This is a genomic window from Pseudomonas sp. MWU347 (assembly GCF_017947305.1).
GTDB lineage: Bacteria > Pseudomonadota > Gammaproteobacteria > Pseudomonadales > Pseudomonadaceae > Aquipseudomonas > Aquipseudomonas putida_A.
The window spans coordinates 1-57,671 of sequence record NZ_JAFGZB010000016.1 but is presented as its reverse complement, the minus strand read 5'-3'; the positions used below and the strand labels follow the sequence as shown (position 1 = coordinate 57,671).

The 57,671-nt window shown below is 59.6% G+C and carries 52 protein-coding genes and 1 riboswitch (1 of these 53 running past the window's edge); of the genes, 21 read left to right on the top strand and 31 right to left on the bottom strand.

From position 1 onward, the window contains the following. Nucleotides 1–567 carry the 5' portion of a cob(I)yrinic acid a,c-diamide adenosyltransferase gene (cobO, locus tag KCG87_RS26055; RefSeq protein WP_027614057.1) on the bottom strand. It extends 45 nt beyond the left edge of the window, so 567 of the gene's 612 nt are visible here — the first part of the coding sequence; it begins with the start codon at nt 565–567; the stop codon falls past the left edge of the window. 80 nt (nt 568–647) lie between these two features. Continuing rightward, nucleotides 648–878: riboswitch (cobalamin riboswitch) on the bottom strand. Between the two features lie 163 nt (nt 879–1,041). On the opposite strand from cobO, the gene KCG87_RS26050 reads away from it, so the two are divergent. Further along, nucleotides 1,042–1,626, top strand: coding sequence for a hypothetical protein (locus KCG87_RS26050; RefSeq protein WP_027614056.1), 585 nt, complete (start codon nt 1,042–1,044; stop codon nt 1,624–1,626). Between the two features lie 66 nt (nt 1,627–1,692). Continuing rightward, nucleotides 1,693–3,006 (top strand): sorbosone dehydrogenase family protein, encoded by a 1,314-nt coding sequence (locus KCG87_RS26045; RefSeq protein WP_210559138.1) that lies wholly within the window; start codon nt 1,693–1,695, stop codon nt 3,004–3,006. A 129-nt stretch (nt 3,007–3,135) separates the two neighbouring features. On the opposite strand, the gene KCG87_RS26040 is transcribed toward KCG87_RS26045, so the two are convergent. From KCG87_RS26040 to KCG87_RS26020, 5 genes are all read right to left on the bottom strand, one after another. Further along, nucleotides 3,136–3,672: a C40 family peptidase gene (locus KCG87_RS26040; protein WP_027614054.1), complete on the bottom strand. Its 537-nt coding sequence runs from the start codon at nt 3,670–3,672 to the stop codon at nt 3,136–3,138. A gap of 220 nt (nt 3,673–3,892) precedes the next feature. Further along, on the bottom strand, nt 3,893–4,507 hold the full coding sequence (locus KCG87_RS26035; RefSeq protein WP_007962885.1) for an NlpC/P60 family protein: 615 nt from the start codon (nt 4,505–4,507) through the stop codon (nt 3,893–3,895). Between the two features lie 225 nt (nt 4,508–4,732). Then, nucleotides 4,733–5,437, bottom strand: a complete 705-nt coding sequence (gene hda / locus KCG87_RS26030; RefSeq protein ID WP_025111852.1) for a DnaA regulatory inactivator Hda — start codon at nt 5,435–5,437, stop codon at nt 4,733–4,735. 219 nt (nt 5,438–5,656) lie between these two features. Then, nucleotides 5,657–6,730: an AI-2E family transporter gene (locus KCG87_RS26025; RefSeq protein ID WP_134785784.1), complete on the bottom strand. Its 1,074-nt coding sequence runs from the start codon at nt 6,728–6,730 to the stop codon at nt 5,657–5,659. Nucleotides 6,731–6,764: 34 nt separating this feature from the next. Continuing rightward, nucleotides 6,765–7,823, bottom strand: coding sequence for a DUF2066 domain-containing protein (locus KCG87_RS26020; RefSeq protein ID WP_027614052.1), 1,059 nt, complete (start codon nt 7,821–7,823; stop codon nt 6,765–6,767). Between the two features lie 374 nt (nt 7,824–8,197). Between KCG87_RS26020 and purM the strand changes: the two genes are divergently transcribed. Genes purM through KCG87_RS26005 form a run of 3 tightly spaced genes read left to right on the top strand, consistent with a single transcriptional unit; the run spans nt 8,198 to nt 10,628 of the window. Next, nucleotides 8,198–9,256 (top strand): phosphoribosylformylglycinamidine cyclo-ligase, encoded by a 1,059-nt coding sequence (gene purM, locus KCG87_RS26015; protein ID WP_027614051.1) that lies wholly within the window; start codon nt 8,198–8,200, stop codon nt 9,254–9,256. Beyond that, on the top strand, nt 9,256–9,906 hold the full coding sequence (purN, locus tag KCG87_RS26010; RefSeq protein ID WP_027614050.1) for a phosphoribosylglycinamide formyltransferase: 651 nt from the start codon (nt 9,256–9,258) through the stop codon (nt 9,904–9,906). Before purM ends, purN begins: the two co-directional genes overlap by 1 nt. An 8-nt stretch (nt 9,907–9,914) precedes the next feature. Continuing rightward, on the top strand, nt 9,915–10,628 hold the full coding sequence (locus KCG87_RS26005) for a DUF3108 domain-containing protein (RefSeq protein WP_027614049.1): 714 nt from the start codon (nt 9,915–9,917) through the stop codon (nt 10,626–10,628). Nucleotides 10,629–10,820: 192 nt separating this feature from the next. Here KCG87_RS26005 and KCG87_RS26000 read toward each other — a convergent pair whose 3' ends face one another. Next, complete coding sequence (locus KCG87_RS26000; protein ID WP_115990388.1) at nt 10,821–12,446, bottom strand: methyl-accepting chemotaxis protein; 1,626 nt, start codon at nt 12,444–12,446, stop codon at nt 10,821–10,823. A 138-nt stretch (nt 12,447–12,584) separates the two neighbouring features. Next, entirely contained in the window at nt 12,585–13,607 is a 1,023-nt protein-coding gene (locus KCG87_RS25995; protein ID WP_183782001.1) for an amidohydrolase family protein, read from the bottom strand. Between the two features lie 154 nt (nt 13,608–13,761). On the opposite strand from KCG87_RS25995, the gene KCG87_RS25990 reads away from it, so the two are divergent. Both KCG87_RS25990 and KCG87_RS25985 read left to right on the top strand, forming a co-directional pair. Beyond that, the gene (locus tag KCG87_RS25990) at nt 13,762–14,178 is read left to right on the top strand and encodes an OsmC family protein (protein ID WP_134785779.1); all 417 of its coding nucleotides are present in this window, start codon (nt 13,762–13,764) and stop codon (nt 14,176–14,178) included. A gap of 61 nt (nt 14,179–14,239) precedes the next feature. Beyond that, nucleotides 14,240–15,106 (top strand): pirin family protein, encoded by an 867-nt coding sequence (locus tag KCG87_RS25985; RefSeq protein WP_210559139.1) that lies wholly within the window; start codon nt 14,240–14,242, stop codon nt 15,104–15,106. Between the two features lie 203 nt (nt 15,107–15,309). On the opposite strand, the gene KCG87_RS25980 is transcribed toward KCG87_RS25985, so the two are convergent. The 4 genes from KCG87_RS25980 to KCG87_RS25965 form a co-directional block, all read right to left on the bottom strand. Beyond that, nucleotides 15,310–16,038, bottom strand: a complete 729-nt coding sequence (locus KCG87_RS25980; protein ID WP_134785778.1) for a dienelactone hydrolase family protein — start codon at nt 16,036–16,038, stop codon at nt 15,310–15,312. A gap of 68 nt (nt 16,039–16,106) precedes the next feature. Beyond that, nucleotides 16,107–18,011 (bottom strand): molecular chaperone HtpG, encoded by a 1,905-nt coding sequence (gene htpG, locus KCG87_RS25975; RefSeq protein WP_167734103.1) that lies wholly within the window; start codon nt 18,009–18,011, stop codon nt 16,107–16,109. Nucleotides 18,012–18,092: 81 nt separating this feature from the next. Further along, entirely contained in the window at nt 18,093–18,545 is a 453-nt protein-coding gene (locus KCG87_RS25970; protein ID WP_064586638.1) for a PaaI family thioesterase, read from the bottom strand. Then, on the bottom strand, nt 18,542–19,018 hold the full coding sequence (locus KCG87_RS25965) for a PaaI family thioesterase (protein ID WP_098967875.1): 477 nt from the start codon (nt 19,016–19,018) through the stop codon (nt 18,542–18,544). The genes KCG87_RS25970 and KCG87_RS25965 overlap by 4 nt, the downstream gene beginning before the upstream one ends. Before the next feature lie 158 nt (nt 19,019–19,176). Between KCG87_RS25965 and KCG87_RS25960 the strand changes: the two genes are divergently transcribed. Continuing rightward, nucleotides 19,177–19,413: a hypothetical protein gene (locus KCG87_RS25960; RefSeq protein ID WP_007962865.1), complete on the top strand. Its 237-nt coding sequence runs from the start codon at nt 19,177–19,179 to the stop codon at nt 19,411–19,413. Between the two features lie 88 nt (nt 19,414–19,501). Here the strand turns inward: KCG87_RS25960 and KCG87_RS25955 are convergent, their stop codons facing one another. From KCG87_RS25955 to sdhC, 12 genes are all read right to left on the bottom strand, one after another. After that, the gene (locus tag KCG87_RS25955) at nt 19,502–19,903 is read right to left on the bottom strand and encodes an MAPEG family protein (protein ID WP_007962864.1); all 402 of its coding nucleotides are present in this window, start codon (nt 19,901–19,903) and stop codon (nt 19,502–19,504) included. After that, entirely contained in the window at nt 19,903–20,640 is a 738-nt protein-coding gene (locus KCG87_RS25950; RefSeq protein ID WP_210559140.1) for a DUF599 family protein, read from the bottom strand. The genes KCG87_RS25955 and KCG87_RS25950 overlap by 1 nt, the downstream gene beginning before the upstream one ends. A 256-nt stretch (nt 20,641–20,896) precedes the next feature. Then, nucleotides 20,897–22,210 (bottom strand): branched-chain amino acid transport system II carrier protein, encoded by a 1,314-nt coding sequence (gene brnQ / locus KCG87_RS25945; RefSeq protein ID WP_027614038.1) that lies wholly within the window; start codon nt 22,208–22,210, stop codon nt 20,897–20,899. Between the two features lie 482 nt (nt 22,211–22,692). Next, nucleotides 22,693–23,574 carry a succinate--CoA ligase subunit alpha gene (sucD, locus tag KCG87_RS25940; RefSeq protein ID WP_003223019.1) on the bottom strand — a complete coding sequence of 294 codons (882 nt, stop codon included), beginning with the start codon at nt 23,572–23,574 and terminating at the stop codon, nt 22,693–22,695. Further along, entirely contained in the window at nt 23,574–24,740 is a 1,167-nt protein-coding gene (gene sucC / locus KCG87_RS25935; RefSeq protein WP_003223015.1) for an ADP-forming succinate--CoA ligase subunit beta, read from the bottom strand. The genes sucD and sucC overlap by 1 nt, the downstream gene beginning before the upstream one ends. Before the next feature lie 200 nt (nt 24,741–24,940). Beyond that, entirely contained in the window at nt 24,941–26,377 is a 1,437-nt protein-coding gene (gene lpdA, locus KCG87_RS25930) for a dihydrolipoyl dehydrogenase (protein WP_007962860.1), read from the bottom strand. Between the two features lie 97 nt (nt 26,378–26,474). Next, nucleotides 26,475–27,698, bottom strand: coding sequence for a 2-oxoglutarate dehydrogenase complex dihydrolipoyllysine-residue succinyltransferase (odhB, locus tag KCG87_RS25925; RefSeq protein WP_003223011.1), 1,224 nt, complete (start codon nt 27,696–27,698; stop codon nt 26,475–26,477). A gap of 42 nt (nt 27,699–27,740) precedes the next feature. Next, entirely contained in the window at nt 27,741–30,572 is a 2,832-nt protein-coding gene (locus KCG87_RS25920) for a 2-oxoglutarate dehydrogenase E1 component (protein ID WP_027614036.1), read from the bottom strand. A gap of 259 nt (nt 30,573–30,831) precedes the next feature. Next, nucleotides 30,832–31,536 (bottom strand): succinate dehydrogenase iron-sulfur subunit, encoded by a 705-nt coding sequence (locus KCG87_RS25915; RefSeq protein WP_003223007.1) that lies wholly within the window; start codon nt 31,534–31,536, stop codon nt 30,832–30,834. Nucleotides 31,537–31,547: 11 nt separating this feature from the next. Further along, nucleotides 31,548–33,320 (bottom strand): succinate dehydrogenase flavoprotein subunit, encoded by a 1,773-nt coding sequence (sdhA, locus tag KCG87_RS25910; RefSeq protein WP_007962857.1) that lies wholly within the window; start codon nt 33,318–33,320, stop codon nt 31,548–31,550. Between the two features lie 3 nt (nt 33,321–33,323). Beyond that, nucleotides 33,324–33,692 carry a succinate dehydrogenase, hydrophobic membrane anchor protein gene (sdhD, locus tag KCG87_RS25905; RefSeq protein WP_003222999.1) on the bottom strand — a complete coding sequence of 123 codons (369 nt, stop codon included), beginning with the start codon at nt 33,690–33,692 and terminating at the stop codon, nt 33,324–33,326. Next, a complete protein-coding gene (gene sdhC, locus KCG87_RS25900) occupies nt 33,686–34,060 on the bottom strand; it encodes a succinate dehydrogenase, cytochrome b556 subunit (protein ID WP_016773673.1) in 375 nt (124 codons plus the stop codon). Before sdhC ends, sdhD begins: the two co-directional genes overlap by 7 nt. Nucleotides 34,061–34,423: 363 nt before the next feature. On the opposite strand from sdhC, the gene gltA reads away from it, so the two are divergent. Then, nucleotides 34,424–35,713, top strand: coding sequence for a citrate synthase (gltA, locus tag KCG87_RS25895; protein ID WP_003222994.1), 1,290 nt, complete (start codon nt 34,424–34,426; stop codon nt 35,711–35,713). A 1,022-nt stretch (nt 35,714–36,735) separates the two neighbouring features. Here gltA and KCG87_RS25890 read toward each other — a convergent pair. The 3 genes from KCG87_RS25890 to KCG87_RS25880 all read right to left on the bottom strand — a co-directional run bounded on the left by KCG87_RS25890 (nt 36,736) and on the right by KCG87_RS25880 (nt 39,865). Continuing rightward, nucleotides 36,736–38,394, bottom strand: a complete 1,659-nt coding sequence (locus tag KCG87_RS25890; RefSeq protein WP_027613951.1) for a cation acetate symporter — start codon at nt 38,392–38,394, stop codon at nt 36,736–36,738. After that, on the bottom strand, nt 38,391–38,702 hold the full coding sequence (locus KCG87_RS25885; protein WP_027613950.1) for a DUF485 domain-containing protein: 312 nt from the start codon (nt 38,700–38,702) through the stop codon (nt 38,391–38,393). Before KCG87_RS25885 ends, KCG87_RS25890 begins: the two co-directional genes overlap by 4 nt. 311 nt (nt 38,703–39,013) lie before the next feature. Continuing rightward, nucleotides 39,014–39,865 (bottom strand): glycine betaine ABC transporter substrate-binding protein, encoded by an 852-nt coding sequence (locus KCG87_RS25880; protein WP_098967873.1) that lies wholly within the window; start codon nt 39,863–39,865, stop codon nt 39,014–39,016. 288 nt (nt 39,866–40,153) lie between these two features. Here KCG87_RS25880 and KCG87_RS25875 point away from each other — a divergent pair, with 288 nt between their 5' ends. Next, entirely contained in the window at nt 40,154–41,749 is a 1,596-nt protein-coding gene (locus KCG87_RS25875) for a beta (1-6) glucans synthase (protein ID WP_210559141.1), read from the top strand. A gap of 115 nt (nt 41,750–41,864) precedes the next feature. On the opposite strand, the gene KCG87_RS25870 is transcribed toward KCG87_RS25875, so the two are convergent. Further along, the gene (locus KCG87_RS25870) at nt 41,865–42,233 is read right to left on the bottom strand and encodes a hypothetical protein (protein WP_027613947.1); all 369 of its coding nucleotides are present in this window, start codon (nt 42,231–42,233) and stop codon (nt 41,865–41,867) included. Between the two features lie 223 nt (nt 42,234–42,456). Here KCG87_RS25870 and KCG87_RS25865 point away from each other — a divergent pair, with 223 nt between their 5' ends. Next, a complete protein-coding gene (locus KCG87_RS25865; protein ID WP_027613946.1) occupies nt 42,457–43,755 on the top strand; it encodes a serine/threonine protein kinase in 1,299 nt (432 codons plus the stop codon). Continuing rightward, entirely contained in the window at nt 43,748–44,536 is a 789-nt protein-coding gene (locus KCG87_RS25860; RefSeq protein ID WP_007969640.1) for a VacJ family lipoprotein, read from the top strand. Before KCG87_RS25865 ends, KCG87_RS25860 begins: the two co-directional genes overlap by 8 nt. A gap of 176 nt (nt 44,537–44,712) precedes the next feature. On the opposite strand, the gene KCG87_RS25855 is transcribed toward KCG87_RS25860, so the two are convergent. Further along, entirely contained in the window at nt 44,713–45,627 is a 915-nt protein-coding gene (locus tag KCG87_RS25855) for a DUF808 domain-containing protein (protein ID WP_098967870.1), read from the bottom strand. Between the two features lie 134 nt (nt 45,628–45,761). On the opposite strand from KCG87_RS25855, the gene KCG87_RS25850 reads away from it, so the two are divergent. Beyond that, nucleotides 45,762–46,370, top strand: coding sequence for a TetR/AcrR family transcriptional regulator (locus KCG87_RS25850; protein ID WP_034151540.1), 609 nt, complete (start codon nt 45,762–45,764; stop codon nt 46,368–46,370). Between the two features lie 100 nt (nt 46,371–46,470). Here the strand turns inward: KCG87_RS25850 and KCG87_RS25845 are convergent, their stop codons facing one another. Next, a complete protein-coding gene (locus tag KCG87_RS25845) occupies nt 46,471–46,929 on the bottom strand; it encodes a transposase (protein WP_098968488.1) in 459 nt (152 codons plus the stop codon). 211 nt (nt 46,930–47,140) lie between these two features. Then, complete coding sequence (locus KCG87_RS25840) at nt 47,141–47,581, bottom strand: heme-binding protein (RefSeq protein WP_027613943.1); 441 nt, start codon at nt 47,579–47,581, stop codon at nt 47,141–47,143. Between the two features lie 269 nt (nt 47,582–47,850). On the opposite strand from KCG87_RS25840, the gene gcl reads away from it, so the two are divergent. The 8 genes from gcl to KCG87_RS25800 all read left to right on the top strand — a co-directional run bounded on the left by gcl (nt 47,851) and on the right by KCG87_RS25800 (nt 57,550). After that, entirely contained in the window at nt 47,851–49,626 is a 1,776-nt protein-coding gene (gcl, locus tag KCG87_RS25835) for a glyoxylate carboligase (protein WP_003222966.1), read from the top strand. Nucleotides 49,627–49,804: 178 nt separating this feature from the next. Next, entirely contained in the window at nt 49,805–50,587 is a 783-nt protein-coding gene (gene hyi / locus KCG87_RS25830) for a hydroxypyruvate isomerase (protein ID WP_210559142.1), read from the top strand. A gap of 160 nt (nt 50,588–50,747) precedes the next feature. After that, on the top strand, nt 50,748–51,641 hold the full coding sequence (locus KCG87_RS25825; protein ID WP_003222962.1) for a 2-hydroxy-3-oxopropionate reductase: 894 nt from the start codon (nt 50,748–50,750) through the stop codon (nt 51,639–51,641). A gap of 161 nt (nt 51,642–51,802) precedes the next feature. After that, nucleotides 51,803–53,077 carry a glycerate kinase gene (locus KCG87_RS25820; RefSeq protein WP_096796236.1) on the top strand — a complete coding sequence of 425 codons (1,275 nt, stop codon included), beginning with the start codon at nt 51,803–51,805 and terminating at the stop codon, nt 53,075–53,077. Continuing rightward, nucleotides 53,074–54,489, top strand: coding sequence for a pyruvate kinase (gene pyk, locus KCG87_RS25815; protein WP_135295238.1), 1,416 nt, complete (start codon nt 53,074–53,076; stop codon nt 54,487–54,489). The genes KCG87_RS25820 and pyk overlap by 4 nt, the downstream gene beginning before the upstream one ends. Before the next feature lie 199 nt (nt 54,490–54,688). Then, nucleotides 54,689–55,603, top strand: coding sequence for an urea transporter (locus tag KCG87_RS25810; protein ID WP_135295237.1), 915 nt, complete (start codon nt 54,689–54,691; stop codon nt 55,601–55,603). A 21-nt stretch (nt 55,604–55,624) separates the two neighbouring features. Further along, nucleotides 55,625–56,449, top strand: a complete 825-nt coding sequence (locus KCG87_RS25805; RefSeq protein ID WP_095667160.1) for an ion transporter — start codon at nt 55,625–55,627, stop codon at nt 56,447–56,449. A gap of 105 nt (nt 56,450–56,554) precedes the next feature. Further along, nucleotides 56,555–57,550 carry a sulfate ABC transporter substrate-binding protein gene (locus KCG87_RS25800; protein WP_096796240.1) on the top strand — a complete coding sequence of 332 codons (996 nt, stop codon included), beginning with the start codon at nt 56,555–56,557 and terminating at the stop codon, nt 57,548–57,550. Nucleotides 57,551–57,671 lie beyond the last annotated feature (121 nt).

Here is a 57,671-nt window from a genome sequence, read left to right as displayed (position 1 = left end):
GTGTTTGAGCATGCCCATTTCGGTGACGGTATCGCCCATCTCGATCATTTCCGGCTTGGCCGCGCGACCGGTGACGATTACGTGCTGCATCGGCGGACGCGCCTGCAAGTCGCTGAGCACTCGATCCAGATCGAGGTAGCCGTGCTTGAGGGCGATGTTCAGTTCGTCCAGCACCACCAGGCCGATCGACGGATCACGCAGCAGCTCGCGGGACACTTCCCACGCGGCTTCGGCGGCGGCGATGTCACGCTGGCGATCCTGGGTTTCCCAGGTGAAGCCCTCGCCCATCACGTGAAAGCGCACTTGCTCGGGGAAACGGCGGAAGAACAGTTCTTCGCCTGTGCTGTTGCGGCCCTTGATGAACTGCACCACGCCGCACTGCATGCCGTGGCCCATGGCGCGGGCGAGCATGCCGAACGCCGAGCTGCTTTTGCCTTTGCCATTGCCGGTGAGCACCAGCACCAGACCGCATTCGTCAGGCGAATTGGCGATGCGTTCGTCGATCACGGCTTTTTTGCGCTGCATACGCGCCAGATGGCGTTCGTCGCGCTCGGGGGAATCGGTCATGGGGGAGCTCTCCGTTGAGGCTGGATAACGGCGGGCAGGCACAAGAATAGACGGCAAAAAGCCTGGCATCGCCCACCGTGATGCCGCTGGATGGATCAGGCCGGTCTCCGGGCTCATGAGCGGCGAATCGCCTGACTGCGCGCCTTCCCGCGTCGTCGACACAGTGGCTCAATGCACAGTTTTCACTCATTTACCGTTGCGGGGGCAGCGCCGGGATCGTGATCGTGCTTCGCCTGAAGACAACCCTCACCGGCTTCCCTGTTTCACTCTGTCGACATGCGTCACAGAGCACCTGAAACAAGCCGCGAAGGTTAGAGGGTTGGGGGTGGAGCGTCAATTAAAGAGGGGGCCGTCGGGCGAATAACTGCCGTCGATCAATTATCTGACGCCAATCTTGTGCCACACTGAGACAAGTGATATCAAAGAGCCATGCTTTTGATTGAAAAGCACATCACAACAATAAGGATGATGACGATGCAAGGCATGATCATCAGCAACCCGCGCCTGGAATTCCTGCGCCCGATGCTTGAACGCTGGTTTGACTGTATCGACCGCTACAACGCCATTCGCGGCGACAACGACACCCCTTACTGGCATGACGAGAAAGCCAATCTCGGCTTGCTCTCCGCGGCAGCCTGGATGGCCGAGCTGGTGACCCTTTGTGATACCTCGACCCGAAAGCAGAACGAGGATGGCGAGCGCAATGCCCGCGCCGATCTGTTCATCGCCGGCGCCGAAGACCGCGCCTACCTTCAGGCCACCCAGCGCTGGCCACGGGTCAACAACCTCAATCTGACCCAGGCCCTGCTGGACATCACCAGCGACGCCAAACGCATCAGTTTTGCCAGCGACCTCAAGCTCGGTTGCCTGTTCGTCGCCCCGCAAAAAGCCCAACACAGCGCCAGCCCCGAAGAGTTGCAGGACATGGTCGACGACCTGCAAAAGGAACACTGCTGCGCAGTGGCCTGGTATTTCCCCTACGCCTACCGCAAGTTGCGCAGCGAAGCGGGCAACTATCACCCGGGCATCGCCGTGCTGTTCAAAGAGGCCCGCGGTTGAGCGGTTGAACCATCGGGTGCGCACACTCCTCTATGATTAGGCATGCATTCATAGGGAAGATCAGTAATGCGCAAAACCCAACTCGCTCTCGTCATCGCCCTCGCCGGAGGGCTCGCCGCCTGTGGTGAATCCTCCAGCCTGCAAGTTTCCGACGGCACCGGCCCGTCACCGAAACTGCCCGAACCGAACAAAACCCTGATCCCGACGGTGAACATCGCCCCGGCGATCGGCTGGCCCGCCGGCGGCAAACCGACCGCCGCAGCCGGCACGCAGGTCGCAGCATTCGCCGAAGGCCTCGATCATCCGCGCTGGCTCTACGTGCTGCCCAACGGTGACGTGCTGGTGGCGGAAACCAACGCTCCGCCCAAGCCTGACGACAGCAGCGGCATTCGTGGCTGGGTGATGAAGAAAGTCATGGGCAAGGCCGGCGCTGGTGTGCCGAGCCCGAACCGCATCACCCTGTTGCGCGACGCCGACCACGACGGCGTGGCCGAGACCCGCACGGTGTTTCTGCAAAACCTCAATTCGCCGTTTGGCATGACCCTGGTCGGTAACGATTTGTACGTCGCTGACACCGATCGCCTGCTGCGCTTCCACTACGAATCCGGCGCGACCGAGATCAAGACGCAGCCGATCAAAGTCACCGATCTGCCGGGCGGCACGCTGAACCATCACTGGACCAAAAACGTCATCGCCAGCAAGGACGGCAGCAAGCTGTACGTCACTGTCGGCTCGAACAGCAACGTCGGCGAGAATGGTCTGGATAAAGAAGAAGGTCGCGCCGCGATCTGGGAAGTCGATCGCGCCACCGGCAACCACCGGATCTTCGCCTCGGGCATCCGCAACCCCAACGGCCTGGCGTGGGAGCCGACCACGGGTGCGCTGTGGACAGCGGTCAACGAACGTGACGAAATCGGCAGCGACTTGGTGCCGGACTACATCACCTCGGTCAAGGACGGTGGCTTCTATGGCTGGCCCTTCAGCTATTACGGTCAGCACGTGGATGTGCGAGTTAAGCCGCAAAATCTGGATCTGGTGGCCAAAGCTATCGCCCCGGACTACGCCGTCGGCCCGCACACTGCCTCGCTGGGCCTGACCTTCGCCGAAGGCAACAGCCTGCCGGCGCAGTTCAAGGAAGGCGCGTTCATCGGTCAACACGGCTCGTGGAACCGCAAACCGCACAGTGGTTATAAAGTGATTTTCGTACCGTTCGCGGCCGGCAAGCCGAATGGAGCACCGGTGGATGTGCTGACCGGTTTCCTCGACAAGGACGAGAACGCTTTGGGTCGCCCGGTAGGCGTGGTGATCGACCAGCAAGGTGGTTTGCTGGTGGCGGATGATGTGGGGAACAAGGTTTGGCGGGTGTCGGCCGCTAAATAAATCAGGGCCCGACACATAACAAATGTGGGAGCGGGCTTGCTCGCGAAAGCGTCAGGTCATTCAACATCATGGGTGAATGACACACCGCATTCGCGAGCAAGCCCGCTCCCACATTTAGATTTTCAGCGTTTACGGGTTATGCGCCAGATGCTCCGGCTGCAACACCCGCTTGGCACTCAGGTACGCCTTCTGCCAGTACGCCTTCGACAGACTGTCCAGCTTCACCGTGCCGCCGGTGGCCGGCGCGTGCACGAAGCGCCCTTCCCCGACGTAGATCCCCGCATGACTGACCTGCGAGCCGCCATTGGTGGCGAAGAAGATCAGGTCGCCGGTCTGCAAACCCTCTTTGCCGACATTCGGCGCCTGCATCACGATCATCTCGCGCGTCGAACGCGGCAAAGAGATACCGGCAGCATCGCGGTAGACGAAACCGATCAGGCCACTGCAATCGAACCCGGAATCCGGTGTGTTGCCGCCCCAGCGATAAGGTGTGCCAACCAGGCCCAGCGCGCGAAACAGCACGTCTTCAGCAGCCGGCGAAAAAGCCTGGGAAGGCCCGAACACCACCGGGGCGCGTACCACGGGAGCAGGCGGCGGAGTGCGGCTGGCGCAGGCGCTGAGCAGCGCTGCGAAGAAAATCACTGTGAGGCGGGCCGACATCGTCATAAGCAGAACATCCTGATCTGGCTGCGGCTTTCTCTGCCGAATGGACAGAAACAAAACCGCCTGCGGAGCACGCAGGCGGTTTGCCATCAATATAGATACAGGATTCTAGCGGCTACGCGGCAAACTTCAAGTAAGACTTTAACTTCACCTTGTAAAGTCTAGGTCTACTCCCTTGCCGGGCACCGTTTTTGTCGCCACGGACGTGGCGACAACAGGGGAATTACTTGCGAGCGGTGACCACGGTCGGAGCCATCGCGAGGGCGCGCTTGGCTTCGATGAAGGTCTTGCTCCAGTAGCTGTCACCCAGGCTGTCGATGCGAACACCGCCGCTGCGACGACTGCTGGAGTGGATGAACTGATTGTCACCCAGGTAGATCCCGGCGTGGCTTACACGACCGCGACGACCATTGGTGGCGAAGAACAGCAGATCGCCCGGCTCAAGGTTGCCGCGCGAGACCAGAGGCGCATCGACGTTGATCATTTCACGGGTGGAGCGCGGCAGATTCATGCCGGCTTCTTCGCGGAACAGATAACCGATGAAACCGCTGCAGTCGAAGCCGGCTTCAGAGGTACCGCCGAAACGGTAACGGGTACCGATCAGGGACATGCCGCGTTCAAGGATACTGTCGGCCAGAACCGGGAGCTCGTACGGCTTCTTGTTGAAGTCCGAGAGTTCTTTTTCGGTGTCCAGCTCTTCCTGGTAAATAACGGAAGACTGGGCAGTGGCAGAATTTTTAACCTGCTGAGGCTGCTCTTGAACTGGAGAATGAGCAGCGCAACCGAACAACAGGGTGACGAGTGCGAGAGGCACGAGGGGTGCGAAGCGATTTAGCATGGGCACGACCGTGGCTGAAGTTGTAAAGAAGCCGAGACTATGCCCGCTATCGGCCTCATTTGCAAATTCAATCGATCTTTTTGTGACTTCCCGGTTTCTCGTTTACATCTAAGCGCTTAAGCCCATTTGACTCGATACGCGGTCTGCATACGTTGCGGAAACGCGAATTTTCTGGCGCCTGAAATATGTCGAAACGTGCTGAAAGCCTCGTATTTCAAGGGCTGGCTACCAACCGAGGGTCTCTTTCAGGAACGGAATCGTCAACTTGCGTTGCGCCTGCAACGAGGCCTGATCCAGCTGTTCGAGCAGGTCGAACAATGCACTCATGCTGCGGGTGCCGCGAGTCAGAATAAAGTGTCCGACTTCATCGGTCAGATGCAGACCGCGACGCGACGCGCGCAATTGCAGGGCACGCAATTTGTCTTCATCGGAGAGCGGACGCATCTGGAAGATCAGCGCCAGGGTCAGGCGCGATTTGAGGTCAGCCAGCTTCACCGGCAGCTCGCGCGGCGAGGTTGAAGCGGCAATCAGCAAACGTCGACCGCTGTCACGCAGGCGGTTGAACAGATGAAACATCGCCTCTTCCCAGTCCGGCTTGCCGGCAATCACCTGCAAGTCATCCAGGCAGACCAGTTCGTACTGCTCAAGGTTGTCGAGGATTTCGATACCACGATCCATCAGCTCGGCCAGCGGCAGATACACCGCCGGTTCACCCATCTGCTCGAAACGCAGACATGCCGCCTGCAAAAGATGCGTACGCCCTACCCCATGCTTGCCCCACAGGTAGATGAGGCTTTCGGTCCAGCCGGCGTCGGCTTCGCATAGGCGCTCGACATAGCCGAGTGCAGCGGCATTGGCGCCTGGGTAGTAGTTGATGAAGGTGGCGTCGTCACGCAGACGCACACCTAGGGGCAGCTGAATCGGTTTCATGCTGACTGAACAGTTCTCAAGGAACCGTTAGTGGCCTCTGTGTAAAGTTTGCGAAGTTTATACCCGTGAAGCTGAGCGCACAATGCGACAGACCCCAAGCAAAATCAAAGGTTTGCGTTAACACGCTGGTTTTATGACAGTTTCTCTGACGCGGTATCGAAACACCCCGCCGCAAAACACGGGCCAACCCGGCACAATGCCGGGCCGCCCGTGATCGGATTACAACTCGGGATCATCTGCCCCGCTGTAAATATCCGAGTCCTTGTACAAATCGTGCACGTGACGCACCAGCACCATGATCACCGCCGCCACCGGCAATGCCAGCAGCACACCGGTAAAGCCGAACAGCTCGCCGCCGGCCAGGATCGCGAAGATCACCGCCACCGGATGCAGGCCGATCCGGTCGCCGACCAGCAGCGGCGTCAGCACCATGCCTTCCAGCGCCTGCCCGACCATGAACACCGCAACGATGCCGATCATCGGGTACAGGTCGCCACCGAACTGGAACAGCCCGGCAATCAGCGCCGCGCCAATACCGATCACAAAACCCATGTACGGCACGATTGCCGCGAGGCCTGCGATCAGGCCGATCAACAGCCCCAGTTCCAGACCAACAATCATCAGGCCCGCTGCGTAGATCACGCCCAGCGCCAGCATCACCAGCAGTTGCCCGCGCACGAAAGCGCCGAGCACTTCGTGGCACTCACCGGCGAGCGAGACGATGGTTTCTTCACGATCACGCGGCAACAGGCTGCGGATCTTGGCCATCATCACGTCCCAGTCGCGCAGCAGATAAAAACTCACCACTGGAATCAGCACCAGATTCGCCAGCCAGCCGATCAGCGCCAGACTCGAGGCCGTCGCCTGACTCAGCACCACACCGACGATGTCAGTGGTCTGCCCCATGTGTTCGCTGATCGCCGCCTTGACCTTGTCGAACTTCCAGAAGCCGTCAGACAGGCCCAGCTTCGATTGCGCCCACGGCAGCGCCGTGTGCTGCAGCCAGTCAAGCATTTGCGGCGCCAACTCATACAAACGCACCAACTGCTTGGCAAGCATCGGCACCAGCACCAACAGCAACGTGGTGACGATCAGAGTGAACAAGGCGAACACCGCGATCACACCCCAGGTTCGCGACAAACCGAGTTTCTCCAGCCGATCCACCAGCGGATCGAACAGATACGCCAGCAGCAACGCCACCAGAAACGGCGTGAGGATCGGATGCAGCAACCAGACAAATGCGCAAAGCAGGACTACCCCACCGAGCCAGAACCAACGCCGCGTATCGGCCATTTACCACTCCCACTGCTTCTATATAAGGAAAGACTTACCAGCGAAACCGCAACGAAGGTGCTACCGGTGCAGGCGCTGGAGCCGCAACAGGCGCTGCACCTGCCACCGCTGGCTGCGGCGCTGCCACTGGCGTCGGTGCTTCGGCCGGCAACTCCTGCAACTTCGCCAGCGACAACTGCGCGCGCAACTGATCGGCACTGCCGTTGACCCGATACACGATGCGATCACCATCGACACTTTGCAGACGCACACCGAACGGTTCGAGTAACCGCAGCAGCGTGGCGTAATGCTCAAGATTCATGCCCTGCACTTCCAGGGTCTGTTGGCCCGAAGCACCAGGCTTGGCGACAAAGCGCGGCGCCAGACGCTCGGCCACCGCCAGCATCACGGCATCGGCCACGGCAGCCTGATCGGCGCCCTGCACACTGCCGGCCTCTTTCTGATCACCCAGCCACAGATGCCACTTGGCCTGCCACTGCCCGCCCTCTTCGTGCGCATGCACCGCCAGCAACGCATCCGCGCCGTAACGCTCCGAAGCGCCGCGCAATGGCGCGGGATCGGTGCCATCCAGCACTGGCGCGGTAGCCACCAGTTGCTCACTCAGATCCGCTAGCGGCAGACGCAGCGGCAAGCCGCGATGCTGAGCCGCAGAACGCAATGGTGCAGCCGCTGCCTGACCGTCGCCGACCAGGCTCGAACCTTCAGTCGAATCGTTCAGCCACCAGCTCAGAATCGACGGCCGACTCGCCCCCCACAATGACAGCCCGGCGCGACGCAGCGCCTGCTCGGTGGTGGCCGGATCGAAATCGACCTTGAGCACCTCCGGCGGCCCGGCATCGAAACCGAACTGACTGATGATCTGCTGCGGATCCTTGCGAATCGCTGCCAGCCCCGGATTCTGCGGAGCCTTGGGGTCACCGGTCAGGCGCAACACCAGCGTATCCAGTGCCGCCTGAGTGGCGCGATCACGCTCTTCCGGCGCCTGGCTGCTGACCGGCTGGCGCACTTGATAGAGACCCTTGAGGTTTTCGGCATGACTCGCCAGGCTGACCAACGACAAACAACCCACAACCAACAATTTACAAAAACGCATGGAAAATTCCCGTCGACAGGAGCGGCTGGAACAGGCCGCGTGAACCGGTTAAGCAAGGCTGTGACAATCTGCCATCGCAAAACATTCACACGCTAGCGGTAAGTTTTTGCACAGTGATAACGATAGACGGTTAATCGGCACACCTTATACAGGCAGCCGCCCGGCACAATTGCAAAAAATTTCAGTCGATTATGCCCCTGCCCGTCGGCGCGAGGATGGCCGCTGCCCCTCAAGCCTGATAAAATCGCGCGCCTTCGCAGACCGGCAACAGCCGGGCACCCCGAAATTCGCGTAAGGCCATCGCCCTCTCGATTTCGATGTTCCCGCTGAACTCGGTCGTTACCCCTGAATCCCCTCCCCTAAAGGCCTGGATCATGAGCAAGCAACCCTCCCTGAGCTACAAGGACGCCGGTGTAGACATCGACGCCGGTGAAGCATTGGTCGAACGCATCAAGAGCGTCGCCAAGCGCACTGCGCGCCCGGAAGTCATGGGCGGCCTGGGCGGTTTCGGCGCCCTCTGCGAGATCCCGGCCGGTTACAAACAGCCGGTGCTGGTTTCCGGTACTGATGGCGTCGGCACCAAGCTGCGCCTGGCGCTGAACCTGAACAAGCACGACAGCATCGGCCAGGACCTGGTCGCCATGTGCGTCAACGATCTGGTGGTGTGCGGCGCAGAACCGCTGTTCTTCCTCGACTACTACGCCACGGGCAAGCTGAACGTCGACGTAGCTGCCACCGTGGTCACCGGTATCGGTGCAGGCTGCGAACTGGCTGGCTGCTCCCTGGTCGGCGGCGAAACCGCTGAAATGCCTGGCATGTACGAAGGCGAAGACTACGATCTGGCCGGCTTCTGCGTCGGCGTCGTGGAAAAAGCCGAAATCATCGACGGCTCGAAAGTCGCCACCGGTGATGCACTGATCGCCCTGCCATCCTCCGGCCCGCACTCCAACGGCTACTCGCTGATCCGCAAGATCATCGAAGTGTCGGGTGCCGACATTGAAACCGTTCAGCTCGACGGCAAGCCACTGACCGAACTGCTGATGGCCCCGACCCGCATCTACGTGAAGCCGCTGCTCAAGCTGATCAAAGACACCGGCGCGGTCAAAGCCATGGCCCACATCACCGGTGGCGGCCTGCTGGACAACATTCCGCGCGTTCTGCCAAAAGGCGCTCAGGCCGTGGTTGACGTGGCCAGCTGGACTCGCCCGGCGGTCTTCGACTGGCTGCAAGAGAAAGGCAACGTCGACGAGACCGAAATGCACCGCGTACTGAACTGCGGCGTGGGCATGGTGATCTGCGTGGCTCAGGAGCACGTTGAAGTGGCCCTGAACACCCTGCGTGACGCCGGCGAACAGCCTTGGGTCATCGGCCAGATCGCTGCCGCTGCCGAAGGCGCTGCCCAGGTTGATCTGCAGAACCTTAAGGCTCATTAATGTCCGCAACCTGTGATGTCGTGGTGCTGTTGTCCGGCACCGGCAGTAACTTGCAGGCTCTGATCGACAGCACGCGGACCGGCGACAGCCCGGTCCGCATCGCTGCGGTGATTTCCAACCGCGCCGACGCCTACGGCCTGCAACGCGCCAGTGACGCGGGTATCGCCACCCGCTCGCTGGATCACAAGGCGTTCGAAGGTCGCGAGGCCTTCGATGCTGCCCTGATCGAACTGATCGACGAATTCAAACCGAAACTCGTGGTACTGGCCGGCTTCATGCGCATTCTCAGCGCTGATTTCGTGCGCCACTACCAGGGTCGCCTGCTCAATATCCACCCGTCCCTGCTGCCCAAATACAAAGGGTTACACACTCATCAGCGCGCGCTCGAGGCCGGCGATGCGGAACACGGCTGCTCCGTGCACTTCGTCACCGAGGAACTCGATGGTGGACCACTGGTCGTACAGGCAGTAATACCGGTAGAGTTGCACGACACGCCGCAGACACTTGCGCAGCGAGTGCATGTCCAGGAACACCTGATCTACCCGATGGCTGTACGCTGGTTTGCCGAAGGCCGACTGGCACTCGGTAAGCAAGGTGCTTTACTGGATGGCCAGTTACTCGCGGCCAGCGGCCACTTGATTCGACACTAGGAGATTTTATGCGTCGCGCCCTGCTCTTCGCTTGCGCTCTGCTCGCCCTGCCTTTCGCGCAGGCGGCAGACCTTCAACCGTTCTCCGCCAGCTACACCGCCGACTGGAAACAGTTGCCCATGAGCGGCACCGCCGAACGCAGCCTGACCAAGGAAGCCAACGGCGTCTGGAAACTCAGCTTCAAGGCGTCGATGATGATCGCCAGCCTGACCGAAGAAAGCACGCTGACCCTGGACAAGGACACCCTGCTGCCACAGTCCTACCACTTCGAACGTGGTGGTCTGGGCAAAGCAAAAAAGGCTGATCTGGACTTCGACTGGAACAGCAAGATGGTCACCGGCACTGACCGGGGCGACGCGGTAAAGATCCCGCTGAACCGTGGCATGGTCGACAAGTCGACCTATCAACTGGCGCTGCAGCACGACGTCGCCTCCGGCAAAAAGACCATGAGCTATCAGGTGGTCGACGACGGTGAAGTCGACACCTATGACTTCCGTGTATTGGGTGCCGAGAAAGTCGACACCAAGGCCGGCAAGATCGATGCAATCAAGGTCGAGCGCGTGCGTGACCCGACACAAAGCAAGCGCATCACTGTGCTGTGGTTCGCCAAGGACTGGGATTACCTGCTGGTCCGCCTGCAACAGGTTGAAACCGACGGCAAGGAGTACAACATCATGCTCCAGGACGGCACGGTCAACGGCAAAACCGTTAAAGGCAGCTGATCTGCCGCTACACCGAAAGCCCCGCAGATGCGGGGCTTTTTTGTGCCTGCGATTCCCAGGCGACACACAAATACTGTGGGAGCGGGCTTGCTCGCGAAGGCGGCCTGCCAGCTAACGAAGATGTATCTGATACAACACCTTCGCGAGCAAGCCCGCTCCCACAGGGGGTGAGTGCAATCGTCAAGGGTCAGCTCAGACCGAAAATCTGGCCACCATATTGTTCAAATCCACCGCCAGCCGCGACAACTCCTGGCTTGCCGCACTGGTCTGATTTGCCCCCGCAGACGTCTGCATCGCCAGATCGCGGATGTTCATCAGGTTGCGGTCCACCTCCCGCGCCACCGCTGCCTGCTCCTCCGAGGCGCTGGCGATCACCAGGTTGCGCTCGTTGATCAAGGTGAATGCCGAGGCAATTTCCTCCAGCGCCAAACCCGCAGCCTTGGCCAGTTCCAGAGTCGAATTGGCGCGGACGCTGCTCTGTTGCATCGAACTGACCGCCGAATCGGTACCCTGCTGGATGCCACCGATCATCTGCTCGATTTCCTGGGTCGATTGTTGGGTGCGATGGGCCAGCGCCCGCACCTCATCGGCCACCACCGCGAAGCCACGCCCGGCATCCCCGGCCCGCGCCGCCTCGATCGCTGCGTTCAATGCCAGCAGATTGGTCTGCTCGGCAATCGAGCGGATCACGTCGAGCACTTTGCTGATGCCGTGAACCTTCTGCGCCAGATCCTCGACCTGCGTGGCATTGGACGTGACGTCGTCAGCCAGGGACTGGATCGAAGTCACCGTCTGGTTGACCTGCTCGCGCCCATGCTGGGCAATCCGGTCAGACTCGCGCGACGCCTCGGAAGTCGCCACGGCGTTGCTCGCCACCTCTTCCACGGCAGCGGTCATCTGATTGACCGCCGTGGCGGCCTGCTCGATCTCCAGGCTTTGCTGGTGCAGCCCGCGCGTGGCGTCCTCGGTGACGCAACTCAGTTCCTCCGAAGCCGACGCCAACTGGCTGGACGATTCGGAAATCTGCCGAATGGTGTCGCGCAGGTTGTGCTGCATGCTTTTCAGCGCCTGCAGCAGCCGCGCCGGTTCGTCTTTGCCGGAGATACTGATATCGCCAGTCAGATCTCCACCAGCCACCACTTCCGCCACGCCGAGTGATTGCGCCAGCGGCAGGACGATGCTGCGGGTCAGCAGCAATGCAAGACCGATGGTGATCAGCGCGGTGATGCCGATCATCACCCCGACCCACACCCGCGAATTGATGAAGACCAGGCGCGCGGCTTCGGTGGCAAGGTTGGCGTTGTGCTTGTTCAGCTCGACCAACTCCTTCAGGGTGGCCGCCATGTCGTCGGCCAACGGGCTCATTTCACCGTTGAGAATCGCCGCCGCCTCCTCCACCCGATTCTGTGCGGACAACTGCATGACCTGCGCCTGAAACTCCAGGTACTTGTGCTCGGCGACCTTGAAGCGGTCGAACAACTTGCGCTCTTCGGGCAGCACGATCAACACGTCATAGCGTTGTTGGGCTTCGCTCAAGACACCGCGCAGATCATTGAGCTTGGCGACATTCTGCGCCAGCGCCTGCGGGTCACGATTGAGCAGCAGGCGCATGGTCAGCGCACGCAGGCGCAACATGTCCTGACTCATCTCGCCGACCGCCATCACGCTCGGCAGCCAGTTGTTGTCGACCTCATCAGACTGGGCGCGCATGTTCGCCATTTGCAGCAGGGCGAACGCCCCCAGGGCAAACACCATCAGCGCCAACACACCAAAACCCAGGCCGGCTCGCGGCGCGATATTGAGACTACGGATGCTCATGACTCTGGTTCCTTCCAAAAGCGCTGCATCAACCCTGCAGCTGGTTGCTTTAGAAGGTATCGGCCCGGCGAAAATTTGCGTAAGACCAAAAGGTGATATCAAAAGGCCTTGATACTTCGAACCCTCGGCATTAACGATTCAGCGCGGTTTCCCGGACTTTGCCGCTGTTCGCGGCAATATCGCCAGGAAGTTATCCCGGGCGACCTTACGCGCAATTTCTTCAGGCAAGGCATCAAGGAACGGCGTGAAGCTGCGCATTTCCTGACCGAGCTTGGTGAAACGGCCTACAACATCCGAGCCGATCATGAACCGATCAGGGTATTTCTCGACCAAGGCCAGCCATTCCGCACGCGGCTTGCCCTGCTCGTCCAGCAGGTACGGTGTGAGCATGCTCCACGACAGATCAATGAACAGATTCGGATAAGCCTCAAGCATCCGACTCACCGTCGGCAGGAGGAATTTCAGTTGCGTCTGGTGCCGATGAATTTCCGCGCTGGTGCCGGCGTGCGCCCAGATGAACCGGGTGTGCGGGTGATTACGCAGGGGTTCTTCGATTTCCTTCAAGTACAGTGGATTTTTCTCACGCTTGGAGGTGATGTTGGAATGCAGCATCACTGGCAGATCGTTTTCGGCAGCCAGGTGATAAATCCGCTTCATCGCCTCGTTATTGGCCCGTGGCGTGTCGCCGGCGGTCAACGCCGTCAAGTCATCATGGCGGGTGAACACTTCACCAATGCCCTGCCACAGCCCCGGATACAGATCGAGCATGCGCTGGATGTGCGCGGCGGAGTTCTTGTCATTGGGGTTGAAGCCCGACAGGAACGGATGAAAGTGCTGACGCTGCTCCGGAGTCAGCTTTTGCACGGCATCGGCAACGATCACATCGGTGGCGCTGTACCAGTAGGCATCGGCATCATCGCCGGCGTAATAGCGCGGACGCTTGGGTTCGTCCTCGTGCCACTTCTTCGCCACGGGAATACCGGAAATCATCACATGGTCGATGGAATTGTCCTGCATGGCCGTGAGCAATTTCGCCATGCCGGCGGTTTCCTGGAAAAAATCCACGTAGTGCAAGTGCGCATCGCTGTAGGTGTAATCGCGGGCGCTGGCGCTACCGGCGAATGCCAGCAGGCAGGCAAGACTCAAACGAAACAAGGACACAAGTAATCTCCGGCAGGTAGGCATAGCCTAGACCCTGAGCCGATCACAAGGGTTCATCCTGCAGGAAAGTGGAACGCGGCTCTGTAGGAATGCTCTATAACTGCAAGGTCCTTTTTTGATCGAACGACTTTTTCCTACTGCCAGTGAGGTTGCCATGACTGTTACCGTCAATACCGTCTCCGCCGAAGGTTTTCGTCACACCGTACAGATCGATGACTACGAATTGTTTGCCGACGTGCCGAAGTCTGCCGGCGGCGAGGGCTCGGCCCCCGAGCCACACGACTACTTCGACGCCGCGCTCGGTGCCTGCAAGGCACTGACCCTGAAGATGTACGCAAAGAAGAAAGACATCCCGCTGACCGGCGTGGGTGTCGAGGTCAAACGCGACAACAGCGAAGAGCAGAAAGGCAAATACGCCCTGCACGTGACGCTTACCCTCAAGGGCGTCCTCAACGATGCCCAGCGTGAAGAGTTACTGCGCGTGGCTGATCGGTGCCCGATCCACAAACTGATGACTACCAGCGACGTCAGCATCGAAACCCACGCCCCACAAGGCTTCGACAGCCAGTAATCACCCTCTTGCCAGCGGCGGGTTATGCTTCTGGCATCACCCGCTCAGCCTGGAATGCACCATGGATACGCAACCACTGATCATCCGCCCGCGCGCCGAAGACGTCGAAGGCCAGCCGATCCTGCGCCCGCTGCCGTCAGCCAAATGCCGCGGCATCGGGCCTTTCGTGTTTTTCGACCACATGCTCGAAACGGTTTATCCGACGGGCAAAGGCATGAACATCCGACAGCATCCGCACATTGGTCTGTCGACCCTGACCTACCTGTTCGAAGGGCAAATCCAGCACAAGGACAGCCTCGGCTCCGATCAGGTGGTCAGTGCTGGCGATGTCAGCTGGATGACCGCGGGCAGTGCGATTGCCCACGTCGAGCGCACGCCCGAGCCGCTGTGGGAGCAAAGCTTCACCATGCACGGCTTGCAGATCTGGCTGGCCTCGCCCAAGGATCACGAGCAAGGTCCGGGACATTACAGCCATCACCCGGCGGCAACCTTGCCGGTCAGCGATAACCTTGGTGTGCAGATCCGGATGATCGCCGGGTCAGGCTTTTGCCTGGAATCGCCGGTGCCGGTGCTTTCTCCTACGCTGTACGCCGAAGTAAAGATGCAGACCGCAACCACTTTGCTGATCCCGACCGAGCACGAAGAACGCGCGATTTATGTGCTGAGTGGCGATGCGCAGTTGAATGGCGAGCCCCTCGAACCCCATGCGCTGGCGGTGTTGCCGGCCGGGGAACAGATGAGCCTGTTTGCCGAGGGTGATGTACACGCGGTGGTGTTTGGCGGCGCGCCGCTGGACGGGCCTCGGCGGATCAACTGGAATTTTGTCGCGAGCGATCCGGCGGCGATCGATGAGGCACGGCACAAGTGGGCGGCCGGGGATTGGCCGACGGTGCCGGGGGAAGTGGAGCGGATTGAATTGCCGCGTTAAGTCTTTACCCTCACCCCAGCCCTCTCCCGGTGGGAGAGGGAGCCGACCGAGGTATCTGGCGTCATACATCGACCTGAAAAATCCTGGCGATTATGGATTCACTAAGGCACTTTCAGGTCGGCGTAATCCTTGAGCATCCCCCGATCAGTCCCCTCTCCCTTTGGGAGAGGGTTAGGGTGAGGGGGCTTTTAGCTTTCCAGGCTTCAGGCTTTGAACACTTCATCCAGCAAATCATGCATCGACTTGAACGCACGCTTGGCGGTCTTCGCGTCGTACATCATCTTGCCCGGCACATTGGCATGCGGATCGGTAAACGAATGCACCGCACCGCCGTAGCTGAGCAACTGCCAATCGACCTTCGCCGCGTTCATTTCATCTTCGAACGCCGGCAATTGCTCCTTCGGCACCAGCGGGTCGGAGGCACCGTGCAGTACCAGCACCGAGCCCTTGATGTTCTTTGCGTCCGCCGGATTCGGCGAGTCCAGCGTACCGTGGAACGACACCGCCGCCTTCACTGGTGCACCGGTGCGCGCCAGGTCCAGTGCACAGCAACCACCGAAGCAGAAACCGAACACCGCCAGTTTTGAGGTATCAACCGCCGCCTCACCCTGCTGCTGCAACTGCTCGAACGCTGCCTGCATGCGCTTACGCAGCAGTGCGCGGTCGTTCTTCAGCGGCATCATCGCCGCGCCGGCCTCGTCAGCGTTCTGCGGACGTACTGCCTGGCCATACACGTCAGCAATCAACACCACGTAGCCCTTGGCCGCGACCGATTTGGCGATTTCTTCCGCCCCGGCGCTGACGCCCATCCAGTTCGGCGCCATCAGCAGGCCCGGGCGCGCGCCCTTGTGCTCGGTGTCGAACGCCAGACGACCTTCATAGGGCTGGCCATCCAGCTGATAGACCACGGAACGTACAGTAACTTGGCTCATTTCTGACTCCTGATTAGTTAAACACCAGAATGAAAAAACCCGCCGAAGCGGGTTTTTCTACAACGTGATCAAGCTGACAGTTCAACCAGCAGCTTGTTCAGACGGGTCACGTAAGCGGCCGGGTCTTTCAAGCTTTCGCCAGCCGCCAGAGCGGCCTGATCGAAGAGGATGTGCGACAGGTCGCCAAAACGCCCTTCGTTCTGCTCGCCGTCGAGTTTCTCGATCAGCGGGTGGCTCGGGTTGAATTCGAAAATCGGCTTCGACTCCGGCACTTTCTGCCCGCTGGCTTCGAGGATCTGGCGCATTTGCAGGCCCAGGTCCTGTTCGCCGATGGCCAGAATGGCTGGCGAGTCGGTCAGACGATGGGAAACCCGAACTTCCGCCACGGAATCGCCCAGCGCGGTTTTCAGGCGCTCGACCAGACCTTCTTTGGACTTGGCGACTTCTTCTGCAGCTTTCTTGTCCTCTTCCGAGTCCAGGTTGCCCAGATCAAGATCACCGCGTGCCACGTCGACAAAGGTCTTGCCGTCGAATTCGCTGAGGTAGCTCATCAGCCACTCGTCGATACGGTCGGTCAGCAGCAGCACTTCGATGCCTTTCTTGCGGAAGACTTCCAGGTGCGGGCTGTTCTTGACCTGCGCGTAGGTTTCGCCGGTGAGGTAGTAGATCTTGTCCTGACCTTCCTTGGCGCGCGCCAGGTAGTCAGCCAGACCGACAACTTGCTCGCCGTCCTCGCCTTGGGTCGATGCGAAACGCAGCAGACCGGCAATTTTCTCTTTGTTGGCGAAATCTTCTGCCGGGCCTTCTTTCATGACCTGACCGAAGTTTTTCCAGAAGCCCTTGTATTGCTCAGGCTCGTTCTTCGCCAGTTTTTCCAGCATGTCCAGCACGCGCTTGGTCAGCGCCGACTTCATCGAGTCGATGATCGGGTCTTTCTGCAGGATTTCCCGCGACACGTTCAGCGACAGGTCGTTGGAATCGACCACACCCTTGATGAAGCGCAGGTACAGCGGCAGGAACGACTCGGCCTGATCCATCACGAACACGCGCTGCACGTACAGCTTCAGGCCTTTCGGCGCTTCACGCTGGTACAGATCGAACGGCGCACGGGCCGGCACGTACAGCAGCGAGCTGTACTCGAGCTTGCCTTCGACCTTGTTGTGGCTCCAGGCCAGCGGGTTTTCGAAGTCGTGAGCGATGTGCTTGTAGAACTCCTGGTATTCCTCGTCCTTCACTTCAGTGCGCGGACGGGTCCACAGGGCGCTGGCGCGGTTGACGGTTTCCCATTCAACGGCAGGCTTCTCTTCGCCTTCAGCGGCAGTGACTTCTTTCGGCAGCTCGATCGGCAGCGCGATGTGGTCGGAGTATTTCTTGATGATGTTGCGCAGACGCCAGCCGTCGGCGAATTCGTCTTCAGCGGATTTCAGGTGCAGGACGATGCGGGTGCCGCGTTCTGGCTTGTCGATGGTGGCGACTTCGAATTCGCCCTCGCCTTTCGACGACCAGTGCACGCCTTCGCTGGCTGGAGTGCCGGCGCGACGGGAATACACATCAACCTGGTCGGCAACGATGAACGCCGAGTAGAAGCCGACACCGAACTGGCCGATCAGGTGAGAATCTTTCTTCTGATCGCCCGAGAGATTCTTCATGAAATCGGCGGTGCCCGACTTGGCGATGGTCCCCAGGTGGGTGATCACATCGTCACGGTTCATGCCGATACCGTTGTCTTCGAGGGTGACGGTCTTGGCGTCCTTGTCGAAGCTCACACGGATTTTCAGTTCAGCGCCACCTTCGAGCAACTCAGGCTTGGCCAGGGCTTCGAAGCGCAGCTTGTCGACAGCGTCAGAGGCGTTCGAGATCAATTCGCGAAGGAAGATTTCCTTGTTGGAATACAGCGAATGGATCATGAGGTGCAGCAGCTGCTTTACCTCGGTCTGGAAGCCCAGGGTTTCCTTTTGAGTTTCCACACTCATGGTCATCAAACTCCAATCAGATGGCAGTGGCCGCGACCTTGAGGGTCGGCGGCGGGTTGTTCACTGAGTTGGGGGCAGCGTTCAGGATTTCAAGGGCTCATCAATTTTGAAATGTGCACGGGCGGTGGCAATCGGTTCGCTCTCGGTGCTTTGCCAGGCCGTGATGGCGACGTTGGCCACGCGCCGGCCCTGGCGACAGACCTGACACTTGGCCCAGGTGTCGCGAAACTGCCCGGCGCGCAGGTAATCCAGAGAGAAGTCGATGATCTTCGGCACCCCGGGCGCCCCGGTGAAGATCAGCAGATGCAACGCGGCCGCCAGCTCCATGAACCCGGCGATCACCCCGCCGTGAATGGCTGGCAATAAAGGGTTACCAATGTTGTCCTTATTCGCCGGCAGCTTGAACAGCAATTCATCACCGACTCGCGAGCATTCGACGCCGATCAGCCCGGCGTAGGGAATCATCCCCAGCAGCGGTGCGTAATCGCCCTGGGCGTGGGCCAGCAGCAATTGTTGCTTCCAGTCATCGCTCATGAGAGCTCTCCTTTGATCGTGCCGCCAAACCCGTGAGTGCCCTTCAGGCCCTTGCCCATGCGCATGAATGTGCCGACGACATGGGCGATCGGTTGCTGCGGATCATCCTGATAGGCAAAGCCGCGGGCGAAGATCACATCGGTGGTGACCCGGTAACACTGGGCAAAGCCATAGACGTCCTTGTTCGGCTCGGCGGCGTGCATGTAGTCGATACGCAGGTCCAGGGTCGGGCAGACTTCGAACTCCGCCAGCACGCACAACGTGGACATGCCGCACGCGGTGTCCATCAGCGAAGTAATGGCACCGCCGTGGATGACCCCGGTCTGTGGATTGCCGACGATTTGCGCGCTGTACGGCAACCTCACCGTCAGCCCTTCGCTGCTGGCGCTGTGTACCGTCAAACCGAGCACCTGACAATGGCGCAGGGCCGAAAGAAATCGTGTCGCGCGCTCAAAAACGGGGTTTTCAGCCATTTGATAATTACTCTCGTTAGAGCCTTGTGCCAGTAGTAGGAAATACCGCAAAAGTTCCACTAAAAAACAAACTTATATATCTGAAGGAAATGAGGAACTTAACCTTTGGCGCTGCGCTCTTAAGGCCAGTAGTTATTTTCCATAAGGAGAAACACCCCATGCGTAAGACTTTAGCTATTGCCTTGATGTTGACCGCTTCCCTCGGTCTCGCTGCCTGCGATAAAAAATCCGAGGACAAAGCTCAAGATGCAAACCAACATGCTGAGCAAGCTCAGCAAGACATGAACAAAGCTCAGGATAAAGTGAACGACGCAGCAAAAGAAAACGCCGAAGCTGCCAAAGCTCAGGCTGAATCGAATCAAGCTGCTCAGGAAGAAGCTGCCAAGAAGCAATAATTGCGACTTGATGCAGTAAAAGAAAACCCGCCAAGTGCGGGTTTTCTTTTGCCTGTGATTTTTTGTCAGTCTTGGCTTAGAGGCTTTCTTAGAGCAATACGGTTCTAAAAGTCGGACTAATCATCAGCAACAAACTGCAGATCAGGCCGACCAGCCACACCAGGCTGCGCAGGGATGGTTTATCCGCCAGGTATAACCACACGTAAAGAATTCGCGCGATCACAAAGATGATCGCCAGCGCATCAATCAACCAGCCTTGGGTTTGCGTGGTGTGCGCCATCAGCACACCCACGGCGAACAGGATGAACGCTTCGATGCAGTTCTGGTGCGCCGCCAGCGCCCGCGCGCCATAGCCAGTGAGTTGCGCCTGCTGTTGGCGCGGTAGATGGTTGTTGTAACCACCCTGCTCTTTCATGGCCTTGCCCACCGGCATGCGCGCGATGTAAATCAACAGTGCACTGATAAACACACACCAGAACGGAATACTCATCAAGCAGCCTCTTTATTGGTTTCGGGCAATGGTGCCTCTGTAGGGGTATAGACCATCACATCCAGCACGTCGGAATGAAACTCGCGGCGGTACAACACGATGACCACCCCGGCACTCATCAACATGAACAGCCACGGGCTGACAAACCACGCCAGCATGCTCATGCCGAAGTAATAAGAGCGCAGACCGAAGTTGAACTGGTTCGCCGCCATCGAAATCACCCGCGCCGCCCGCAGTGCGAACGCCTTGCGCTCCTGCTCCGAGACCTGACGCTCACCGATCATCGGCGCGGAACCGACCAGCACCGCAGCAAAGTTGTACTGACGCATGCACCAACTGAAGGTGAAGAACGCATAGACGAACACCAGCGCCAGACACAGCAACTTGATCTCCGACATGCCCTGCGACGCCTGCTGCACCATCGGGATATCCGCCAGCAGCGACACGGCGCGTTCGGACGCACCGAGCACGGTGAGAATGCCGGCGAGGATGATCAGAGTGCTGGAGGCGAAGAACGAGGCGTTACGCTCCAGATTACCGATCACGCTGGCGTCGGCAATACGGTTGTCACGCAGCAGCATGCGGCGCATCCAGTCTTCGCGATACAGGTGCAGCACGCTGGCGAGGCACGCGGTGTCGCGGGCCTTCCACGACGCATAACGGGTGTAGCCGCCCCAGCAAATGACAAACCAGAGCGCGACCAGCAGGTGGATCAGATTGGCTTGGATGAACGACATTCGTTTTCCTGTGAAGTGTGGATGCATTACCTGTAGGAGTGAGCCTGCTCGCGATTCGCTGGCACACCCGGCATTGATCCGACAGGTACGACGCCAACGCGAGCAGGCTCACTCCTACATAAAATCTGTGCAGTGCTTCGACGTTAGCTCGCGGAAAAAGACACTGCCAGACGCCCATAAAAAATGCCCCGTATCGATTGATACGGGGCATTTCTGTTTAAGCGCTGAAGACCCGTTTGTGGCGGGTCAGACAACGTCAGGCAACGGCTTCGCTGCGCTTGCCCAGCAGGCGATCACAGACCACGGCGACCACCAGGGTCATCACGCATGGCACCAGCCACGCCAGACCCTGCTCGCTCAGCGGCAGGTGCGACAGCTGCGACGGCATCCAGTCGGCCAGACCGGCGCCCTTGAGCGCGTCGATGGTGCCGAACAGGAACGACACCAGCATGACCGGGCCGAGGATCCGCCCGTGTTCATGCCAGAAGTCCTTGCAGAAGCTCAGAGCCACCAGAACGATGCACGGCGGGTAGATCGCGGTCAGCACCGGGATCGAGAACGCGATCAGCTTGGTCAGGCCCAGGTTGGACACCAGCAGCGAGAACGCGGCGAGGATGATCACCAGGGTCTTGTAGGACAGCGGCAGCACGCGGCTGAAGTATTCAGCGCAGGCGCAGGTCAGACCGACCGCGGTCACCAGGCACGCCAGCGAGATCAGCACCGCGAGGAAACCGCTGCCCAGCGAACCGAAGGTGTGTTGCACGTAAGCATGCAGCACCGCCGCGCCGTTAGTGGCACCGACCGCGACTTCGTGGCTGCCGGAGCCGAGGCGGAACAGGCTGATGTACACCAGCGCCAGACCGACACCGGCGATGAGGCCGGCAATGATCGCGTAACGGGTGATCAGCGCAGGCGACTCGACGCCACGGGAGCGGATCGCGTTGACGATGACGATACCGAACACCAGCGCGCCGAGGGTATCCATGGTCAGGTAACCATTGATGAAGCCTTGGGAGAACGGTGCCGCGACGTATTCAGGTGTGGCCTGACCGATATCACCGGCCGGCAAGGCGAACGCGGCGATGCCGAGTACCGCCAGGGCGATGATCTTCAATGGCGCGAGAAAACGCCCCACGGTATCGAGCAGACGGCCCGGATACAGCGAGATGAAGAACACCAGCAGGAAGTACACCGAGCTGTAGAGGAACAGCGCCAGCGGGCTTTCGCCGGTCAGCGGCGCCAGACCCACTTCGAACGACACGGTCGCGGTCCGCGGGGTGGCGAACAGCGGGCCGACCGCCAGGTAGCATGCCGCGGCGAGCACACCACCGGCGATCTTGCCGATCGGGCTGCTCAGCGCATCCATCGCGCCACCGACCTTGGCCAGGGCGACGACGGTGACCACCGGCAGACCGACGGCCGTGATCAGGAAGCCCAGCGCCGCCATCCAGACATTAGGTCCGGACTGCAGGCCGACGATAGGCGGGAAAATGATGTTGCCGGCCCCGACGAACAGGGCAAATGTCATAAAGCCCAGTGCCAGGATGTCCTGACCTTTCAAAACTTTCATTAAGGAAATACCACACTACTGAATCGGAATTTAGAGGGGGATTTCCCTGTGGGGTTAGGGAAATGCTGTCAGTCCGTATAAGACTGACCCGTTTAGCGCGTTGCATGCCTTGTGGGCGGCAGACGCAAAAATGGCTGCTAGCCTAACGAATTTGTCTGACAAACGCACTGTTTGAGGGCGAACTATCCGATACACGACGTGTCTGTGTCGCGTTTACGCATCTATTTTTCCTACATGGAACTCTGTAGGTAGAGCACGAACCCTGTAGTGAGGGGATTTATCCCCGATGGGCCGAAGCAGCCCTGATTGAGAACTTGTAGCGCTTTTCGATTGGCTGGATACATCGGGTTTGGAGCCGCTTCGCAGCCCATCGGGGATAAATCCCCTCGCCACAGAAGCCCTCCTATCCCTTTAATGCCAGAAACAACAAAGGCCACCCGAAGGTGGCCTTTGTCTGGTGAAGCGTCAGTCAAGCACGAGGCTTACTTGACAGCCCAACCGGTCAGCTCGGCCAGGGCCTTGCCGATGTCTGCCAGCGAACGCACGGTTTTTACGCCTGCGTCTTGCAGCGCAGCGAATTTCTCGTCTGCAGTGCCTTTGCCGCCAGAGATGATTGCGCCAGCATGGCCCATGCGCTTGCCCGGAGGAGCAGTCACACCAGCGATGTAGGAAACAACCGGCTTGGTCACGTGTGCCTTGATGTAGGCAGCCGCTTCTTCTTCAGCCGAACCGCCGATCTCGCCGATCATCACGATCGCTTCGGTCTTCGGGTCTTCCTGGAACAGCTTCAGGATGTCGATGAAGTTCGAACCCGGGATCGGGTCACCACCGATGCCGACGCAAGTCGACTGACCGAAACCGGCGTCAGTGGTCTGCTTCACAGCTTCGTAGGTCAGGGTGCCGGAACGCGAAACGATACCGACCTTGCCTGGCAAGTGAATGTGACCTGGCATGATGCCGATCTTGCATTCGCCTGGGGTGATCACGCCTGGGCAGTTAGGGCCGATCAGGGTAACACCCAGCTCGTCGCACTTAACTTTAGCGTCCAGCATGTCCAGGGTAGGAATGCCTTCAGTGATGCAGACGATCAGCTTGATGCCGCCGAACGCTGCTTCCAGGATCGAGTCCTTGCAGAAAGGAGCCGGAACGTAGATCACGCTGGCGGTAGCGCCAGTGGCAGCTACTGCGTCTTTAACGGTGTTGAACACTGGCAGACCCAGGTGCTCGGTGCCGCCTTTGCCCGGAGTTACGCCACCAACCATCTTGGTGCCGTATTCGATGGCTTGCTGGGTGTGGAAACTACCTTGCGAACCGGTAATACCCTGGCAGATAACTTTGGTGTCTTTATTGATCAGGACGCTCATTATTTGCCCTCCGCAGCTTTGACAACTTGTTGAGCAGCGTCGGTCAGGCTGGTAGCAGCGATGATGTTCAAACCGCTTTCTGCCAGTACTTTAGCGCCCAGCTCAGCGTTGTTGCCTTCAAGGCGAACAACAACCGGGATTTTCACGCCGACTTCTTTCACGGCGCCGATGATGCCTTCGGCAATCATGTCGCAGCGAACGATGCCGCCGAAGATGTTAACCAGTACTGCAGCGACGTTGGTGTCGGACAGAATGATTTTGAATGCTTCGGTAACGCGTTCTTTGGTAGCACCACCACCTACGTCGAGGAAGTTGGCTGGCTTGCCGCCGTGCAGGTTGACGATGTCCATGGTACCCATGGCCAGGCCGGCACCGTTGACCATGCAGCCGATGTTGCCTTCCAGGGCTACGTAGTTCAGTTCGAACTTGGCAGCGTGCGCTTCGCGCGGATCGTCTTGCGACGGATCGTGGAAAGTCTTCAGCTTAGGCTGACGGTACATGGCGTTGGCGTCGATGTTGATCTTGGCGTCCAGGCAGTGCAGATCGCCGTCAGCCTTGATCACCAGCGGGTTCACTTCCAGCAGGGCCAGATCGTGATCCTGGAACAGTTTGGCCAGACCAACGAAGATCTTGGCGAACTGGGCAACTTGCTTGCCTTCCAGACCCAGTTGGAACGCCAGCTCGCGACCCTGGAATGGCTGAGCGCCAACCAGTGGATCGATAGTGGCTTTCAGAATTTTTTCTGGAGTGTCGTGAGCGATTTTCTCGATGTCCACGCCACCTTCGGTGGAAGCCATGAACACGATGCGACGGCTCGAACGGTCAACGACAGCGCCCAGGTACAGCTCTTTAGCGATATCAGTGCACGATTCAACCAGGATCTTGGTGACTGGCTGACCATTGGCGTCAGTCTGGTAAGTCACCAGACGCTTGCCCAGCCACTGCTGTGCGAAGGCCTTGGCGTCTTCTTTGTTGCGAACCAGCTTGACGCCGCCCGCTTTACCGCGACCACCGGCGTGGACCTGGGCTTTGACAACCCACTCGCTGCCGCCGATTTTGTCGCAAGCTTCTGCTGCTGCTTCCGGGGTGTCTACTGCGTAACCAGTGGAAACTGGCAGGCCGTATTCAGCGAACAGCTGCTTACCCTGATACTCGTGAAGATTCATGCTTTTTACCGTCTTCGTTAGGTACTGCGCATTCGGCGCTGCGCTCTTGATGAGTGCCGCGCCACCTGTGACTGCTGCTTGCGTAGCCTTTCCGGATACCCGGTGCAGCTACGCAAGACTGCGTCCAGCGGACATTCCGCGGTGAGACTTGCTCGCAAGGCTCACGACGGGCCGTTACCGCCGTGGTTTCTTATTGTGTCTTAACGCTTCTTGCGGTTGGCAATGTGGATGGCGCCGCCATTCACAGCCAGAGCAGCTTCGTGCAAGGCTTCAGACAGGGTCGGATGGGAGAAAACCATCATGCCCAGGTCTTCAGCGCTGGTGCCGAATTCCATACCGATCGCGCCCTGCTGAACCAGTTCTGCAGCGCTCGGGCCAATCACGTGCACGCCCAATACGCGGTCAGTCTTGGCATCAGCGATGACCTTGACGAAACCACCGGTATCGTTGGCGGCCATGGCACGGCCGGAAGCGGCGAACGGGAAGGTGCCGACGTTAACTTCAACGCCTTCGGCTTTCAAGGCCTGCTCGGTTTTGCCAACCCACGCGATTTCCGGGTGAGTATAAATAACCGAAGGGATCAGGTCATAGTTCATCTGGGCTTTGTGGCCCTTGATGCGCTCGACAACCATGATGCCCTCTTCCGAGGCCTTGTGCGCCAGCATCATGCCGCGAACCACGTCACCGATGGCGTAAACGCCCGGTACGGTGGTGGCGCAATGATCGTCAACGTGCACGAAACCGCGCTCGTCCAGGGTCACGCCGCTGTCGGCAGCCAGCAGATCAGTGGTCACCGGACGGCGACCAACGGCTACGATCAGCTTGTCGAAAGTGATGGACTGTTCGCCGTTGGCATCGGTGTAGTTAACCACGACTTCGTCGCCGTTCACTTTCGAACCGGTTACGCGAGCGCCCAGTTTGATGTCCAGACCTTGCTTGGTCAGGGTTTTCAGCGCTTCCTTGGAAACAGCGGTGTCCGCTGCCATCAGGAAGGTGTCCAGTGCTTCGAGGACAACCACTTCGGAACCCAGACGCGACCACACCGAACCCAGTTCCAGACCGATCACGCCAGCGCCGATCACGCCCAGACGCTTAGGTACGGATTGGAATTCCAGAGCGCCAGTCGAATCGACGATGACTTTCTGATCGACCGGAGCCGGCGGAATGTCGATCGGACGCGAACCTGGAGCCAGGATGACGTTTTCGGCTTCGATGACTTCAACCGAACCGTCCGGCTTGGTGACTTCGACTTTCTTGCCAGCCAGCAGCTTGCCGTGGCCCTGGATCGAGGTAACGCCGTTGGCCTTGAACAGGGTGGCAACGCCGCCAGTCAGGTTCTTGACGATGCCAGCCTTACGGCCAACCATCGCAGCGACGTCCATTTTGACTTCGCCGGTCGAGATACCGTGAACGTTGAAGCTCTCTTTGGCTTCCTTGTACTTCCAGGAGCTGTCCAGCAGCGCCTTGGACGGAATGCAGCCGACGTTCAGGCAAGTACCGCCGAGGGCCTGTTTGCCTTCAGCGTCGGTGTACTTCTCGATGCAGGCAGTGGTGAGACCCAGCTGCGCGGCCTTGATGGCAGCTACATAGCCGCCAGGGCCGGCACCGATCACTACTACGTCAAATTTCTGCGACATTCAAAAAATCCTCTTTAGCGAAAAGCTTCAAGCCGCGCGCTGCGGGCCGTACCGCCGTTGCCGACGGTACGCCACCCGCAGCGCATGGCTGCTTCTATCAGATATCCAGCAACAGACGAGCCGGATCTTCCAGCAGGTTCTTGATGGTCACCAGGAAGGTTACAGCTTCTTTGCCATCGATCAGACGGTGATCGTAGGACAGTGCCAGGTACATCATCGGACGGATCACGACCTGACCGTTGATGGCCATAGGACGCTGGATGATGTTGTGCATGCCCAGAATCGCTGCCTGCGGCGGGTTGACGATCGGGGTCGACATCATCGAACCGAAGGTACCACCGTTGGTGATGGTGAAGGTACCGCCGGTCATCTCTTCCATCGACAGTTTGCCGTCACGGGCTTTCTTGCCGAAAGTGGCGATGCCGCCTTCGATTTCAGCCAGGCTCATCAGCTCGGCGTTACGCAGAACCGGAACGACCAGACCACGGTCGCTGGAAACGGCAACACCGATGTCGGCGTAGCCGTGGTAAACGATGTCTGCACCGTCGATCGAAGCGTTGACCGCCGGGAAGCGTTTCAGCGCTTCGGTGGCAGCCTTGACGAAGAACGACATGAAGCCCAGGCGTACGCCGTTGTGGGACTTCTCGAACAGGTCCTTGTACTTCGAACGCAGCGCCATGACTTCGGTCATGTCGACTTCGTTGAAAGTGGTCAGCATTGCCATGTTCGACTGGGCTTCAACCAGACGCTCGGCAACCTTGGCACGCAGACGGGTCATCGGTACGCGCTTCTCAACGCGATCACCGGCAGCGAATACCGGAGCAGCGGCAGCCGGAGCAGCAGCCTTGGCAGGTGCGGCAGCCGGAGCGGCTTTCTTCGCGGCAACAGCAGCCACCACGTCTTCCTTGGTCACACGACCACCTTTGCCGGTACCGGCAACGGAAGCGATGTTGATGCCGTTCTCTTCAGCCAGCTTGCGCGCAGCCGGAGCAGCAACAGGATCGTCTTCGCCTTCGGCAGCAGCCGGGGCAGCGGCAGCAGCGGCCGGAGCAGCAGCGGCGGCTGGAGCAGCGGCAGCAGCGCCGCCCGCTTCGATGGAGCCCAGGACTTCGTCGGACAGAACGGTGTCGCCTTCGTTTTTGACGATTGCGCCCAGCACGCCGTCGGCGGTAGCCAGCACTTCCAGTACGACCTTGTCGGTTTCGATGTCGACGATCAGGTCGTCACGCTTGACGGCGTCGCCCGGTTTTTTGTGCCAGGTGGCAACGGTGCCATCGGCAACCGATTCCGGGAAAGTGGGGGCTTTGATCTCGATAGCCATTATCTGTGGTTCCTTAAATTCGGTTTCAGGTGCGCGAAGGCGTTAAACGGTAAACGCGTCTTGCAGCAGTTTTTCCTGCTGCTCGGCGTGCATCGATGCGTAACCACATGCTGGGGCAGCAGAAGCCTCGCGGCCCGCGTACTCGAGTACGAGAGACTTGTCGAGGTTACCGATGCTGCGACGCAGGTGATGCTGGCTGCAGTACCAGGCGCCCTGGTTCATCGGCTCTTCCTGACACCAGACGGCATGCTTGACGTTGGTGTAAGGCGCCAGGACTTCTTTCAAGTCGTCCTCAGGGAATGGATACAGCTGCTCGATACGCACGATGGCGATATCGTCACGGCCTTCGGCACGACGTTTTTCCAGCAGGTCGTAGTAGACCTTGCCGCTACACAGAACAACGCGCTCGACCTTTTTCGGGTCCAGGGCATCGATTTCCGGGATCACGGTCTGGAACGAACCTTCAGCCAGATCTTCCAGGGTCGAGACGGCCAGCTTGTGGCGCAGCAGCGACTTCGGCGTCAGCACTACCAGAGGTTTGCGCAGCGGACGAATCACCTGACGACGCAGCAAGTGGTAGATCTGGGCCGGGGTGGTCGGCATGCACACCTGAATGTTGTGCTCGGCGCACAGCTGCAGGTAACGCTCAAGACGAGCCGAGCTGTGCTCAGGACCCTGACCTTCGTAGCCGTGCGGCAACAGCATGGTCAGACCGCAGAGACGGCCCCACTTGTGCTCGCCGCTGGTGATGAACTGGTCGATAACAACCTGTGCACCGTTGGCGAAGTCGCCGAACTGGGCTTCCCAGATCACCAGCGCGTTTGGCGTGGTGGTCGAGTAACCATATTCGAAGGCCAATACCGCTTCTTCCGAGAGGAACGAGTCGTACAGGTCAAAGCGTGGCTGACCGTCGTACAGGTTCTGCAGCGGAATGTAGGTGCCCGCGTCTTTCTGGTTGTGCAGTACAGCGTGACGGTGCGAGAACGTACCGCGGCCGATGTCCTGACCGGTCATGCGGATCGGGTGACCTTCGAACGCCAGGGTCGCGTACGCCATGGTTTCGGCGTAACCCCAGTTGATCGGCAGGCCGCCGGCTTGCATCTTCTGACGGTCTTCGTAGATCTTCGCGACCTGACGCTGAACCACGAAGCCTTCCGGAATTTCCAGCAGCTTGGCGGACAGTTCCTGCAGGGTCTTCAGATCGAAACGGGTGTCGTGACGCGCAGTCCAGGCGTGGCCCAGATACGGACGCCAGTCCACGAACAGCTCTTTGTTCGGCTCTTTGACCAGCGATTTCACTACGTGCAGACCGTTGTCCAGCGCATTGCGGTACTCGTCGACCTTGGCCTGAACACGTTCAGCGTCCAGTACACCGGCCTGAGTCAGACGATCAGCGTACAGCTCACGAGTGGTGCGCTGCTTGGTGATCTGCTGATACATCAGCGGCTGGGTGCCGCTTGGCTCGTCGGCCTCGTTGTGGCCGCGACGACGGTAGCAGACCAGGTCGATCACCACGTCACGCTTGAACTGCATGCGGTAATCGATGGCCAACTGGGTCACGAACAGCACGGCTTCCGGATCATCACCATTCACATGGAGGATCGGCGCCTGGATCATCTTCGCAACGTCGGTGGCGTACTCGGTGGAACGCGAGTCCAGCGGGTTGCTGATGGTGAAACCGACCTGGTTGTTGATCACGATGTGCACGGTACCGCCGGTCTTGAAACCGCGGGTCTGCGACATCTGGAAGGTTTCCATGACCACGCCCTGACCTGCGAATGCAGCGTCACCGTGGATGGAGATCGGCAGCACCTTCTCACCGGTCGGGTCGTTACGACGATCCTGACGGGCGCGAACCGAACCTTCTACCACCGGGGAAACGATTTCCAGGTGGGACGGGTTGAACGCCATGGCCAGGTGAACTTCACCGCCGGTGGTCATCACGTTGGACGAGAAGCCCTGGTGGTATTTGACGTCACCGGAACCCAGCTCGACCTTCTTCTTGCCTTCGAACTCGTCGAACAGCTCGCGCGGGTTCTTGCCGAAGGTGTTGACCAGCACGTTCAGACGGCCACGGTGGGCCATGCCGATGACGACTTCCTTGGTGCCGTAGGAACCGGAACGCTGGATCAGCTCGTCGAGCATCGGAATCAGGCTTTCGCCGCCTTCCAGACCGAAACGCTTGGTGCCCGGGTATTTGGTGCCCAGGTATTTTTCCAGGCCTTCACCGGCAGTCACGCGCTCGAGCAGGTGGCTCTTGATGTCGGCGGAGTACGTCGGACGACCACGCACGCTTTCCAGACGCTGCTGGAACCACTGGCGCTGCTCGGAATCGGTGATGTGCGTAAATTCAGCGCCGATGGTGCGGCAATATGTCTGCTGCAACGCTTCGTGAATTTCGCGTAGGCTCGCTTCCTCTTTGCCGATGAACAGGTCGCCGGCACGGAAGGTCGTATCAAGATCGGCATTGGTCAAGCCGTAATGATTGATCGACAGGTCTGCAGGTGCAGGACGCTGCCACAGCCCCAGCGGGTCAAGCTGGGCTGCCTGGTGGCCACGCATACGGTAGGCCTGGATCAATCGCAGCACTTCAACTTGCTTCTTCTCGTGCTCACTGCTCACGCTCCCGGCGGAAACCGGTTGGGCGCGGCGCTGGTTCTTTGCCAGCAGCACGAAATGATCGCGAATTGTGGAGTGCGAAACATCAGTGGCAGAGCTGCCGTCGGCAGGCAGCTTCTGAAAGTAGGTGCGCCACTCTTCTGGCACAGCGTTAGGGTCGTGCAGGTAGAGCTCATAAAGCTCTTCCACATAGGCAGCGTTTCCACCTGAAAGGTAGGCGCTGTTCCACATGCGCTGCATCACGCTTTCTTGCATGCTTGGTCACCCTCGGTTAGGGGAACACCATCGGCGTCAATACCGAGCAAACTTGCAGAAGTCCGAATGCAGCGACCAAAACAAGCCACTTAGGATCACGCTGATAGTCCGGGTACCAGCCCGGATGCCCCTGCTTGTCTCATTTCTTCAAAATAAGAGCTGCAGCTTGTGGCTACTGCTCTGGTTATAGCCATGACGCGGGTTGAAGCCCGCGCCACAGCCTCTTCGTTACAGCGGTTCTACGGTTACAGCAGCTGAATCACACGCCGCTCGAAAGCAACATGTTACGGATGTGACCGATGGCCTTAGTCGGGTTCAGGCCTTTCGGACATACGTTGACGCAGTTCATGATGCCCCGGCAGCGGAAGACGCTGAACGGATCATCGAGCGAAGCCAGACGCTCGGAAGTCTTGGTGTCACGGCTGTCTGCCAGGAAGCGATACGCTTGCAGCAGGGCAGCCGGGCCCAGGAACTTGTCCGGGTTCCACCAGAAGGACGGGCACGAGGTCGAGCAGCAGGCGCACAGGATGCACTCGTACAGACCGTCGAGCTTTTCACGCTCTTCTGGGGACTGCAGACGCTCGATGGCCGGAGCCGGCGTGTCGTTCTGCAGGTAAGGCTTAACCTTCTCGTATTGCTTGTAGAAGATGCTCATATCGACAACCAGGTCACGGATAACCGGCAAACCTGGCAGCGGACGAACGATCAACTTGTTGCCTTTTACGACAGCGGACAGCGGCGTGATGCACGCCAGGCCGTTCTTGCCGTTGATGTTCATGCCGTCGGAGCCGCAGACGCCTTCACGGCAAGAGCGACGATAGGAGAAACCCTCGTCCTGCTCTTTGATCAGGGCCAGCACGTCCAGCACCATCAGGTCTTTACCACCGGTATCGACCTGGAATTCCTGCATGAACGGCGCAGCGTCCTGATCAGGGTTGTAGCGATAAACACTGACTTGCAACATGGCGATCACCCTTAATAAGTCCGGACTTTAGGTTCGAAAGTCGGAACAGTCTTCGGCGAGAAGTTTACGGCACGCTTGGCGACGCGTTTCTCACCCGGGAAGTACAGGGTGTGGCACAGCCAGTTTTCGTCGTCACGGTCTTCGAAGTCTTCACGGGCGTGAGCGCCGCGGGACTCTTTACGTACTTCGGCCGCGATGGCGGTAGCTTCAGCCACTTCCAGCAGGTTTTGCAGTTCCAGAGCTTCGATACGCGCGGTGTTGAACGCTTGCGACTTGTCGTTGATCTTCACGTTGGCGATGCGCTTGCGCAGATCGGCCAGCTGAGCGATACCCTTCTGCATGTATTCGCCAGTGCGGAATACACCGAAGTAGTTCTGCATGCAGCTTTGCAGCTCGCGACGCAGGGTAGCCACGTCTTCGCCATCGGTACGGCCGTTCAGCGCATTCAAACGCGACAGGGCAGCTTCGATGTCGGCTTCGGTAGCGTCGTCGTATTCGATGCCGTCGGTCAGCGCCTTTTCCAGGTGCAGGCCGGCAGCGCGGCCGAATACCACCAGGTCGAGCAGCGAGTTGCCGCCCAGACGGTTGGCACCGTGTACCGATACGCAAGCCACTTCACCTACGGCGAACAGACCAGGAATGATCTGATCCACGCCTTCGGCGTTCTGGGTGATCGCCTGACCATGAATGTTGGTGGCAACGCCGCCCATCATGTAGTGGCAGGTCGGAACAACCGGAACCGGAGCAACCACCGGGTCAACGTGTGCGAAAGTCTTCGACAGTTCGCAGATACCTGGCAGACGGCTGTGCAGCACTTCCTCGCCCAAGTGGTCGAGTTTGAGCATTACGTGGTCGCCATTCGGACCGCAACCGTTGCCGGCGATGATTTCTTTAACCATCGAGCGGGCAACCACGTCACGACCAGCGAGGTCTTTCGCGTTCGGAGCATAACGCTCCATGAAACGCTCGCCGTGCTTGTTGATCAGGTAACCACCTTCACCACGGCAACCTTCGGTCACCAGTACACCGGCGCCGGCGATGCCGGTCGGGTGGAACTGCCACATTTCGATGTCTTGTACCGGCACGCCAGCACGCAGCGCCATGCCAACGCCGTCACCGGTGTTGATCAGGGCGTTGGTGGTGGAGGCGTAGATACGGCCAGCACCGCCAGTAGCCAGTACGGTGGCCTTGGCGCGAATGTACGAAGTTTCGCCGGTTTCGATGCAGATCGCGATCACACCGACAAACTCGCCTTCCTGGTTTTTCACCAGGTCGACCGCGTAGTACTCGTTCAGGAACGTGGTACCGGCTTTCAGGTTGCCCTGATAAAGGGTGTGCAGCAGTGCGTGACCGGTACGGTCGGACGCTGCGCAAGTACGGGCAGCCTGGCCGCCCTTACCGTAGTCCTTGGACTGACCACCGAACGGACGCTGGTAGATACGGCCTTGCTCGGTACGCGAGAACGGCAGACCCATGTGGTCCAGCTCGAAAACGGCAGCCGGGCCTTCCTGACACATGTATTCGATAGCGTCCTGGTCACCGATGTAGTCGGAACCCTTGACGGTATCGTACATGTGCCAGCGCCAGTCATCGTTCGGGTCAGCGGACGCGATCGCGCAGGTGATGCCGCCCTGGGCGGATACAGTGTGCGAACGGGTCGGGAAAACCTTGGTGATCACCGCAGTCTTGTGACCGCCCTGCGCCAGCTGCAGCGCAGCGCGCATGCCGGCACCGCCACCACCAATAATGATGGCGTCGAAAGAAATCGTTGGAATGTTAGCCATGACTCAGATACCCCAGAGAATCTGCACACCCCAGACGAAGTAAGCGAACATCGCAACGCCGCATACTGCCTGGAAAAGGAAACGTATAGCCGTCGCGGACTTGCCGAACGCCATTGGCGTCAGGTAGTCAGTCGCGATGGTCCACATGCCGACCCAGGCGTGAGCGCCGAGAGCAACAAGGGCCAGGAGGCTGAAAATACGCATCCCGTTGTGGGCGAACAGTTCATGCCACTGGGCGTACTCGAGGCCTGGGTGGGCCACGACGTATCCGATCAGAAAAATGAAGTAAGCCGCGAGAACGACCGCCGACACACGTTGCGCCATCCAGTCATAGAGGCCCGAACGCGAGAGGTTCGTGACGTTAGTTACCATATCCAGACTCCTGCCAGAACGATTACCACCACGGAAACGGCGATAACGATTTTCGAGCCCAGCTTGCCGCCTTCCAGCGTCTCACCGATGCCCATGTCCATGATCAAATGGCGCACACCGGCAACCAGGTGATACAGCAGAGCGGACAGGATGCCCCAAATCACTAGCTTGGCTAGCGGACTGGTCAGACACGCTTTCACCTGACCGAAGCCTTCCTCGGAGCTCAGCGACTTGTCCAATGCGTAAAGCATGATGGCAAGGCACACGAAGAGGATGACACCGGAGATACGGTGAAGAATGGACGTGTAAGCAGTGACTGGGAGTTTGATGGTCCTTAGGTCTAGGTTTACAGGTCGTTGGCTTTTCACGGCTTTTTTTTCACACTGAAGAGCCCCTAACAATCAGGGCAAAGTTGTTGGGGAGTGCACTGGTCAGGTAACCACCACCCAGGGATGCGACCCCCAATGAAAGCAAGCCCAAAAGCCCTTGGCGGTCGGTGGCCGAGTATAGACAGTTAGGCTACTAATGACAACGCAATCACCTACCCCCAATAGCTGATTGCACAAGTCGCATAAAAGGCGTAAATGGCAGTCAATTTCGAGGAAAAAGTGCGCTTAAAGCCTTCTGGAGCAAGACTTTAGGCAAATTGACATTCGAATTTATCTCACTATAGTGGTGCGGGCCCTGCGTGGGGGGTCTGTCTGATGGTTCAAGCATAAATAGGAGGCCACATGGCTGACAAAAAAGCGCAGTTGATCATCGAGGGCGCAGCCCCCGTCGAGCTGCCCATTTTAACCGGCACCGTTGGTCCCGATGTAATCGATGTTCGGGGCCTGACGGCCACGGGCCGCTTCACTTTCGACCCGGGTTTCATGTCGACCGCCTCGTGCGAATCGAAGATCACCTATATCGACGGCGACAACGGCATTCTGTTGCACCGCGGCTACCCGATCGAACAGCTGGCTGAAAAGTCGGACTACCTGGAAACCTGCTACCTGCTGCTCAACGGCGAATTGCCGACTGCAGAACAGAAGGCCCAGTTCGTCAGCACCGTGAAAAACCACACCATGGTTCACGAGCAGCTGAAAACCTTCTTCAACGGCTTCCGTCGCGACGCCCACCCGATGGCCGTCATGTGCGGCGTAGTCGGCGCCCTCTCGGCCTTCTACCACGACTCCCTGGACATCAATAACCCGCAGCATCGCGAAATCTCCGCGATCCGTCTGGTCGCCAAGATGCCAACCCTGGCAGCGATGGTTTACAAGTACTCCATGGGCCAACCCATGATGTACCCGCGCAACGACCTGACGTACGCGGAAAACTTCCTGCACATGATGTTCAACACCCCGTGCGAGATCAAACCGATCAGCCCGGTACTCGCCAAGGCCATGGATCGGATCTTCATCCTCCACGCCGACCACGAGCAGAACGCATCGACGTCCACCGTGCGCCTGGCAGGTTCCTCGGGTGCCAACCCGTTCGCCTGTATCGCCGCCGGTATCGCCGCACTGTGGGGCCCTGCCCACGGCGGTGCGAACGAAGCCGTTCTGACCATGCTTGACGAGATTGGCGATGTGTCCAACATCGACAAGTTCATCGCCAAGGCCAAGGACAAGAACGATCCGTTCAAGCTGATGGGCTTCGGTCACCGCGTTTACAAGAACCGCGACCCTCGCGCGACTGTCATGAAGCAGACCTGCGACGAAGTGCTGAAAGAACTGGGCATCAACAACGATCCGCAACTCGAACTGGCCATGCGCCTGGAAGAGATCGCGCTGACCGACCCGTACTTCATCGAGCGCTCGCTGTACCCGAACGTCGACTTCTACTCGGGGATCATCCTCAAGGCGATCGGCATTCCAACCAGCATGTTCACCGTGATCTTCGCCCTGGCACGTACTGTGGGCTGGATTTCGCACTGGAAAGAAATGCTCTCCAGCCCGTACAAGATCGGCCGTCCGCGCCAGCTGTACACCGGCTACGAGTCGCGTGATATCACCAAGCTGGAAGACCGCAAATAAGGCTTGTGTTGCGATAACGTCTTGAAGTTGTATCGGGAACGGCCTCTTATATAGAGGCCGTTTTTGTTTGTCTGGTCGCAGCGGCCTGTGGGCCGACTGGGTTTTGGGGTTTTGGGTGTATATCCGTTGCTGCGGTAACGGCCTCCTATGGTTTCGCTCTTACAGCGAGTCACCTTTTCCAAACGCCGAAAAGGTAACCCAAAAGGCTTTGCCCCGGCGTACGGCACTTCGCTGAGGCTCAGTGTTCCCTCGCTACGGTGTCCATCCGGGGGCATCGCCTCCGGTTTGCTTCGCTGCACCTCCTCTCGATGTATGCGGCTTCGCCGCATGGCGCTGCGCGCCTAACCCCCTGATGGACACCTACGCTCGGCCTGCCGAAGGGGCAAAAGATCAAAAGCCAAAGCCAAAGCCAGATCAAAAACCAGATCAAGAGCCCCTCACCCTAGCCCTCTCCCGGAGGGAGAGGGGACTGATCGCGGTGTTTGGGAGAGTTACGCCGATGTGAAACACCCAGTCGAACTCAGGTTCTGAAAGGCTCAAAAATCGGCTCCCTCTCCCTTGGGAGAGGGCTGGGGTGAGGGGTAGATCCAACACAGAACACAAGCCGACCGCATGCTTTTCCACCACTCAACACAATGAGCGTTAGCTCGAGTACCGCTTTTGATCTGAGGGCCCGTCGGCAGGCTGAGTGGAGGGATTGATCCGGGGGTGGGAGCGCAGCGACCGTTTGGCGCAGCCAAACACAGCGAGAGGAGGTGCAGCGAAGCAAACCGTAGGCGCTGCCCCCCGGATGAATCCCGGAGCGAAGGAACCCGAGCCTAAGCGAGGGCCGAACGTCAGGGCACAGACCTTTTGGTTACTTTTGGGGCGTTTGCCAAAAGTGACCCGCCGTAAGGGCGGAACCATAGGAGGCCGTGACCGCAGCAACGGATATGCACACAATTCCAGCCCGATAACCGCCCACAAAAAAAATGCCCCGATCTCTCAACCAGGGCATTTCACTCAAACCACGTAACCAGAACTTAGTGCGAAACCGCCCCGCTCGCCCCAAGGCCAGTCTGCGAACGCACAAACTGCGGGAAGAACAGCGCACGCTCGTTCTCGGCCGCCGCCGACTTGTCGGTAATCGAGAAGAACCAGATCCCGATGAACGCGATCACCATTGAGAACAACGCCGGATACTCGTACGGGAAGATCGCCTTCTCGTGATGCAGAATCTGCACCCAGATGGTCGGGCCAAGGATCATCAGCCCCACCGCACTCACCAGCCCCAGCCAGCCACCGACCATCGCACCGCGGGTGGTCAGCTTCTTCCAGTACATCGAAAGCAACAGCACCGGGAAGTTGCAGCTCGCCGCGATGGAGAACGCCAGGCCGACCATGAACGCGATGTTCTGGCTCTCGAACAGGATACCCAGACCGATCGCCAGCACACCCAGGGCGATAGTGGTGATCTTCGACACGCGAATTTCATCCTTGTCGTTGGCCTTGCCCTTCTTGATCACGCTGGCATACAGGTCGTGCGACACCGCCGAAGCACCGGCCAGGGTCAGACCGGCCACCACCGCCAGAATGGTCGCAAACGCCACCGCCGAGATGAAGCCGAGGAAGATGCTGCCACCCACCGCGTCAGCCAGGTGCACCGCCGCCATGTTGTTGCCGCCGAGCAGAGCGCCCGCCGCATCCTTGAAGGCCGGGTTGGTGCTGACCAGCAGGATCGCGCCGAAGCCGATGATGAAGGTCAGGATGTAGAAGTAACCAATGAAGCCGGTGGCGTACAGCACGCTCTTGCGCGCTTCTTTCGCATCACTCACGGTAAAGAAGCGCATCAGGATGTGTGGCAGGCCGGCAGTACCGAACATCAGGGCCAGACCGAGGGAGAACGCCGAAATCGGATCTTTCACCAAACCGCCCGGGCTCATGATCGCCTCACCTTTCGGGTGAACCTTGATCGCCTCGGAGAACAGCATGTTGAAGTCGAAGTTGACGTGCTTCATCACCATCAGCGCCATGAACGAGGCACCGGACAGCAACAGCACCGCCTTGATGATCTGCACCCAGGTGGTCGCCAGCATGCCGCCGAACAGCACGTACATGCACATCAGGATACCGACCAGAATCACCGCGACGTAGTAGTCGAGACCGAACAGCAGCTGGATCAGCTTGCCGGCACCCACCATTTGCGCGATCAGGTAGAACGCCACCACTACCAGCGAACCGCAGGCAGACAGGGTGCGGATCTGGGTTTGCCCGAGGCGGTAGGACGCCACGTCGGCAAAGGTGTATTTACCCAGGTTACGCAGGCGCTCGGCGATCAGGAACAGAATGATCGGCCAGCCCACCAGGAAGCCGATCGAGTAGATCAGGCCGTCGTAGCCGGAGGTGAACACCAGCGCGGAAATCCCCAGGAAGGACGCCGCCGACATGTAGTCACCGGCAATCGCCAGACCGTTCTGGAACCCGGTGATCTTGCCGCCCGCTGCATAGTAGTCGGCGGCCGACTTGTTGCGCTTGGACGCCCAGTAGGTGATGCACAAGGTGGCGCCGACGAACACCACGAACATGGCGATCGCGGAAACGTTGAGCGGTTGTTTGTGGACTTCGCCGGTCAAGGCGTCAGCGGCCCAGACGGCCGGAGCGAACGCAGCGATGCTCAAAAGAGCCAGTAGACGCCGGATCATTGCTGAGCCTCCTTGAGAATCGCATTGTTCAGGTCGTCAAACTCGCCATTGGCGCGCCGTACGTAGATCGCGGTCAGGATGAAGGCCGAGACAATCAGGCCGACACCAATCGGAATACCCCAGGTAATCGACGACCCGGGACTGAGTTTCGCCCCGAGCACTTGCGGCCCGTATGCGATCAGCAGGATGAATCCGGAGTACAGCCCGAGCATGATCGCCGAGAGTATCCAGGCGAATTTTTCTCTTTTTCGCACCAGCTCCTTGAAGCGCGGGCTGTTTTGAATCGAGAGGTAAATGCTGTCGTTCATTGTTTTTATCCTCGCAGCACAGATTATTGTTGGAACGTATCCACTGTATGCGGCTGCGGAACGGGTTCCAGACGACCTTAGTATTAGAACGACATGACGTTTTCGCCAATTTTCGGACGGTAATTAGCCGAAAGAATTGGAAAGAGGCTTTGAGACAGCCGTAAACCCTGCAAGACGGGACTTGTCGCTGGAAACAAATGTGGGAGCGAGCTTGCTCGCGAAGGCGTCGTGTCAGCCAACATTTCTGTCAACTGTTACACCGCTTTCGCGAGCAAGCTCGCTCCCACAGGGGTCAGGCGTTGTTGGTACTTTTATTTGGTCCAGTCAGCCACGCGATCCGGGTGCTTGGCGACCCAATCCTTGGCCGCCGCCTCAGGCTTGGCGCCGTCCTGGATGGCCAGCATGACTTCGCCGATCTCGTCTTTCGACGCCCACTGGAAGTTTTTCAGGAACTTGGCGACTTCCGGAGCCTTGGTCGCGAGCTCTTTGCTGCCGATGCTGTTCACGGTTTCAGCCGCGCCATACACGCCTTTCGGGTCGTCGAGGAAGCGCAGTTTCCACTTGGCGAACATCCAGTGCGGCACCCAACCGGTGACGGCAATCGATTCGTTCTTCTTCTCCGCACGGGTCAGCTCGGCAATCATGCCGGCGCCGGAACTGGCCTTGAGCGTATATTTGTCCAGGCCGTAATCCTTGATCGCCTGATCGGTTTTGAGCATCACGCCCGAGCCGGCGTCGATGCCGACGATGCGGTTCTTGAAGGTGTCATCGGTCTTGAGGTCTTCGATCGATTTCGCCTTGACGTACTCCGGCACGATCAGGCCGATTTTCGCGTCCTTGAAGTTCGGGCCGTAATCGACGACCAGATCCTTGTTCTTCGTCCAGTACTCGCCGTGGGTCACCGGCAGCCATGCCGAGAGCATCGCGTCGAGTTTGCCGGTGGCCACGCCCTGCCACATGATCCCGGTGGCGACGGCTTGCAGCTTCACGTCGTAGCCGAGTTTCTGCTTGATCACCTCGGCCGCCACGTGGGTGGTCGCGACGCTGTCGGACCAGCCGTCAACGTAACCGATGTTCAGGGTCTGTTTTTCAGCGCTGGCGAATGTGGAACTCATCGCAAGCACCAGAGCGGCACCTGCGCCTAAAAGTCGTCGCATCTTCATCGTTTACTTCCCCGAAATGCTGCGCCCGACGGATGCCGGGCATCGTCAACGTATTGTTATGGTGCACAGCGCCCCCATCACGCCTGACCGCAAACTCGCTCGAATGCCAGTGGAGTACTGACGCTTTCGATCATCGGCCTGACGCCCGCAGCGACCTGCTCTGTCAGCGACCTCAATACAGCGAGAAACGACATCAGAAGGCCATTAATCGCCTCTGAATAATTGGCGCCAGACAATCCGCCCGAACTTTGCATGTGCAAATCATGCAGGCCACCAACCCGCGGATAAATGCAGGTAACATGCGTCGCTTTGCAGCCACTCGGCCTGACCATGTCCGCGACTTCCCGCTTCCCGTTTGTTCCTTATCTCTTCGCCTGCCTGCTCGGCCTGTTTGCCCTTGGCGGCTTCTGGTACGGCCTCGGCAAACCGGTGATCCTGCCGGACGCCGCGACCCCGACGCACAAGTTGCAATGCGCCTCCTACACGCCATTCGACAAGGACCAGTCGCCGTTCGACGTGCCGTTCAAGCTGCGCCCGGAGCGCATGGACGCCGACCTCGCCCTGCTGGCGACGCGCTTCGAATGCATCCGCACCTACTCGATGACCGGCCTCGAAGCCCTGCCGCAACTGGCGCGCAAGCACGGTCTGAAGTTGATGATCGGCGCCTGGGTCAACAGCAACCCGGCGGACACCGAGAAAGAAGTCGACCTGCTGATTGCTTCGGCCAACGCCAACCCGGATGTGGTCAGCGCGGTGATCGTCGGCAACGAAGCCTTGCTGCGCAAGGAAGTCACCGGCGCGCAACTGGCGAAGCTGATCAACAAGGTCAAAAGCCAGGTCAAGCAACCGGTCACTTATGCCGATGTCTGGGAGTTCTGGCTCAAGCACCCGGAAGTCGCGCCGGCGGTGGATTTCCTGACCATTCACTTGCTGCCGTATTGGGAAGATGATCCGTCGAACATTGACGTCGCTCTGCAACATGTGGCGGATGTGCGTCAGGTGTTCGGCAACAAGTTCGCGCCCAAGGACGTGATGATCGGCGAAACCGGTTGGCCCAGCGAAGGTCGCCAGCGCGAGACCGCCCTGCCGAGCCGGGTCAACGAGGCCAAGTTCATTCGCGGTTTTGTCGCGATGGCCGAGAAGGAAGGCTGGCATTACAACCTGATCGAGGCGTTCGACCAGCCATGGAAACGTGGCAGCGAAGGTGCGGTCGGCGGTTACTGGGGCCTGTTTGATGCCGATCGCCAGGACAAGGGTGTGCTCGCCGGACCGGTGACCAACGTGCCGTACTGGAAGGAATGGCTGGGCGTTGGCGGGCTGATTTTCCTCGGCACGCTGCTGCTCGGCGGCCGGGTTCGCACCACGCAATCGGCGTTGGTTCTGCCCCTGCTTGCGGCAGTTGCAGCCTGCTCGATCGGCGCCTGGGGCGATCTGGCGCGAGTGACCACGCGGTTTGCCGGCGAATGGCTGTGGGTCGGCCTGCTGACAGCGTTGAATCTGTTGGTGCTGGCGCATGCCGCGCTGACCTTGAGCAACCGTCAGGGTTGGCGTGAACGGGCGTTCCATCTGCTGGAACGGCGTGCTGGATGGCTGGTTGCCGTGGCCGGCTTTGCGGCGGCGGTGATGATGCTGGAGATGGTGTTCGACGCGCGTTATCGCAGTTTCGCCAGCATGGCGTTCATCCTGCCGGCGCTGGTTTTCGTGTGCCGTCCGGTCAGCGTGCCACGCCGGGAAATCGCCCTGCTGACCTTTATCATCGGCGCCGGCATTGCGCCGCAGCTGTATGAAGAAGGATTGTTGAATCAGCAGGCGTGGGGCTGGGCGCTGGTCAGCGGGTTGATGGTGGCGGCACTTTGGCGCTGCCTGCGGGTTCGCAAAGGCTGATCTCCCGAGGCCAGTCTGGCCCCTTCGCGAGCAAGCCCGCTCCCACATTTAATCGGGTTCCTCCAGTTGGAATGCAATCGAATGTGGGAGCGGGCTTGCTCGCGAAGGCTGACTCTTAGGCGCTGCGGGACGCCCGGACCAACCGCAATCCGCCAATCACCAGCGCAAACACCGCCAACGTCGTGTTGTACAACGCCAGCGCCGGCAACCCGAACACCAGCGCCAGCACCGCCAGCCACCACCCTGCCCGCCCGGGCAGCACAAAACCCAGCAGCGCCGCACCCAGCGCGGTCCAGCCCAACACCTTGAAGTGGATCATCAGCCCCAGGTTCGAACGCACCGAGCATTCCCAACGGCTCGCTTCATCGACGCAGATGCCAACCCACCGTCCGTCCTCCATAAAGCCATAACGCGCGCCATAACTGGCGGCCAGCCACAGCGGCAACAGAACGAGCAACAGGATCACGGGCAAGCGGCGGGACATGAATCACTCCAATCATCGAAATCGGCGGCCAGCTTAATCTGCCCGCACGCATTGGCAAGCACTAACAACTGTTAACTGGTCATCCGCGCCTTGCAAAGTGTATCGTCCAGCTACTATTACTCCGAATTCTGCCTGTTTGGTGCCGAGGCATGGCACTTTGGCGCAAGCCCGGTGGTCATAGCCTGCGAACTTCATTCGGCACCTTCCTTTAAGGGATCCAGTCATGCTCCGTTCCTTGCGCTTCGCCGCGCTGTTCAGCGGCCTTATTCTGAGTGCGTCCGCACTGGCGGTGGATATCGATGCCGCCAGTTATGGCTATCCCCTGACCAACCCGTTCGAGGCGACCATCGCCACCACGCCACCGGACCTGCGCCCGGAGTTGCCGTCGAACGACGAGATCAATCAGTCCGACCACAGCATCACCCTGCGCCCGGAACGGGCCTTCATCCTCCCGGACAATTTCTGGGCGGTGAAAAAACTCACCTACCGCATCGCCGAGCAGGACAAACCGGCGCCGCTGATCTTCCTGATCGCCGGCACCGGTGCGCGCTATGACAGCACGCTCAACGAATACCTGAAGAAGCTCTACTACAAGGCCGGCTACCACGTCGTGCAGTTGTCGTCGCCCACCAGCTTCGACTTCATCAGCGCCGCTTCACGCTTCGCCACCCCGGGCATCACCAAGGAAGACGCCGAAGACATGTACCGGGTGATGCAGGCCGTACGCGCGCAGCATCCGAAACTGCCGGTCACCGAGTACTACCTCAGCGGCTACAGCCTCGGCGCGCTGGATGCCGCGTTCGTCGCACACCTGGACGAGACCCGACGCAGCTTCAACTTCAAGAAAGTCCTGCTGCTCAACCCGCCGGTCAACCTCTACACCTCGATCAGCAACCTCGACAAGCTGGTACAGACCGAGGTGAAGGGCATCAACAACAGCACCACCTTCTATGAACTGGTGCTGAACAAGCTGACCCGCTACTTCCAGCAGAAAGGCTACATCGACCTCAATGACGCCCTGCTCTACGACTTCCAGCAGTCGAAGCAGCACCTGACCAACGAACAGATGGCGATGCTGATCGGCACTTCGTTCCGTTTCTCGGCGGCCGACATTGCCTTCACCTCCGACCTGATCAACCGTCGCGGCCTGATCACCCCGCCGAAATTCCCGATCACCGAAGGCACCAGCCTCACGCCGTTCCTCAAGCGTGCGCTGCAATGCGACTTCGACTGCTACCTGACCGAACAAGTGATTCCGATGTGGCGCGCGCGCACTGACGGCGGCAGCCTGCTGCAACTGATCGATCAGGTCAGCCTGTACGCACTCAAGGATTACCTGCACGACAGCCCGAAAATCGCCGTCATGCACAATGCTGATGACGTGATCCTCGGCCCTGGCGACCTCGGTTTCCTGCGCAAGACCTTTGGCGATCGCCTGACCGTTTACCCACTGGGCGGCCATTGCGGCAACCTTAACTACCGCGTCAACAGCGACGCCATGCTGGAGTTTTTCCGTGGCTAAATATCTCCTGCTGATTGCAGCGCTCCTCAGTGCAGGCGTGGCCCAGGCCGACAACAGCAAAGCCAACGCGCCGGTGGTGGTCGACAGCGATGGCTTCAAGGAGCCGCTGTCCAAACTCAAGTTCAACCCGGGGCTGGACCAGCGTGAGTTCGAGCGCTCTACGCTCAACGCGCTCAACGTCTATGACCCGCTGGAGTCGTGGAACCGCCGCGTCTACCACTTCAACTACCGCTTCGACCAATGGGTGTTCCTGCCAGTGGTCGACGGTTATCGCTACGTGACGCCAAGCTTCCTGCGCACCGGGGTGAGCAACTTCTTCAACAACCTTGGCGACGTGCCGAACCTGGTCAACAGCCTGCTGCAGTTCAAGGGCAAGCGCTCGATGGAAACCACCGCGCGCCTGTTGCTCAACACCACTATCGGCATTGCCGGTCTGTGGGACCCGGCCACTGCCATGGGCCTGCCGCGCCAGAGCGAAGACTTCGGTCAGACCCTGGGTTTCTACGGCGTACCGGGCGGTGCCTACTTCGTGTTGCCGATCCTCGGCCCGTCGAACATTCGCGACACCGCCGGCCTCGCCGTGGACTACACCGCCGAATCGGCGATCAACTACCTGAACGTGTCGGAAGTCAGCTCCAACCACCCGGAAATCTGGGCCCTGCGTGCGGTCGACAAGCGCTACCAGACCAACTTCCGCTACGGTCAGATGAACTCGCCGTTCGAGTACGAGAAAGTGCGTTACGTCTACACCGAGTCGCGCAAGTTGCAGATTGCCGAGTAACCTCAGCGACAACAAAAAAGGGCCATTCGATGCGAGTCGAATGGCCCTTTTTCATGGCACAACCTGGATCAAACTGTGGGAGCGGGCTTGCTCGCGAATGCGGTGAATCAGCCAGCATATTCTTCGACTGACACACCGCATTCGCGAGCAAGCCCGCTCCCTCAGGAGTGATGTGTTTATCCTTTGATCGCGCGCCAGATCTTGCCGACCACCGAAACCACCGCCAGCACTGCTGCGCCCGCGATGATCCCCGCCACGCCATTGAGCAGCACAGGGACTGCAAACCCGGCGCTACCGGCCGCCACACCGACACTTTCAATCCAGTGATGCAGCACAGGAACGCCGTGGGTAAGGATGCCGCCACCGACGAGGAACATTGCCGCCGTGCCGATCACCGACAGGCCTTTCATCATGTACGGGGCGGCGCGCAGGATTGCATTGCCGATGTTTTTTGCTGCCGCACCCGATTTCTGGGTCAGCCACAGGCCTAGATCGTCGAGTTTGACGATGCCGGCCACCAGGCCATAAACCCCCACGGTCATGACGATGGCGATGCCCGACATGACGATCACTTGCTGGGTCAGCGATGCGTCGGCCACGGTACCAAGGGTAATCGCGATGATTTCCGCCGAGAGGATGAAGTCAGTGCGGATCGCGCCTTTGATCTTGTCCTTTTCGTAAGCCACCAGATCGGTGGTCGGTTCGGCCACCGCCGCGCTCAATTGCGCGTGGTCGGCATCATCTTCGGCCTTGCTGTGCAGGAACTTGTGCGCGAGCTTCTCGAAACCTTCGAAACACAGGTACGCGCCGCCGACCATCAACAGCGGCGTCACCAGCCATGGCACAAACGCACTGATCGCCAGGGCCGAGGGCACCAGGATCAGCTTGTTGAGAAACGAGCCCTTGGCGACCGCCCAGACCACCGGAATTTCCCGCTCGGCGCGCACGCCGGAGACTTGCTGGGCATTGAGCGCCAAGTCATCGCCGAGCACGCCGGCGGTCTTCTTCGCGGCCATTTTGCTCATCAACGCCACATCATCCAGAACGGTGGCAATATCGTCGATCAGCACCAGCAAACTGCTTCCTGCCATGAATCTTGTTTCCTTATGTGAATAATGCCGCGCAGCATACCGCGACTGCGGGCCACACGGGGCATTCTTGAGCCATGCGCGAGGCCGGTGCTACCATGCGCAACCGCCAGAACAGGCAAGGAACCACCGGGTTTATGAGCACAATCCGCGAGCGCAACAAAGAACTGATCCTGCGTGCCGCCAGTGAGGAATTTGCCGACAAGGGCTTCGCTGCGACCAAAACCAGCGACATCGCCGCCAAGGCAGGATTGCCCAAGCCCAACGTTTACTACTACTTCAAATCCAAGGAAAACCTCTACCGCGAGGTCCTGGAAAGCATCATCGTGCCGATCCTGCAGGCTTCGACCCCGTTCAACCCGGACGGCGTACCGAGCGAAGTGCTCAGCGGCTACATCCGCTCGAAGATCCGCATCTCCCGCGACCTGCCCTTCGCCTCCAAGGTGTTCGCCAGCGAAATCATGCACGGCGCCCCGCACTTGAGCGCCGACCTGGTGGAGCAGCTCAACAGCCAGGCCAAGCACAACATCGACTGCATCCAGAGCTGGATCGACCGCGGCCAGATCGCCCCGATCGACCCCAACCACCTGATGTTCAGCATCTGGGCCGCGACCCAGACCTACGCCGACTTCGACTGGCAGATCTCTGCGGTCACCGGCAAGGACAAGCTGGACGAGGCGGATTATGAAGCGGCGGCGCAAACGATTATCCGGTTGGTGTTGAAGGGGTGTGAGCCGGATCAGTAAGACCGCGCTGACGCCATCGCGAGCAGGCTCACTCCTACAGGGGAATGCATTCCAAATGTAGGAGTGAGCCTGCTCCCGATTGAAGCGACACGGTTTCGGCTCAAACCCAAATCGCATCCCACAGCGGATAGTCTCCAAGCCTCTCCACCAGTCCAGCCCGCAATGGGTTGGCGACGACATACCTTGCCATCTTCACTAAATCCTCCTCCCGCCGCAGTGCCCGGTCATGAAACCCTCTTTGCCAGAGGCCAACATTTCTACCGGTAGCCTGATTCACCGCTTTGGTACTTAGCGACTTGGTCTTTTGCATCAGTTCGCTCAAAGACCCGCTCTGCAATTCGATTAACCAATGAAAATGATCTGGCATTACCACCCACGCCAGTGAGTTCGCCAAGCCGAGATCTTGTGCACGCCGAAATTGATGAACCACCAATCGGCCCAAAGCAAAATCGGCAAAGATCGGTTTGCGATCAAGAGTGTTGGTCGTCAGTAGGTAGATTCGATTGGGCTCGGCATAGCGACCGGCTCGCAATCGGTGTGCAGCGGGTAGATCAGGCATTCCTTTGCCTCCCATGATCAGCTCATGAGAAGACTAGTTCTGCGTGCTCAAGTTGATGGGACAGACTCTTGGCTGGATGTTTCTGGGAGAGAGCTATCGCGAGCAGGCTCACTCCTACAGGGGTTTGTGGTGTTCAGACATTTTGTGTCCAACCAGGATCCCTTGTAGGAGTGAGCCTGCTCGCGATAGCGGTTAATCAATCAACGCAGATTCAAGCAGCCACCCCCGCATCCGCCCTCAAATCCAGCGCCTCTACCGCTTTGATCGCCACCTGCTCATCAATATCCGACAGATCGCCGCTAATCCCAATCGCCCCCAGCACATTCCCCGCCTGATCACGGATCAACACCCCGCCCGGGGCCGGGACGACGCTGCCCTGGCCCATGCTGTTGAGTGCGGCGATGAAGGCCGGGCGTTGTTGGGCGTCCAGCGCCAGCAGGCGTGAGCCCTTGCCCAGGGCGATGGCGCCCCAGGCTTTGCCGATGGCGATGTTCGGGCGCAGCAGGCTGGCGCCGTCTTCGCGTTGCAGGGTGATCAGGTGGCCGCCGGTATCGAGTACCGCGATGGTCAGCGGCGCGGCGTTGATCCCGCGCCCGGTGCTGATGGCTTCGTTGACCAGGTTGACTGCGACTTTCAAGGTTAAAGCGCTCATGGTGCCGTCCTCATTTTGTTATTGGGAAAGTCGTGGGGCTGCGCTTAAGTGACGCAGCCCGATGCCACAAATAGAACACAATGAATTATTTTTTTGTATACAATAATTATCGAAAAGCGCCACATGCGACGAAAAGCCACAGCAGAACCGGGCTTACGACGAATGAAACAGGCGCTTGAGAAAATGGATTGACCTGCGCCGTCCGCCGTGAATACACTCTGCGCAAAGCCACTTGTATACAATTACAAAACGTAAAGAGGCACAAAACCATGAGCAAAATGAGAGCAATCGAAGCCGCCGTTCTGGTGATGCGCCGTGAAGGGGTTGATACCGCTTTTGGCATTCCGGGTGCTGCGATCAACCCGCTGTACTCCGCCCTGCAGAAAGTCGGTGGCATCGATCACGTCCTCGCTCGCCACGTCGAAGGCGCGTCACACATGGCCGAGGGTTACACCCGCACCAAGGCCGGCAACATCGGCGTGTGCATCGGTACATCCGGCCCTGCCGGTACCGACATGGTCACCGGGCTCTACAGCGCCTCGGCCGACTCGATTCCGATCCTCTGCATCACCGGCCAGGCACCCCGCGCCCGTATGCACAAGGAAGACTTCCAGGCGGTCGATATCACCAGCATCGTCAAGCCTGTCACCAAGTGGGCGACCACGGTTCTGGAGCCGGGCCAAGTGCCTTACGCGTTCCAGAAAGCCTTCTACGAAATGCGCTCCGGTCGTCCAGGCCCGGTGCTGATCGACCTGCCGTTCGACGTGCAGATGGCTGAAATCGAATTCGACATCGACGCCTACCAGCCATTGCCGCTGGCCAAGCCAACCGCGACCCGCATTCAGGTCGAGAAGGCTCTGGCCCTGCTTGATCAGGCCGAGCGTCCATTGCTGGTGGCCGGCGGCGGCATCATCAACGCCGACGCCAGCGATCTGCTGGTGGAGTTCGCCGAGCTGACCGGTATTCCGGTGATCCCGACCCTGATGGGCTGGGGCACCATTCCTGACGATCACCCGCTGATGGTCGGCATGGTTGGTCTGCAGACGTCGCACCGTTACGGCAACGCCACGCTGCTCAAATCCGATGTGGTGCTGGGCATCGGTAACCGCTGGGCCAACCGTCACACCGGTTCGGTCGACGTCTACACCGAAGGCCGCAAGTTCATTCACGTTGACATCGAAGGCACGCAGATCGGCCGCGTGTTCACTCCGGATCTGGGCATCGTCTCCGACGCCGCTGCCGCGCTGACCGTGTTCATCGAAGTCGCCCGTGAATGGCAAGCCGCCGGCAAGCTGAAAAACCGTAGCGCCTGGCTGCAGGATTGCCAGCAGCGCAAGGCCAGCCTGCACCGCAAGACTCACTTCGACAACGTGCCGGTCAAGCCGCAGCGCGTTTACGAAGAGATGAACCAGGTGTTCGGCAAAGACACCTGCTACGTCAGCACCATTGGTCTGTCGCAGATTGCCGGCGCGCAGTTCCTGCACGTCTACAAGCCGCGTCACTGGATCAACTGTGGCCAGGCCGGCCCGTTGGGCTGGACCATTCCGGCGGCGCTGGGCGTGGTCAAGGCCGATCCGAGCCGGAAAGTCGTGGCCCTGTCGGGGGACTATGACTTCCAGTTCATGATCGAGGAGCTGGCGGTCGGCGCTCAGTTCAAACTGCCTTACATCCACGTCGTGGTGAACAACTCGTACCTGGGGCTGATCCGTCAGGCCCAGCGCGGGTTCGAAATGGACTACTGCGTGCAGCTGTCCTTCGATAACCTGAACGCGCCGGAACTCAACGGTTACGGTGTCGACCACATCGCAGTCGCCGAAGGCCTCGGCTGTAAAGCCCTGCGGGTGTTCGAACCATCGGAAATCGCCCCTGCCCTGCGCAAGGCCGAACAGATGATCGAAGAGTTCAAGGTACCGGTGATTGTCGAGATCATCCTGGAGCGTGTGACCAACATCTCCATGGGGACCGAGATCAACGCCGTCAATGAATTCGAAGACCTGGCACTGGTCGGCAACGACGCGCCAACGGCGATTTCGTTGCTCGACTGAACGTAACTGGCTCCCTCTCCCTCCGGGAGAGGGCTGGGGTGAGGGAGCGATTTTGTGTCGTTCGGGGAATTTGGGGCCAACCCTGACTCCCCCCTCACCCTAACCCTCTCCCCCCTGGAGAGGGGACTGATTGGGTTTAGTCTGACCACCCGCGTCAAAACCGTTTTAGGAGACCACCATGCCGCGTTTCGCAGCCAACCTGTCCATGCTGTTCACCGAACAGGATTTCCTTGCCCGTTTCGACGCCGCCGCCAAGGCCGGTTTCAGTGGCGTGGAATACCTGTTCCCGTACGACTTCAGCTCTGCGGAAATCAAGGCCAGGCTCGATGCCAACGGTCTGACCCAAGTGCTGTTCAACCTGCCGGCCGGCGACTGGGCCAAGGGCGAGCGCGGTATCGCGTGTCTGCCGGATCGCGTTGAAGAGTTCCGCGCCGGGGTCGATCTGGCGATTGCCTACGCGCAAGTGCTGGGCAACACCCAGGTCAACTGCCTGGCCGGTATCCGTCCGCAAGGCATTGATGACGCAACCGTCGAGAAGACCTTCGTCGCCAACCTCAAGTACGCGGCCGACAAGCTGCAGGCGGCGGGTATCAAACTGGTGATGGAAGCGATCAACACCCGCGACATCCCGGGTTTCTACCTGAACAACACGGCGCAAGCCCTGTCGATTCGCGAGCAGGTCGGCAGCGCCAATCTGTTCCTGCAATACGACATCTATCACATGCAAATCATGGAAGGCGATCTGGCCCGCACCCTGCAATCGCACCTGGGCGAGATCAACCACGTGCAGCTCGCGGACAACCCGGGGCGCAACGAGCCGGGCACCGGTGAGATCAACTACCGCTTCCTGTTCGAACACCTGGATCGCATTGGTTATCAGGGTTGGGTGGGTTGCGAGTACAAGCCGCTGACCACCACTGAAGCAGGCCTCGGCTGGCTGAAAACCCACAACGCCATTTAAGAACACTGCAAACCCTTGTGGGAGCGGGCTTGCTCGCGAATGCGGTGGTTCAGTCAACACGGATATTGAATGTTCCACCGCATTCGCGAGCAAGCCCGCTCCCACCCAAAGCAACACCCCCTATTTCGCTTGAGCAAGACAAAAACAAGAGGATTTTCTCATGGCTAAAATCGGATTTATCGGCACCGGCATCATGGGCCACCCAATGGCTTCGAACCTGCAGAAAGCCGGTCACAGCCTGTTCCTGTCGGCGCACCACGACGCCGCTCCGGCCGATCTGGTCGCCGCTGGCGCCGTCGCCCTGGCCAACCCGCGCGAAGTGGCGCAGGAAGCCGAATTCATCATCGTCATGGTCCCGGACACCCCGCAGGTCGACGACGTGCTGTTCCGCGCCGACGGCGTTGCTGCCGGCATCGGCAAAGGCAAAGTGGTGATCGACATGAGCTCGATCTCGCCGACCGCCACCAAGGCTTTCGCCAAGAAGATCAACGAGAAAGGCGCGCAATACCTCGACGCCCCGGTATCCGGTGGTGAAGTCGGCGCCAAGGCTGCGACCCTGAGCATCATGGTCGGTGGCGACGCCGATGCCTTCGAACGCGCCCTGCCGCTGTTCCAGGCCATGGGCAAGAACATCACTCTGGTCGGTGGCAATGGCGACGGTCAGACCGCCAAAGTGGCGAACCAGATCATCGTCGCGCTGAACATCCAGGCCGTGGCTGAAGCGCTGCTGTTCGCCTCGAAAAACGGCGCTGATCCAGCCAAGGTGCGTGAAGCGCTGATGGGCGGTTTCGCTTCGTCGAAGATCCTCGAAGTGCACGGCGAGCGCATGATCAAAGGCACCTTCGATCCGGGCTTCCGCATCAGCCTGCACCAGAAGGACCTGAACCTGGCCCTGCAAGGCGCCAAGGAGCTGAACATCAACCTGCCGAATACCGCCAACGCCCAGCAAGTGTTCAGCACCTGCGCGGCCATCGGTGGCAGCAACTGGGACCACTCGGCGCTGATCAAGGGTCTGGAACACATGGCCAACTTCTCGATTCGCGACAAAAAATAAAGCCACTGCCCCACCGCTTGAACCTGTGGGAGCGAGCTTGCTCGCGAAGAGGGAGTATCAGTCGACATGGATATTGACTGATCCATCGCTTTCGCGAGCAAGCTCGCTCCCACAGGGATCTCTACCGCCCTTTCGAATAACAAGAATTCCGGGAGCCCGCCATGTCGGTCGATCCGCAACAACTGCTGCGCGAGCTGTTTGCCACAGCCATCGACGCGGCCCATCCGAACCAAGTCCTCGAAGCCCATCTGCCTGCCGATCGCACGGGTCGGGTGATCGTCATCGGTGCCGGCAAAGCCGCAGCTGCCATGGCGCAGGTGGTCGAGCGCTGCTGGCAGGGTGAAGTATCCGGTCTGGTGGTGACCCGTTACGGTCACGGCGCTCCGTGCGAAAAAATCGAAGTGGTCGAAGCCGCGCATCCGGTACCGGACGCTGCCGGTCTGGCCGTGGCCAAACGCGTGCTGGAACTGGTCAGCAATCTGACTGAAGACGACCGCGTGATCTTCCTGCTCTCCGGCGGCGGTTCTGCCCTGCTCGCGCTGCCAGCCGAAGGCATCACCCTGGCCGACAAGCAGTCGATCAACAAAGCCCTGCTCAAATCCGGCGCGACCATCGGCGAGATGAACTGCGTGCGCAAGCACCTCTCGGCGATCAAGGGCGGCCGCCTCGGCAAGGCTTGCTGGCCTGCCACCGTCTACACCTACGCAATTTCCGATGTACCGGGCGACCTCGCCACGGTGATCGCTTCCGGCCCGACCGTGGCCGACCCGAGCACTTCGGCCGAAGCGCTGGCGATCCTCAAGCGCTACAACATTGAAGTCCCGGCGACGGTGCGCAACTGGCTGCAAAGCCCGGAATCGGAAACGGTCAAACCCGGTGATCCGAGCCTCGCTCGCAGCCATTTCCAGTTGATCGCCCGCCCGCAGCAATCGCTGGATGCAGCGGCAGTGAAATGCCGCCAGGCCGGTTTCAGCACGCTGATCCTTGGCGACCTCGAAGGTGAATCCCGCGAAGTGGCGAAGGTCCACGCCGGCATCGCCCGGCAGATCATCAATCACGGGCAGCCACTGGCAGCGCCGTGCGTGATTCTGTCCGGCGGCGAAACTACCGTGACCGTGCGCGGCAATGGCCGTGGCGGACGCAACGCCGAATTTCTCCTGAGCCTGACCGACAGCCTCAAGGGCCAGCCCGGCGTTTATGCGCTGGCCGGTGACACCGACGGCATCGACGGCTCGGAAGACAACGCCGGCGCGATCATGACCCCGGACAGCTACGCCCGCGCCGCCGCTCTGGGCCTGAGCGCCAGCGACGAGCTGGATAACAACAACGGTTACGGCTACTTCGAGGCGCTCGATGCGCTGATCGTCACCGAGCCGACCCGCACCAACGTCAACGACTTCCGCGCCATCCTGATCCTTGAGAACTGCAAATCATGACGCCTGATAAAAAGGTCAAAATCCTCGCCACCCTCGGGCCTGCCGTCGATGGCATCGAAGATATCCGTGAACTGGTCGAGGCCGGGGTCAACATCTTCCGCCTGAACTTCAGCCACGGCGATCACGCCGACCACGCCAAGCGTTATCAGTGGATCCGCGAAGTCGAGCGCCAGCTCAACTACCCGCTGGGCATCCTGATGGACCTGCAAGGGCCGAAACTGCGCGTCGGCAAGTTCGCCGACGGCAAGGTGCAGCTGCATCGCGGTCAGGCGTTCCGCCTCGATCTGGACGCGACACCCGGCGATGAACGCCGAGTGAACCTGCCGCATCCGGAGATCATCGCCGCGCTCGAAGCAGGCATGGATCTGCTGCTGGATGACGGCAAACTGCGCCTGCGCGTGGTCAGCAAATACTCCGACGCGATCGACACCACCGTGCTCAACGGCGGCGAACTGTCCGACCGCAAAGGGGTGAACGTGCCGCAAGCGGTACTTGAACTGAGCCCGCTGACCGCCAAGGATCGCCGCGACCTGAGCTTCGGCCTGGAACTGGGCGTGGACTGGGTGGCGCTGTCGTTCGTGCAGCGTCCGCAAGACATCCTCGAAGCACGCGAACTGATCGGCGACAAAGCGTTCCTGATGGCGAAAATCGAGAAGCCGTCGGCGGTTGAACAACTGCGCGAAATCGCCGAGCTGAGCGACGCGATCATGGTCGCTCGCGGCGATCTCGGTGTCGAAGTGCCGGCGGAAAGCGTGCCGCAGATCCAGAAAAACATCATCACAACCTGCCGTGAACTCGGCAAACCGGTGGTGGTGGCGACGCAGATGCTCGAATCGATGCGCTTCTCCCCGGCACCGACCCGTGCTGAAGTCACTGACGTGGCCAACGCTGTGGCTGAAGGCGCGGATGCAGTGATGCTCTCGGCCGAAACCGCGTCCGGCGAATACCCGCTGGAAGCGGTGCAGATGATGAGCAAGATCATTCGTCAGGTTGAGAACGGTCCGGACTATCAGACTCAACTCGACGTCAGCCGACCGAAAGCCGAGGCGACGGTGTCCGATGCGATCAGTTGCGCGATCCGCCGCATCAGCAACGTGCTGCCGGTGGCGGTGCTGGTCAACTACAGCGAATCGGGCGCCTCGACATTACGTGCGGCGCGGGAGCGGCCGAAAGCGCCGATCCTCAACCTGACGCCGAACCTGCAGACCGCGCGGCGTTTGAGCGTGGCGTGGGGCATTCACTCGGTGGTCAACGATCGCCTGCGTCAGGTCGATGAAGTGTGTTCGACCGCGCTGGAAATCGCCCAGGCGCAAGGCATGGCCGAGCGTGGCGATACGTTGCTGATCACTGCCGGGGTGCCGTTCGGGCAGCCGGGATCGACTAACTCACTGCGGATCGAAACATTGATCTGACGATTGCGACTGAACCCTGTGGTGAGGGGATTCATCCCCGATTGACTGCGCAGCAGTCACCGCTTTCAAGAGAGTGACGGTTTTCACAGAAAAACCGCACTCCCCGATTGGGGGCCGCTTCGCAGCCCATCGGGGATAAATCCCCTCACCACAGGTAAGCAAGACCTTTTGATTTTCCAACTGCCCAGATTTTTTCAACATGCCTGCCAATCATTTCAACACCCACTGCCCCGACTGGGCCGAGGCTTTGCTCAACGGTTTCAGTCAGATATTCCTTCAGCGCCACCCGCTATGCGGCCTGTTGTGCCTGCTGGCGATCCTGCTCACTGCGCCGGTGCTGTTTGCCGGCGCGCTGCTCGGGGCGGTCGCTGGATTGCTCACTGCACAGCGACGTAACTATGCCAAGGCTGATCGTCAGGCCGGTTTGTTCAGCTACAACGGCGTGCTGCTCGGCTTGTTACTGAGTCTGTATTTCCCCTGGTCACCGCTGCTGCCGCCGCTGATTCTGGCGGCTGGCGGCGTCAGTGCGATGCTCACTCAGCAATGGCTCAAACACGTTTACCGCAGTCGATCGATACCGGCCTACACCTCGCCATTCGTGGCCATCGGCTGGATCCTGCTGCTGTTCGCCGAGCCATCCGCGCCGACGGCGCACATCGAGATGAACACGCTGAACCTGCTCGCCGCAGGACTGCGTGGATTGGGTCAGGTGATGTTCCTCGAGCATCCGCTGGCCGGCGCATTGATCGGCATCGGCTTGTTGATCGCTGATCGCCGCGCCTTTTGCTGGGCATTGTTCGCGTCAGCCATCGGCCTTGCGTCCAGTCTGTTGCACCACGAAACCGGCGCGGCATTGCTGGGACTGGGCAGTTACAACGCGGTGCTCGCCGCCCTCGCCTTCAGTGCGCAGCGCCAGCAACCGTGGCTGCCGCTGCTGGGCATCGTCCTTGCGCTGCTGGTCACCCCGCTGTTCGCCGCTCTCGGTCTGGCGATGCTGACCGCGCCGTTCATCCTCGCCGGCTGGCTGATCCGCGCCGGGATCCAGATGCTCGGTAAAGCGGCCGTCGACGCCACGCCTTGCGCACAGGGGGACAATCAACCTAGGCTGCGCTGATCTTCAATTCAGGCGTTATCCATGGACAGCAGCAACAGTTGGCGCGAACGGCTTTACGTGATGATTTTCCAGAGCGACACCCTCGCCGGGCGGCGCTTCGACGGCACCTTGCTGTTGATCATCCTTGCCAGCCTGGTGGTGGTGATGCTCGACAGCATCGACAGCATTCACCAGAACTACGCCGATGTGCTGGCCTACATCGAGTGGGGTTTCACCGTCATTTTTCTCGGTGAATACATCCTGCGCCTGTATTGCTCACCGAAACCGTTGCGCTACGCCTTCAGTTTCTACGGACTGGTGGATCTGCTGGCGATCGTGCCGGGGATCCTCGCGCTGTATTACAGCGATGCGCAGTACCTGCTGATCATCCGCATCATTCGGATGCTGCGGATCTTCCGCGTGCTCAAGCTCAGCCCGTACCTCAAGCAAGCCAACTATCTGATGTCGGCGCTGCGCGGCAGCAAGCAGAAGATCGTGGTGTTTCTGGTCAGCGTCTGCACCCTGGTGACGGTGTTCGGCACCCTGATGTACGTGATCGAAGGCCCGGAACATGGCTTCACCAGCATCCCCAAAGGCATCTATTGGGCTATCGTGACGTTGACCACCGTCGGCTTCGGCGACATCGTGCCGAAGACCCCGCTGGGTCAGGTAATTTCTTCGCTGGTGATGATCACCGGTTACTCGATCATCGCCGTGCCCACCGGGATTTTCACTGCAGAACTGGCCAACGCCATGCGCGGCGAACAGCTGCAACATGACTGCCCGGTGTGCAAGAAAAACAGCCATGAACAGAACGCAGCGTTTTGCTCGCGGTGCGGCAGTCAGCTGTTTAAGAAAGTGGAATAAGCACAGAGCTTTTTAATCTTTAAATGACTATGCCAGCCCGGCTATAGTCGCTGGCAAAACGGTATCACCCCCGACCGTTATCACCGACACAACAAGGAATGCGCAGTGAAAAAACTCTTTGGCGCCTCACTTCTCGCCGCCGGTCTTGCCTTTGGCAGCGTGGCTCAAGCCGCACCGACCCTGCTCAACGTCTCGTATGACGTGATGCGCGATTTCTACAAGGATTACAACACTGCGTTCCAGAAACACTGGCAGGCCGAGCACAACGAAAACATCACCGTGCAAATGTCCTTCGGCGGTTCGAGCAAGCAGGCGCGTTCGGTGATCGACGGCCTGCCGGCTGACGTCATCACCATGAACATGGCGACCGACATCAACGCCCTCGCCGACAACGGCAAACTGGTGCCGGAAAACTGGGTCAGCCGCCTGCCGAACAACAGCGCACCGTTCACCTCGGCCACCGTGTTCATCGTCCGCAAAGGCAACCCGAAAGCCCTAAAAGACTGGCCGGACCTGCTCAAGGACGGCGTGCAAGTGATCGTGCCGAACCCGAAAACTTCGGGCAACGGCCGCTACACCTACCTCTCGGCCTGGGGCTACGTGCTGAAAAATGGCGGTGACGAGAACAAGGCCAAGGACTTCGTCGGCAAACTGTTCAAGCAAGCGCCAGTGCTCGATACCGGTGGCCGCGCCGCGACCACCACGTTCATGACCAACCAGATCGGCGACGTGCTGGTCACCTTCGAGAACGAAGCCGAGATGATCGCTCGCGAGTTCGGTCGCGATCAGTTCGAGGTGATCTACCCAAGCGTCTCCGCCGAGGCCGAACCACCGGTGTCGGTGGTCGACAAAGTGGTCGACAAAAAAGGCACCCGCGCCGCCGCCGATGAATACCTGAAATATCTGTGGTCGCCGGAAGGTCAGGAAATCGCCGCCGCCAACTACCTGCGTCCACGGGACCCGGCAGTGCTGGCGAAGTACACCGACCGTTTCCCGAAAGTCGATTTCCTGTCGGTGGAGAAAACCTTCGGCGACTGGCGTTCGGTGCAGAAGACCCACTTCAATGATGGCGGGATCTTTGATCAGATCTACAGCCAGTAAGATTTGGCGGACATGAAAAAGGCGACCCTCGGTGGTCGCCTTTTTCATGGCAGTTTTACCCTCACCCCAGCCCTCTCCCGGAGGGAGAGGGAGCCAACCGAGGTGTCTGGCGAGTTACATC

Excerpts from the sequence above, each read along its gene's own strand:
- KCG87_RS26050 (WP_027614056.1), top strand. The coding sequence starts at position 1,042 with ATGCAAGGCATGATCATCAGCAACCCGCGCCTGGAATTCCTGCGCCCG.
- KCG87_RS26045 (WP_210559138.1), top strand. The coding sequence starts at position 1,693 with ATGCGCAAAACCCAACTCGCTCTCGTCATCGCCCTCGCCGGAGGGCTC.
- KCG87_RS26040 (WP_027614054.1), bottom strand. The coding sequence starts at position 3,672 with ATGACGATGTCGGCCCGCCTCACAGTGATTTTCTTCGCAGCGCTGCTC.
- KCG87_RS26035 (WP_007962885.1), bottom strand. The coding sequence starts at position 4,507 with ATGCTAAATCGCTTCGCACCCCTCGTGCCTCTCGCACTCGTCACCCTG.
- hda (WP_025111852.1), bottom strand. The coding sequence starts at position 5,437 with ATGAAACCGATTCAGCTGCCCCTAGGTGTGCGTCTGCGTGACGACGCC.
- KCG87_RS26025 (WP_134785784.1), bottom strand. The coding sequence starts at position 6,730 with ATGGCCGATACGCGGCGTTGGTTCTGGCTCGGTGGGGTAGTCCTGCTT.
- KCG87_RS26020 (WP_027614052.1), bottom strand. The coding sequence starts at position 7,823 with ATGCGTTTTTGTAAATTGTTGGTTGTGGGTTGTTTGTCGTTGGTCAGC.
- purM (WP_027614051.1), top strand. The coding sequence starts at position 8,198 with ATGAGCAAGCAACCCTCCCTGAGCTACAAGGACGCCGGTGTAGACATC.
- purN (WP_027614050.1), top strand. The coding sequence starts at position 9,256 with ATGTCCGCAACCTGTGATGTCGTGGTGCTGTTGTCCGGCACCGGCAGT.
- KCG87_RS26005 (WP_027614049.1), top strand. The coding sequence starts at position 9,915 with ATGCGTCGCGCCCTGCTCTTCGCTTGCGCTCTGCTCGCCCTGCCTTTC.
- KCG87_RS26000 (WP_115990388.1), bottom strand. The coding sequence starts at position 12,446 with ATGAGCATCCGTAGTCTCAATATCGCGCCGCGAGCCGGCCTGGGTTTT.
- KCG87_RS25990 (WP_134785779.1), top strand. The coding sequence starts at position 13,762 with ATGACTGTTACCGTCAATACCGTCTCCGCCGAAGGTTTTCGTCACACC.
- KCG87_RS25985 (WP_210559139.1), top strand. The coding sequence starts at position 14,240 with ATGGATACGCAACCACTGATCATCCGCCCGCGCGCCGAAGACGTCGAA.
- KCG87_RS25980 (WP_134785778.1), bottom strand. The coding sequence starts at position 16,038 with ATGAGCCAAGTTACTGTACGTTCCGTGGTCTATCAGCTGGATGGCCAG.
- htpG (WP_167734103.1), bottom strand. The coding sequence starts at position 18,011 with ATGAGTGTGGAAACTCAAAAGGAAACCCTGGGCTTCCAGACCGAGGTA.
- KCG87_RS25970 (WP_064586638.1), bottom strand. The coding sequence starts at position 18,545 with ATGAGCGATGACTGGAAGCAACAATTGCTGCTGGCCCACGCCCAGGGC.
- KCG87_RS25965 (WP_098967875.1), bottom strand. The coding sequence starts at position 19,018 with ATGGCTGAAAACCCCGTTTTTGAGCGCGCGACACGATTTCTTTCGGCC.
- KCG87_RS25960 (WP_007962865.1), top strand. The coding sequence starts at position 19,177 with ATGCGTAAGACTTTAGCTATTGCCTTGATGTTGACCGCTTCCCTCGGT.
- KCG87_RS25955 (WP_007962864.1), bottom strand. The coding sequence starts at position 19,903 with ATGAGTATTCCGTTCTGGTGTGTGTTTATCAGTGCACTGTTGATTTAC.
- KCG87_RS25950 (WP_210559140.1), bottom strand. The coding sequence starts at position 20,640 with ATGTCGTTCATCCAAGCCAATCTGATCCACCTGCTGGTCGCGCTCTGG.
- brnQ (WP_027614038.1), bottom strand. The coding sequence starts at position 22,210 with ATGAAAGTTTTGAAAGGTCAGGACATCCTGGCACTGGGCTTTATGACA.
- sucD (WP_003223019.1), bottom strand. The coding sequence starts at position 23,574 with ATGAGCGTCCTGATCAATAAAGACACCAAAGTTATCTGCCAGGGTATT.
- sucC (WP_003223015.1), bottom strand. The coding sequence starts at position 24,740 with ATGAATCTTCACGAGTATCAGGGTAAGCAGCTGTTCGCTGAATACGGC.
- lpdA (WP_007962860.1), bottom strand. The coding sequence starts at position 26,377 with ATGTCGCAGAAATTTGACGTAGTAGTGATCGGTGCCGGCCCTGGCGGC.
- odhB (WP_003223011.1), bottom strand. The coding sequence starts at position 27,698 with ATGGCTATCGAGATCAAAGCCCCCACTTTCCCGGAATCGGTTGCCGAT.
- KCG87_RS25920 (WP_027614036.1), bottom strand. The coding sequence starts at position 30,572 with ATGCAAGAAAGCGTGATGCAGCGCATGTGGAACAGCGCCTACCTTTCA.
- KCG87_RS25915 (WP_003223007.1), bottom strand. The coding sequence starts at position 31,536 with ATGTTGCAAGTCAGTGTTTATCGCTACAACCCTGATCAGGACGCTGCG.
- sdhA (WP_007962857.1), bottom strand. The coding sequence starts at position 33,320 with ATGGCTAACATTCCAACGATTTCTTTCGACGCCATCATTATTGGTGGT.
- sdhD (WP_003222999.1), bottom strand. The coding sequence starts at position 33,692 with ATGGTAACTAACGTCACGAACCTCTCGCGTTCGGGCCTCTATGACTGG.
- gltA (WP_003222994.1), top strand. The coding sequence starts at position 34,424 with ATGGCTGACAAAAAAGCGCAGTTGATCATCGAGGGCGCAGCCCCCGTC.
- KCG87_RS25890 (WP_027613951.1), bottom strand. The coding sequence starts at position 38,394 with ATGATCCGGCGTCTACTGGCTCTTTTGAGCATCGCTGCGTTCGCTCCG.
- KCG87_RS25885 (WP_027613950.1), bottom strand. The coding sequence starts at position 38,702 with ATGAACGACAGCATTTACCTCTCGATTCAAAACAGCCCGCGCTTCAAG.
- KCG87_RS25880 (WP_098967873.1), bottom strand. The coding sequence starts at position 39,865 with ATGAAGATGCGACGACTTTTAGGCGCAGGTGCCGCTCTGGTGCTTGCG.
- KCG87_RS25875 (WP_210559141.1), top strand. The coding sequence starts at position 40,154 with ATGCAGGTAACATGCGTCGCTTTGCAGCCACTCGGCCTGACCATGTCC.
- KCG87_RS25870 (WP_027613947.1), bottom strand. The coding sequence starts at position 42,233 with ATGTCCCGCCGCTTGCCCGTGATCCTGTTGCTCGTTCTGTTGCCGCTG.
- KCG87_RS25865 (WP_027613946.1), top strand. The coding sequence starts at position 42,457 with ATGCTCCGTTCCTTGCGCTTCGCCGCGCTGTTCAGCGGCCTTATTCTG.
- KCG87_RS25855 (WP_098967870.1), bottom strand. The coding sequence starts at position 45,627 with ATGGCAGGAAGCAGTTTGCTGGTGCTGATCGACGATATTGCCACCGTT.
- KCG87_RS25850 (WP_034151540.1), top strand. The coding sequence starts at position 45,762 with ATGAGCACAATCCGCGAGCGCAACAAAGAACTGATCCTGCGTGCCGCC.
- KCG87_RS25845 (WP_098968488.1), bottom strand. The coding sequence starts at position 46,929 with ATGCCTGATCTACCCGCTGCACACCGATTGCGAGCCGGTCGCTATGCC.
- KCG87_RS25840 (WP_027613943.1), bottom strand. The coding sequence starts at position 47,581 with ATGAGCGCTTTAACCTTGAAAGTCGCAGTCAACCTGGTCAACGAAGCC.
- gcl (WP_003222966.1), top strand. The coding sequence starts at position 47,851 with ATGAGCAAAATGAGAGCAATCGAAGCCGCCGTTCTGGTGATGCGCCGT.
- hyi (WP_210559142.1), top strand. The coding sequence starts at position 49,805 with ATGCCGCGTTTCGCAGCCAACCTGTCCATGCTGTTCACCGAACAGGAT.
- KCG87_RS25825 (WP_003222962.1), top strand. The coding sequence starts at position 50,748 with ATGGCTAAAATCGGATTTATCGGCACCGGCATCATGGGCCACCCAATG.
- KCG87_RS25820 (WP_096796236.1), top strand. The coding sequence starts at position 51,803 with ATGTCGGTCGATCCGCAACAACTGCTGCGCGAGCTGTTTGCCACAGCC.
- pyk (WP_135295238.1), top strand. The coding sequence starts at position 53,074 with ATGACGCCTGATAAAAAGGTCAAAATCCTCGCCACCCTCGGGCCTGCC.
- KCG87_RS25810 (WP_135295237.1), top strand. The coding sequence starts at position 54,689 with ATGCCTGCCAATCATTTCAACACCCACTGCCCCGACTGGGCCGAGGCT.
- KCG87_RS25805 (WP_095667160.1), top strand. The coding sequence starts at position 55,625 with ATGGACAGCAGCAACAGTTGGCGCGAACGGCTTTACGTGATGATTTTC.